Origin of the sequence: Mesorhizobium sp. M1142 (assembly GCF_040318565.1) — a bacterium.
Classification (GTDB): domain Bacteria; phylum Pseudomonadota; class Alphaproteobacteria; order Rhizobiales; family Rhizobiaceae; genus Mesorhizobium.
The window spans coordinates 114,312-170,803 of record NZ_JAMYMK010000006.1; the positions used below are offsets into that span (position 1 = coordinate 114,312).

The window sequence follows — 56,492 nt, forward strand, 5'->3', positions numbered from 1 at the left end:
TCAGGCGAAAGGGAATGCCCTTCACCCAGCAGCATCGAGATGTGAGTGCGTCACTGCAGGAAGCGCTTGAGCGGATCGTGTTCCACATTCTCCGGCATCACCGTGAGGCCACCGGCATGAAGCGGTTGTGCCTGGCGGGGGGGGTGGCCCACAACTGCACGATGAACGGTAAGCTGCTGTATTCAGGGCTTTTCGAAGACATTTTCGTGCAACCCGCGTCTCACGACGCTGGCTGCGCATTGGGAGCTGCGCTGATAGTCTCTAACGAGATGGGCCGCCCCGCGCCGTGTGAGCGACTGCAGGAGGTCTATTGGGGTCCTGATCTCGGGAGCGAGCGCGCCGTGCAACAGGAACTGAATGCATGGGCCGGACATCTCGAGGTTGAACGCTCTGATGACGTGGCAAGCAGTGCAGCCGACTGGATCGCCAACGGCGCCGTGATCGGCTGGGTGCAGGGTCGTTCGGAGTTTGGGCCACGTGCGCTGGGCAACCGCAGCATTCTTGCCGACCCTCGGCCCGCCGCAAACAAGGACCGGATCAATGCGATGGTCAAGAAGCGCGAAGGCTATCGGCCCTTCGCGCCATCTGTGCTGGAGGAGGATGCGAGCGAATTTTTCGACCTCCCGGACGGTAGGCACGAATTTCCATTCATGAATTTCGTCGTTCGCGTGCGTGACTCAAAGCGCGCCTTGCTCGGTGCCATCACGCACGTCGACGGTACCGCTCGCCTGCAAACAGTATCGCGCAACGCCAATCCCGCGTACTGGGAGGTCATCAATGCGTTCAAGAAGCGCACAGGCACTCCAATTCTGCTCAATACGTCCTTTAACAACAATGCCGAACCGATCGTGGATTCGGTTGCAGACGCGATTGCCACCTTTCTGACGACAGAGCTGGATGGACTTGTGGTCGGGCCCTTCCTGGTAAAAAAGCGGGCTGCAACGCTGCAGGATTGGACTGCGCTTGCGGTTTCGTTGCCGCCCTATGTGTCCCTCCATCAAACCCGCGCTTACAAAGCGCCAGATCGTCGGGAGACTCACTGCGAGATCAGCACGACCCACTTCAGCAGTGACAGTGTACGAATTTCACACGACTTGTTTAATCTGCTGATGCGGATTGAGGGCGAAGCCATGTTGGGAGATCTCCTCAATACAATTGCGCCGGATCAGGCTAAGCGTGACGCTGTGATGGAGGGCCTGCGACGACTGTGGGAGCAGCGCCTCGTTCGGTTGCATCCCTCACAAGCTGCTCGCATGGATCAAGACTGCGATCAAACGCTGGACCAGCATAACAGGCTCTCAGCGTGATAGGGATGCCGCTATCCAAGCTCGGCGAATAAAGGTGTTCATCGACGCCGCCTGCCCGCCCACCGGTGGCTGGCGGTCGACTTCATCACAGGGTTGATTCGTCCACTTCATGTTGGACGACGCGGACGCGCAGAAAAAAGCGCCTGCGGCGGGTCCTTTGTAACCACCATGATGCGGGACCACAGCGACAGGGCGTGCCGGAGACGGTCAATCCGGCCGGCGATGTCGTCGCCGGCGGCGACGGTCTCATTCAGGATCAGCATCGACCAAAGAGCGAGGCCACAGCCGTTATGCTCGAGATCTGGGGACGGCGGCTTGGCGAACGCCGTCTACTCGGCGTTTCTCGAACTCACTGCATGCAAGACCGTGACGAAGCCCTTCACATTGCGGGTCGGGACATAGCTGGCTTCTTGGCGCGCTACCACCGCTAGAGATGCAGACTTCGCCCGACAGCTCCTGCTGGAGCGCGGCTTGGATCTGATGGCAGAATTCTTGCGGAGACGCGGACAAGTGGGGAGCACTCCAACCCTACACACGCGTCACTGGGCTATCAGTGTTGACCGTATAATCTTCGGAATGGCAATGGCATATTTTACAAAGCACGACGGCAATCAAATTATATACCGCAGCTGGGAAGAGCCGGAACAGTCAAGCGCAAGGATGAGAATTTTGGTCCTCAAGCTTGATCATGTCGGCGACTTTTGGATGTCTCTAGGGCCCCTAAAGGACCTTCGTCAGCGTTTTGCGCATGCCCACATTACGCTGGTGGTGGGAAGCTGGAACATCGCTACTGCAAAACAGTTCGACCTCGCCGACGATCACATTGCTTTTGACTTTTTTCCTCGCAACCCAAAAGTCAAAACGCGCAAAGAAGCCGCCGACATAAGGCCGCTGCTGACCGGCGAGTTTGATCTTGCCATTGATATGCGTGTTCCGGAAGAAACAAGGCCCATCTTGCTTGAAGTCCCCGCCAGGCACCGTGCGGCGATAGTTGATCCGTACAGCATGCATCAGATCGATATTGCGATACCGCCATTCAATCTGAAACTGCGCAGAACCATTTTCTACAAGCTGGTCCAAAAAATAGGGCTTGCTAACAAAATCCCCCGTAGATGGCTTGATTGGTTCATTGAACGTAAGCAGGTGCGTCTCCAGCATGTGTCAGAAATCCTCCTCTTTCTGGTCGCAAAGGCAGCTGCCTATTTCGAAAGCGGAGCGGGTCACCCACAGAATTCGACTACAGGCAATGCCCCGATTGTCGTGGCTCCGTTCTCCAATTCCAGCCTGCGAGATTGGCCGATTGAAAGTTTTGGCAAAGTTGTCGCTGCTCTTTCGACCCGTGGTGAGGTGGTCCTCGTTGGCCGTGGCGAATGCCTGGAAGCGCTTGAGGAGGTTGCGAAGATAGCTAGGGAACGTGGAGCCGCGAACATTCGGACGGCTGTCGACTTGTCAGAATTGGAATTCAATTGTCTCGTGAATTCGGCCGCGCTCGTCGTTTCGAACAATTCAGGCACCGGCCATGTCGCTGCCCAGCTTGGCCGCCCTACTATCGGCATTTTCACGGCGTCACATCTACCGGAGATTTGGGGGTTTCGAGGTCCCTTGGTCAGCATGCTTATGAGTGTTATTGAATGTCGCGGATGTGGTCTGGACCAAGTGCGGCATTGTCCGGTCAAAGTCCGATGCAAGTTCGACATCACGCCGGATCTCGTGATTGCCGAGGTAAACGCCTTGATGAATCATTGTAAGGGTACGGCACAAGCTTAGTGGCTCGCGGTCACCACAACCGCGATTGCCCGGACCGCAGTGGCGATGTCACATTGGCCGACAGGTGGCATAGAGCGGCGCCTGAGAATGAAAGTGCCGCCGCCCAGCCTTCATAGCCGTTCCTCCTTTGTGGCGTGACGGCCCGAAAGTCGCCATCGCGTCAGATGTTTATCAGGTTCGGGATAGCCGGGGCTGGTCCGGCGACAGTCATGGCAGCGACTTCGCTTCTGGACCCGCTCATCCGGCCGCCAAAAACAAATGCGCTTCCTAAGCGGTAATTGATCCGCCGGAGCTGACCAAAGCCACCTTGCTCTGGGTTGCGGCAATGGCGACTGGGGCGAGAAGCCGAGAAGAACCGATGCGGCGAGAAATCCTGAGACCATCCGCCACGAGACGTCGCCAGGGAACGTAGTATTGCGTTCCGCGTTACACTAACGTATATACGTCCGCAGCACAGGAGCGCGCCATGGCCACCACACCCACCAGGAAGGAAGCACCCGTCTCGATGCGGTTTCGCGACGATGATCTCACCATCATCGACCGCGGCGCGGAGCTGCTCGGCCTGTCGCGCACGGAGTTCATGCGGCGCGCCGCGCTGCACGAGGCGCAGGCGGCCATCCTCAACGAAACCGTCATCCGCGTGTCCCCGGAAGCCTATGACGCCTTCATGCAGGCGATCTCAGCCCCGGCCGCTGCGCCCCCGGCGAAGGCGGCCGAACGGCTGCGTCGGTCCTCGCCCTGGGACCGCTAGGTGGCGCTTTCAGGCATCGAACTCCTCGACCACGCACACCGCCTCGACAGCTTCGATTGCGGCAAGCCGGCGCTCAATGCTTGGCTGGCCGGCTTCGCGCGAACGAACCAGGCCCGCGGGTTTACCCGCGTCCTGGTCGTTCACGACGAGGGAACAGTCGTCGGGTATTACGGCCTCGCGCCGGGCGTGATCCAGCCAAATAGCGCACCGCGCGCCATCCGCACCGGACGCCCGCCCGATCCGATCCCCTGCCTGCTGATCGGACAACTCGCCGTCGACCACCGCTATGCCGGACAAGGCGTCGGTAGCGGCTTGGTCAAGGACGCGCTGTATCGCTGCGTCGCTGGCGCCGACATCGTCGGCGGCCGCGCGGTGGTGGTGCGGGCGATCGACGCCGAGGCAGAGCGCTACTGGCAGAGCTGGGGCTTCATTCCCGCGCGGGACAATCCGTCGGTGCTCATGCGCTCGATCCAGGACGTGAGCCTCTGGCTGGCCGACAAAGGCCACTAGCTCCGCGCGCGTAGCGCCTCCGGAGCGGCAGGTCTGCGCGCCGGCCTGCCGCCGACCGGGCTCTAGTTGCGGCGTCCCGCCGCTCCCCGAGCCGGCTTCGCCGTCTCGGCGTTCGGGTGACCCCTCACGCAGGGCCAGAGGGAGACGGCGGTCAGAGCGAGGGAGCCCTGGAGAGAAGGGAAAGTCATGATGTCGATGATATTCATAGGGGGTTCACGCGAGATATTTGAGCTGCCGGAACCTGCCATCGCTCGGATCCGCCCAATCGTTGTTGCCGTGCACGGCGTGCTGATTGGCGACGCCTCTGGAGCCGATGCCGAGGCGCAGGGCCTGCTCGCGGGCTACGGCTACAAACATGTCGGGGTCTTCCATGCGGCCAAGGAACCCCGCAATGATCTGGGCGACTGGGCTGTACGCCGCCAAAGACCGGGAGATGGCGCGCGCCGATTTTGGGATGATAGTCTGGGACGGCGCATCACCCGGCACGGCCGTCAACGTGCTTCGGCTCGCCATGGCGAACAAGCCGAGGTCATCTACGATCTGGCCAGGGGCAGCATGGCGACTACGCACCATGTCGTCCCGGCGAGAAAGTCGTCATTGTCCGTGAGGGTGACCGCCGCCTCTACGGTGAGAATATTGATCGCCGGCAACTTATGGCGCCTGCCGACCTCAAATTCGTTGAAGTCGTGCGCCGGCGTGATCTTGACCGCGCCGCTGCCTTTCTCCGGATCAGAATACTCGTCCGCCACCACCGCGATCCTGCGGCCGACGATCGGCAGAGGATGAGGTTCTTGCCGACAAGATGCCGGAAACGCTCGTCGTCGGGATGCACCGCCGACCGCCATATCGCCCAGCATCGTCTCCGGGCGGGTCGTCGCCACGGTGATGAAGGTTTTAGGATTTTCCGGATCCAAAACCTCGCCCTCGACGGGGTAGCGGAAATGCCAGAGGTTGCCGTTGACCTCCTGCTGTTCGACCTCAAGGTCGGACTCGCGATCAAGAGCTTCGGGTCCCAGTTGACAAGCGCTTGTCCTTGTAGATCAGGCCTTTCCTTGTAGAGCGTGACGAACACTTCGAGCACCGCCTTGGATAGGCCCTCGTCCATGGTGAAACGTTCTCGGCTCCAGTCGGCCGAGGCCCCCAGCCGCTTCAACTGGTTGAAGATCGCGCCGCCGGATTCGGCTTTCCACTCCCAGACTTTCTCAATGAACTCGTCGCGCGTCAGGTCACGGCGGTGGATCTGCTTCTCCATAAGCTGGCGCTCGACCACCATCTGCGTGGCGATGCCGGCGTGATCCATGCCGGGCTGCCACAGCACGTTCTTGCCGCGCATGCGCTCGAAGCGCACCAGAATGTCCTGCAGCGTGTTGTTGAGCGCATGGCCATGTGCAGCGAGCCGGTGACGTTCGGTGGCGGGATGACGATGCTCAAGGCTTCCGCGCCCTCCTCGGCGCCTGCGCCGACACGAAACGTCTTTTACAAGCGTATTATGTTTTTTTGCGCATAGACCAACGAGTTGAACGGCGGCCCCATGAATCGCCGATGTGTAGGTCGGGCAAAGGCGCCCACCAGCTCGTACTTGTCAAGACGATGCCACCCTTGATCTTGCACCCGCCTCCGATACCAGCGATGCACTGCGTCGTATGCTCATGCCTGTCAGGATGGGATGGGCGCTGCTAGCACCGTGGCAGTTTGACAACCCGGCCATCGGGGCGGTAGCACCGTCCAAGGCCAAGAGTCGCAGGGCAGACCGCACCCCATCGGGCTGCGCGACCCAGACCAGCTGACGCCCAACTGGCACACTCATCGCGCATCGGCACCGTGGATGCGACATCTACTTTGTTGCGAGCGCGATATCGGAACTTGGTTGTGACGCAGCTGTGCGTAAGCGCACCGCTGTCAGCGAGTGAGTGAGTGAAAGAACTACGTGGTGGAGGTGAGAAGTCATGCGGCGTCAAGATTCCCCGCCCTTTGCGGCAAACACACTGATCCCTCTTCAGAATCCGGTCTTTCGTTCGATCTGGACAGCCACGCAGATATCCAGCCTTGGCTGGCTGGTGCAGAGCGTGGCTATAAGCTGGCTTATGGCAACGATTTCAGCCTCCGATCTGATGGTTGCGCTCGTGCAGGCTGCATCGACACTGCCCGCCTTCTTCTTGTCGATCCTTGCTGGAGCGATTGCAGACAGCTTCAGCCGCCGCGGCGTGATGCTTGCCGGACATTGCCTGATCGCACTGGCATCCACGGCGCTGGCTCTCTCTGTTGGACTCGGCTTTGTCAGTCCATGGCTGATCTTGGGACTGAGTTTCTTGGCGGGATGCGGCTTTGCCTTGAATGATCCAGCCTGGCACGCCTCGGTCGGCGACATCCTGGAAAAGCGCGACATACCCGCTGCAGTGACGCTGATGTCGGTGGGGTACAACGTGGTTCGGAGCATAGGACCGGCGCTGGGCGGTGTAATTTTGGCTTTGCTGGGCCCCCTTACGGCTTTCGCCTTCGCTGCGCTGACCGACCTGGTCCCGTTGAGCGCTGTGCTGCGCTCCAAGTGGCAAGTTCGCTCTTCGCCTCTTCCGCGCGAGCGGATGACGACGGCCATTCATGATGGCATGCGCTTCACGGCAATCTCCTCGGAGATCAGAGTGGCGATCGTGCGCGCAACCCTGTTCGGGCTGTCAAGCATCTCGATCCTTGCTCTGCTCCCCCTCGTGGTTCGCGACCAACTGGCGGGGGGGCCAATTGTTTACGGCGTCCTGTTAGCCGGCTTCGGCACAGGCGCCTTCATCGCGGGCATTGGCAATAGCTACTTGCGACGCATCACGTCCCAAAATCGATTGATCACGCTCGCATCCGTTGCTTGCGCAACGTGTTGCCTTTTACTGGCTCTCACATCATCGGTGGCTGTAGCAGCGATCGCGCTTGCAATCGCTGGCGCAGGCTGGGTTGTCACCTGGACCGGAACCGACGTGTGTGTGCAGTTGGCAAGCCCAAGGTGGGTCGTTGGTCGCACCCTGTCGATCTATTACGCCCTGACCTACGGCGGCATGGCAGCGGGCAGCTGGATCTGGGGTGCTGTCGCGCAGTACTATTCCCTGACGTGGGCTTTGGAAGGTGCTGCAGCGGCGCTGTTGCTGGTTGCAGCCGTGGGAAAGCTATTGCCGGTACGGCTATGGGAGGAATCGGATCAAGGGGCCTTCGACTTCAGGCCACCAGAACTGGCCCTCGATTTGAAGCCCAGGAGCGGCCCGATCGTGATCAAGGTGGAGTACTCGATACCCGAGGAGAATATCGAGGAATTTCTGAGCTGCATGCGCGAAAGGCGGCGCGTTCAGAGCCGTGCCGGTGCGCGGGACTGGACCCTCCAGCGCGATCTTCAGAACTCGACTCTTTGGACCGAGACATTCCGCACGCCGACATGGACGGACTATCTTCGTCTAAACCATCGGCTAACGGTGACTGACAGGGAGGTAGGCGAGCGCCTTGCCGCTCTGCAGGTCGGTGATTCTCCTCCTCGTCTCTCACTTTCGATCGAGCGGTCGACAAGCCCCGCCCCCGGCAGCCAAGTCCAGCCCGTGCCCTTTGTATCGCGCCCGTAAGGAAACCAGTAACTTTTCTGGGTTCGGACACGGGAATGGCCGAGACCTACTCCATCTTTAGTCGGGACTGCCCGGATTGCCATACGTTGCGGTCGGTTAGGCGAGCATGAGGATTTGTGTGGCACGTACGTCCACCACGGGCCCATGTCCAGCCCCACCGCCTCTGCCATCAGATCGGCTTGGGCACGGGTTCAGGTCGCCTGTCCCCCTGCATCGTGGCGAGCAGCGCGAGCAAGGGGGCGGAGGGGTCTCCCCGGTCTGCACGGAGCGAAGCGGGCAGACGGAGGAATCCGCCAGCGGCGACTTGCAGGGAGAGGGCCGCGCGCCTCTTTCCCTCCCTCACAAAACGTGCCGCCAAGCACGTTCACGTCGGCGCAGCCGTGCCGCAGAGCCGGCCGCAACAAAGAAGGCCCGCAAGGCGGAAGCATCGAAATGTCCGCCAGCGGGACCAATTCAGTTCGGTGCTGGAGAAAGCGGTTCAACAGGGCGGCCGTAGGAGCACCAGCATAGCGCCGTCGCCAGGCGCGATGCGGACCGACAGCCCCGACGAAGGGCGCTGATTGATCGACTGAAATTGGATCGGGTCATTTTATCAGCTGACATAATCCATGAATTTTTTACGATGCTTCAGCGCGCGCCTGGATTTTCTTCATTTAGCTGCAGCGAAGGTCCCGGTGATGCGGTGGAAGCGCACCCGGGGCATCTTGGACCTATTTGATGCAGCCATCCAGGACTGCTGCATTGCCACAGCAGTGGTCACAACATACTAGGCGGGCTTCTGGAGATGAACGCGACGATCGGTCAGACGCTCTTTCATTGGCTGCGGTCGGCGCCAGACGGTCGCGGAGCTTCAAATCTGATCGGGCTCCCGAGCGAATTGCCGTCCTACGAGCATTCGGGACCGATCCCGGCCTACAGGCACGCCTTACTTCGGGCGGCGGATCAAGTGATCCGTGAGGGGAATGCCACGCCGGCATGGCTCGCCAATGACTTCAATGCCAACTGTCGGCAGTCACATCATAAATTAAGCATAGCTCCGCGACACATATCCAAGGTGGCGCACAATCCTGCGAACTGTCATCGCTGTGACAACAATCGCCAAACCAAGCAAAGTGGCGAACTCTCGATTCTGCTCGCGAGATCCCAAAGCTCTCCGAACGGTATTAGATCCATGAAGCGAAACACGGCACCCTGAAGCAGGTAAAGCAGCAGTGTGCTCTGACCAAGCTCCAGCGCGACAAAGCGAGCTACGCGAGTTGAATAGCCAACTCTCCAGCATAGGAATATAAGCTGCATCGCCACTGCAGAAGTTGCTACCGAGCCAGCGAACATCAGCAACACTTGTTTGGCCGACTGTGCATCGTAGATCAAAACAAGATTGTTGTAGACGTACGTTTCCTTTCCCCAAACAAGAAAGCACGTGAAACGCAGCCATCGAAAGTAACACCACAAAAATAGCCTTGTGGCGCCTGATGCTAGCTGCCTGCCATCCGATCGGCTGCGCAAACAAGAACCCCAAACAAAAGAATGGGTATGTGTATCGTACCAACGGGGTTATTGACCACGGGACGGGCGCGAATGCGATCGCAATTGCAGATGCGCCTATGATCCACACCGACGAGCCATTGAAAGTCGTGAGCAACTTTATCAGGACGAAGGACGCGAAAGCTGCCCAGATGAACCAGTATGTGCCAATGAACTCCCTAAGAAAATCCAACATTCCACTGGTTAAACTGTTCGCCGAAGACATTACGGCGGCCTTCGATATCCAAATCAACGCACACCAAAAAAGCATTGGCAATGCTAGTTGCATTGCTCGATCACTGACGCCTTGAGGGAACGATTTGCGCAGAATCGCTCCCGAAGAAAGATATCCACTTATCGCCATAAACAGAGGCATGTGAAACATGTAGATCGACTTAAAATATGGCGACAGCCAAAAGTCGTCAGTGCCTCGATAGATAACATATTGTCCCAATTATCACCAATATAATGAGGACGCCTTTGGCGAAATCGAAGCTTAGGTCTCTGGCCTTTGTCCCTTCTGGGCACGGGTCGCGCCCCTTCGAACCGACTGTTTTGTGATTAAGCATCAGACCTCCAGCCGATATCCTGCCGTTACTGCTTCCACTTTGGTTCTAGAGTGGTTCACGCACGGCATCTTCGGATCCCATTCTGGATTGTCGCATCCCAATCCAGCCGGTAATGGAGAGGATGAGGGCCGCAGCACGACACAAGCGGAACAGGCCTGTTCTGGGTTAGAAGGCCCCAATATTTCCATTGAACTTCGTCCTCATCGCCTCAATAGCGGCAGTGCCGCCGCCTGGAATGTAGATCAACCGGAACTCAGGGCTCGCGCCGGCCAACTTCGATTGGTTTCGAATGGTCAAGCGGCGCCGGTCGTTCCATAAGCCTTCCTCAAGAAACGGGCGGTATCCGCTATTCTCTTTGGTCGGTAAAATCGATTGTGTTTATGGAACGCATGCGCACGATGGATACGTGCGCATCAGGCGCACGTGAGTGCCCACGGATAGGATTTTGCTTCGGGGGTCACCGTCCTTTCGTGACTCTTGCAGTGCATGGATGAGGCGGCAATTCCCGCGGTGCAGCACCTTTCGAGCGCGTGCCACAAAATCGCTGGGTTCGACCTGCGCGGCGCTGGGTGGAGATCCGCCTGATCTAAAGCGTCACCATCCGACGGGCAACATCTCACGACGCGCCGGGCAGCTTGGCCAGCATCCGCACTGGCCGATCTTGCGCTGCGTGCGATCGCCTCCTGATAGCATAGAGCAAGACCTTCTTGAAATCGGCCTGTGCCGGCAATTTTGTCGTAAAGCTCATGGTGGCGAGTGCCGCATGCGCGCAGGACAGCCGGCAGATCGCGCATCTTGGCGATCCACCCTGCCATTCGGCCCGTCGTTCTTCTTTATTCCAATGGAGATCGTAATCAGGTCCGGACGGTCACGCAGTGAAGTGTTCTCCCGTCGAGCAGCCACGTCGGCGCCGCTCAGAATCTTCGACGAGCGCGCCAGGACAGCATCGATCTGCGCAAATTCTTGCCAGCAGATCGTCCTCACATCATCATGCCCTTGGCTTCAACCGGGCTGGTGCCCTCCCCTTCCCGGCTTTTTGTCCCGACGCTCGGGTCGCGCCGCCCGGCCCGGTCAAGGCCAAAAAAATCGTCGCGGGTGAGCGCCCACTCCGGCTTCTGCCAAATATTCGTCGGCGGGTTCGCAGCACCGCGGGCGCACGGGTGAGCTCGTGGGTAGGAGTGCGGATGGAAGTAGGCGATGCACATCGTCATCAGCACCTCAGATTGTGTGAGGTCCACGGCCCGCTCGTTTCCGCCGACGGCGGCGCGGCGGGCGTCGGTATACGCAGGGCGGGTCCGTCGCCTTGGCCTCAGTTTCGGGGCAATGGCAGGCCCCGGTCAGCGCGGCGCCGAGTTGGGCGGAAAGATCGACGGCGCGCAACGCGGGGCTCCTACGCGACGAGCAGTTTTTCCCCCGGTCTGACCCGGCCTCGACTCCAGATGCCGCAATGACCGTCGCGGCCCGGCGCGGTTGATCGGGTCTCATGCCCAAAGCTGCCTCGGTGCCCAGTAGCGGCACCGCATTGCCCCTCCCAGGCGCTGCGCCAGTAAAGCGTCGGCGAGCCAGCATCCGACGGTGCGTTCGAAGCGATCTCATTCGGCGGCCATGATCGCGCCGGTCACCATGCCGCAGCGGAAAGCTGCCGAGCTCGTCTGGCCAGGTCGCTGACCGCCTCGTCGTCGCGGGCGACGACCGAAATCTTCCCCACCGCAGCGAGGTTTCTCCCGTTAGAAGATCCTCAGCGGGATGGGCTGCCAGTTCACGCCCGGTCAACAGCATCCGGCCCCGCGGGGTCGACCTTGTCTCCCGGTCGTGTGAGCAGAAGAACATCGCGAAGTGCGGCTTCATCCTCGACGCCGCGAGCCTGCTTCGCCGTACCACGGCCGCCGAAAGCCCTAGGCGCTGTCACCAGGCGCCAGCCCACCTCTCTAGCTGGCGGACCATCTCATCGAGCGCGCCGATGGCCGGACCGTCAGTGATTGCAATGTCCTCAATGCGCCGCAACTGTTTGGGTCGGGGGCAGCCCTGCGCAACCAGGCCGGCACCGCCGCGTCGGCGCGGCTTCCGTGGCACCGGGAAGAGTGCCGTGGTGGCGCAGGAGGGTTTTGGCTCAGAATCATGGAACACGATGAATCATCGCGGCGCTTTTTGTAGAGCGAACGATAAGTCTTGCACGACCAGCCATTTATCCCTCGCGAGATCAATGCCGCGGGCAATTAGCAGGCGAACTCCGTCCGGACTGAGTACCTGTTTCAACGCGGGCAAAAGAAGTTGTGTAGCCATGTCACGAAATGCTTGGTCCGCTTCTCTGCCGGCCGATGGTCCATGAAATCCCCTCTGCACGCACGACGCCGGAAACCTCCTTGCCGATATGATGCTCAAGCACCGGCCGCCATGGCACCAGCGTGAACTCGCGCGATTTCTCGATGACAGCGTATTTTCCGCCGGCGAGCTCGACGGAGCGGCGGAGCGTGCCTTCTATTCGATCTCCACTCTGGGCTTCAGAATAGGGCAGACCGAGTTCGTTCGACAACTGGCCGGCCACGCGGTTCAACTCGCGTTGGCGCAGCATCGAAAGCATGTTCGCGCGATAGATGACCCGATCCTGGGCTTCATGCGCGAGACCTTGCGCGATCAGCCACTGCTGTCGACGGGCCTGGACCTGACGTACTTCGCGACCGAAGCCAGAGTCGCGCAAGGGCTCAGGATGAGCTGATACGAGCTCCTGGTCGATCCAGGTGGCGCCGTCGAAGCTGACTTGGCTCTCCAGCAGCATTGATGAGAGCTTGTCGACGACAACAGGCTCGGCCCTCGCTCGCTGACGCTCGTAGCCCGCGACGCGGTCGAGATGGTCCGGCGCGATAGTCCATGTGCCGTCCGGCTCGCGCTCGACACCACCGGTCGCCCGGCGGATCGCCTCCAGTCGCCGCACGTGCGTTTCGGCAAAGCGTTCGGTGGCCGACGGGTCATGCTTGAGATGGATATCGATGCTGTAGCGCCCGTCATGGGCCGTGGCGATCTCGGCAATTGTGCGGTCGACTTGCCTTGGCCCGGTGTCCCTCGGCGTGACCCGCACTATGCAGCCCTCTGGCGTCGGTTGGGTGGCCTCGCCTTTGCCGATATCAACATAGTGGCTTTTGCCGTCCACGCCGTCGACGACGAGGTAATGGCGGTCAGTGATTTCGTCGGCCAGGCCGCGCGCAACGATGCGGCCGACGACAGGCTGCATCTGCTCTGCAGATCGATCATGGATAACATAGTCGGCGGCACTGCGGGCGAGCCCCTTGCCGGTCAGTTCGCGGTGCATGGTCTTGATGATGTCGCCCCGCTCGCCGATGCGGCGCAGCGTCGCTTCAAGCTCGCCATCAAGGCGCCAGCGGCCCGAGCCGACTTCCTCAGCCAGACCCATCCGCTCGAGCTTGCGCAGGCGGCCCTGGTGCAGCGTCTGGCGAAACGTGTCTCGGCTGGCCGGTGAGACATGCCCCTCATGGTCGCGCATGCGGAGCAGCTGCCGATCGATGCTGGTGAAGCGTTCCCGCTCCATTTCCTGGCGCAGGCGTTGCTCGATCTCGCGGTCCGTTCTCGGGCCAAGGTCGAGGCTGACCAGCTCGGCCGCCCGTTCACGGATTCCAGACGAGATGTAGTCCCGCGCGATGACGAGGTTTTCGTCGCGGTCGTCCTTGCCGCGGACGATAATATGGGTATGCGGATGACCAGTGTTGAAATGATCGACGGCCACCCAGTCGAGCCTGGTGCCGAGGTCTTCTTCCATCTGCGCCATGAGGCGCCGCGTGAGCGGCTTCAGGTCATCATACTCGATGCCGTCTTCAGGGGCGACGATGAAGCGGAAGTGATGCCGGTCGCCATCGGCACGATCGATGAAGGCCTTGCCATCGACGCGGTCGCTGTCGGCGCTATAGAGCTCGCCAGGCTCGCCTTCGCGGGTGACGCCGTCGCGCTGGAGGTAGCGAAGGTGTGCACGTGCCCCGTCAACACCCTTGCCGGCCAGCTTGACGATACAGGCCTTGACGACGGCGCGCCGCTGCCGAAACGCCGCGTGGGGGTCGCGCGCTCTGAGAACGGCGGCAGCAGCCCCGCCGCGCCCCGCCCGGCTTCCGATGAAGCGGCCACGGCGACCGCTGCCGCCGCCGGCTCGGTTGATCGCGGCGCGGATCTGGCCGACGAAACGCTTGCCTGCCTTCGAGCCGCGCGATCCGATTTTGCCCAGGCTCGGCTTGAACTCTTCATCCTGCATTGAGCCTCCTAGTAATCTTGAGAAAAATCAAAGCTTTGTCGGCAGAAGCTCTCCTGACGCTGAAGGCAGCCTCCATGAAAAACGATGTGCAGACAAAGACTTCGCCGCCTCCAGGAGGCGATGCCTTTATCTTGCCTTCCGCGGACCTGCCTCCCTGCCCCGCCCGACCCACGGTACCCCTGCCCTCACCTGCGATCCGGCCGGCCTGACCTTGCTCGCTCCGATCCGAGCGGCACCACAATTTGGCCATTCGGATCGGTCGCGGAAACACCGTTTCGCAGGAAAAACAGCGACTGCCCGGACGGGATTTCCGGCGCTTTTCCGGAACGGGATTTGCCGGTGAACGCGTCCATGTCGGCGGCCGAGATCCCCGCAGCCTTGACCTCTTCCAGATACGAAACCGTCTCGCTGGGCAGCGGTCGCCCACGCTGCAAATGCTGTTCGTAGCGGTCCGGCCCAGCGTTATAGGCGGCAAACAGGCCGGGAAAGCCGAAGCGGTCATACATGGCGCGCAGATAGGCAGTGCCTGCCAGAATGTTGTCGCGAGGGTCGTGCGGATCGGCCCCCAGGCCAAGCTCTGCGCGCATCTGCTCATAGGTGCCGGGCATCACCTGCATGAGGCCAATGGCGCCGGCGTGTGACTCGATCGGCCGTCCGTCCACCATTGTCTGCCCCCGGCTTTCGGCATCCATGACGGCATAAATCCAGGGCTGTGGAATGGTGAAACGCCGGCTTGCCTCAGCTACGTAGTGCTGCCATCTTGCCAGCTGCGGACCACGGGAGATGGCGGCCGGCTGAGCGTCGGTCGCGGCGGAACAGGCGCATGGCGCTATCGCGACCATGCCCAGCATCAGGAGGGTTACTCGGTCCATAGCGGCACGAGCCTCCCGGCAATATTTTCGGCCGGCACCGGCCCGAAATAGCGGCTGTCGAAGGAGTGATTTCTATCGTTGCCGAGCAGGAAAAACTCGTCGGCGGCGAGCTTGCGGCAGGCATTCCACCAAGGCAGCGGACGGTGCTGCGTGTCGGTTGCCAGCCGGCGCGCGACAATCTTGCCGCCGATGATGATGGCGTCGCCGAAGGCGCAGACATGCTCGCCAGGCAGCGCGGCAAGGCGCTTGACCAGCGGCACATTGCTGGGCAGATAGAAGCGTTCGGCGGCGAGATCGGCGACCGGTTTTGCCGGGCGGACGAGCACCAGATCGCCACGAGCCGGTGATCCGGACGCGACGCGATAGAGGCCGACCGGCGCACTCTCCGAGGCGTTCCACACCAGCCAGGGCGATGGGTTGTCGAAAGCGGAGAAGCCGATCAGGCCGAGGCCTATTGTGGCCACGGCGATCGTCTTGCGCGCCCGAATGCGCCGCACATGGCTGCCGATCAGACGGATAGTGGGACGCCGGCTCATGAGCGGCCTCCCTCACCGGCCGAGCCGGAATTGTGCCCGCCATCCTCGGGCCTGGTCTCCTGCGCGCGTCCCTTCGACCAGTCGTCGAGCTCGTCGATGTGATAGCGGACATAGCGGCCGTGCTTGCGAAATTGCGGGCCACCGCCCTTGAGCCGCATCTTCTCCAGCGTGCGCTGGGATAGCCCGATATAGAAGGCGGCCTGCGCGGTGTTGAGAAACGGACTGCCCTTCTTGGCGCGGGCCGCGCGTTCGTTGTCGTCGTCCATGATGGTCCTCGTTTCGTTACGGACAAGCGAAGGCGAGGATCGGCGAGCGAGATCGTTTCGGGGACGGGCGAAGAGTGGGGGGCGAGTTTTCGCCGCCCCTTCTTGAGAAGAGCCCCGCGCCGGTTGCGGCGCGGGGCTCGAGGCAGGCGGTTCAGTCGACCGGGTTCCAGATGATGGCGTATGTGTCGTCATCGTCCTGGCCGGCGGCGCGGCCGAGATTGGCGTAGAGCTTGCGCGGACCGAACTCCGGGGCGGCAATCGACAGGCTCACATAGTCCTTGCCGGAGGTCTCGCCGGTGCGGATCCAGCCGGCCCCTACTTCGACCCCTTGCGTCAGCACCCGGAAGTCGGGATGGGTGTCGGCGCTCTTTGCCTGATTGGGCACGATGTCGATGTCGGCGCGGACGCTAAGCGTCTTGAGCTGGCCCTTGTAGCCGCCGTTTTCCTGTTTGGTAACGTATCCGATCGCGGTCATTTTCAGTCTCCTTTGGTGCTCGCAGGGGACCATTCCCCTGCGATGGCGGACCGTGATGGGCGCGTCCGGACCGCCGGAACCGGGACGGCCGCAGCGATAGCGAAGGACCCGAGCGGGCAGCTTTTTTGAAGCGAAGCGGCGCGAGGAAGCCGCCGCAGGCGGCGGGGAAAAAAGCTGCTGGCGAGGGTTTCGGGCGGGCCGGATCCGCCCATAGGTCGTCAAGCCAGCCGCAGGGGAATGGTCCCTGAGACACCATGGAGACAGGTGGCGCGATCGGTGACACAAGGAGCCGGCGGCAATGCAGGGCGCCGGCTGCGCGGGCTCTGTCGGCAACCGGATCGGACAATTGGCCCCATGCGCCTGGCGCCTCAGCAAGCAACCCGGCGCGGTGCAGGGCTGCCGAAACGGGCGCGAATTGGCGTCGGGATTTCTCGCGCGCGGCACTGGCTCGACAAGACGACCAATCGCCAGCCGGCGCGACCCGGAGCGGCGCGCGCGACCTGAGCGGCGGTAATCGAGAGAACCGCCGCTCGGGCCCTGATCGACTATTTGCGGACGAACAGCGGCTGCACTTGTGCCTACTGATCGGCGGTGCGGAAGCCGCCGCGGCTGGTGTAGCTTTCGGCCGGGAATTTCATCCAGCGCGGCAGCCAGGTCTCGATCTTCTGGCGGCCATTCTCGCCCGCCAGGAAGTCGCGGATGATCTTCTTTTGCGTCTTGACCTTCTCGGCGACATTGCCATCCGCGACCAGCTTGCCGCCGACCTCGGCGAGCATCGAATTGGCGATTTCCTTGTCGCGCAAGAGGTCGAAGAACGCATCGTCCGCTTCCCACCATGCGCCCATATCGACGTTCAGATGGTTGCCGAGCGCCTCGATGACGGCGCTGCCGGCTGCAAGCGTCTCGGCCATGACAAGGGTGAGAACGCGCATGACATCGTCGTCGCACAGCGCCAAGAGGCGGGCGAAGACGCCGGCGATAGCAAAGGCGTCGCCATTGCTGCCGGCCACCACTCCATCCTCATCCGGTGATCCGACCAGGGCCAACACCTCGCGCCGCTTTTTGCCGAATGCAGCTTCGGCCTTGCAGCCGGCAAGGCTGGCAGTCACCGTTTCATTGACTGCGCGCTGTGGCTCACGGCGCACCTGCCACAGGCTGGAACCGGTGATGGCGTGCGCCACGACGAGGCGCAGCGCCACGGCGGGATGGTCGAGCATGGCGGCGCGCACGGCGGCATGGCGATGCAGATCGACATAGTTCTGCATCGGGCCGGTGAGTTCGGGGCGCGGCGGCTTGGCGGCTGTTTCTTCTTGCTCACCGCCCTCGCGGGCGCGGCGGGCTTCCTTGTGTGACAGCCAGCCTCGTGACACCCGACCTCGCCGCGATGCGAGACAGTGATGACGACCTTGCCGCCCTTCTTCTTCGGGGTCTTCTCATGGTCCCATGGGTGGAAATACTGGCCCGGCTCCAGCAGCACCACCTCGCTCCAGCCGTCGTTGAGATAGGTGTCGCGTCTGGCGGCAATCGCTTCGTTCTGCTTTTGCCAGAACAGGTCGGCATCGGCGAAATAGCTGTCCTCGCCGAACAGGTCCGAGGTGATCAGGCCGGTATATTCGTCGATGGCAAACATCGCCACCTTGGTGGAAATCGACTGGCCGCCGAACAGCCATTGCTTCAATTGATAGCCACGCGGCGCGTATTGATCGGGATCGGCACAGAGTGCCAGCCAGTCCTTCTGCTGCGCCTTGGACGCCATGGTGAGATGGCGCACCGTCTCGGTATCGATCTCCTCGCGCCGGTAGGCTTCGCGGATTTTGGGCAAGAGGTCGCCAAGCGCCAGAATGCGTTTGACCTTCAGGTCAGTGATGCCGAAGGTCGCAGCGATATCGGGAACGGTGCGGCCTTGCCTGACGAGCCGCGAAAACGTCTCCCATTGCGATACTTCGTCAGGATCGAGACGGGCGAGGTTTTCGATCAGCGAGGCTTCCAGCGCATCGGCGTCGTCGCCATCCTCCATGATGGCGCAGGGCAAGGGATCGCCTTCGCCGCGCTCGTCGGCAAGCGATTTCGCGGCGAAATAGCGCCGCCTGCCGGCGACGATCTCGAAGGTTTCCGGCTGGCCGTTGGGCCGCACAAGGAGAGGCACCAGCACGCCGCGCGCACGCACGGAGGGCAGGATGTCGGATATGTCGGGCGCGCGTTTTCCATGGCGCATGTTGAGCGCGGAAAAGTTGAGCCGATCCAAGGGGATGTGGGCAAGCTGCACGGTTACTCTCCTTCGCTTTGGTTAAGGTTGTCCCCGCCGCAGAGGCCGAAGGCCGGCGCGGCGGGACGGTTTTTGCGCCTATCGGCGCTGCTATTCCGCCGTGTCGGGCGGAAGCTCGGAATGGGGCTTTGAAAGGGCGTCTGCTGCCTGCCGCAGAGGTCGCTCGGCCTCGGTGATGTGGCCGCAAATGCGAGCGGCTTCGGCATAGACCGAGAGCGGAAAGCGCGCCTGGAAATGCAGGTCGCGCTCGATGCCGAGGCCAAGCGGACCTTTTACGGATGCAAGCTCGGCCAGGCTGACGCTGCCGAGTTCGGGGAAGCCGAAGCCGAGATCGCAAAGACCGAACAGCGTGTCGCCATCGGCGTCGAGTTCGCTCAGAAGCCACGTCGCGGCACCTGTGGGATTAAACAGTTTCACAACGGGAAAATGGTCAATGTCGGCGTCGGCGGCGCCATTGGCGAGCAGTCGTGCGCGCAGTCGATCAGTGATCAGGATCATGGAAAGACTCCTTGTCAGAACAGGTCGAGTTGATTTCTGCTGGCTTCATCGAAGAGGCCGATATCGAGCGGCTTTTGCGCCGCGCGCGGACGCATCGGCGCGTCCATCAGGAGGGTGAGCCGATCGCGCGTGGTGATCGGCCGGACACCGGGAATGAGCATCTGCTCGCCTTGCGGCGTCGGCTCGGTCGCGGTCAGTTGAGGGTCGCGCATCGTCATGCCGCAATCCCTTCCTGCGCCTCGCCTTCGGCATCGGCCTGAAGGCCAAACAGGAAATCGGCGGCCTTGGAGGCAAGACTGGCGGCACGGAAGATGGCGCGGTTGTCCTCGCGCAGCACCTTCAGCCATGAGCCGATGTAATCGGCATGACGCACGGTCGGCTCGATACCGAGATTGCTGCAGACGAAGGCGGCAGTGATTTCGGCGACCAATTCTTCACGCGCGTAAGCCTTGGAGCCGAACGAGCCGGAGAGGTCGCGAGCAAGCCGCGTCCGGTGGCCGGTCCAGTGGCCAAGCTCGTGAAAGCAGGTCCGGTAATAGTCGATCTGGTGATGGAACGCCGGCTGCGGCGGCACCTGAATGTGGTCGCTGCCCGGCATGTAGAAAGCGCGATCGCCGCCGACCCTGAAATCCGCACCGCTGGCGCGAATGAGCGTCTCGGCCTGCGGCACGATCTCGCACTGAGGCAGCGGCTCGGCGGCGGCGTGGAGGTGTTCCGGAAGATTATCGCACTGCGCGACATTGAAGACGGTGAAGCGCTTCAGAAAAGGCACGGCCTGTGGTTCATCGCCCTCGTGGCGTGCGCGCTCCTTCTCGTCCTTGGGGACAAAGCGGTCGGCATGCACGATGGTCGTGCCGCGCTCGCCCTTCCTGACATTGCCGCCAAGGACAAGCGCCTGCCGGAAGGTGAGCCAGTTCTGGCTGGGATAGCTGCGCTCGATGACCGCGCCCCACAGGATGAGGATATTGATGCCGGAATAGGTGCGCCCAGAGGATGCATTCCTCGGCAGGCCAAGGCCTGCCTTTGCCCTGCCCCATGGCTTGACCCATGGCACGGTGCCGCGCTCCAGCTCGGCAATGATGCGGTCGGTGATCTCCTGATAAAGGCTGGCGCCGGGGCGCCCGCCCTTGCCTGCGCCAGCCTCTGTGCTGGCGGAACGCTTGCTGTTTGCATGCATCGTCTCATCCTCCGCTCGCCAATCGCCGCGCCTTTCCCCGGAAGCGGGGTGGGCGGCGAGTCGCGACCGGAAAGGCCCGCCGTGGGAGGCGGACCGCATCCGAAGGACCGGAACGAAGAGGAGGACCCTGAGCGGCACGCGAAGGGTTGCGGGCTGCCGCGGCGGGCCTAGAAGGGAGTGCCGCCCACCCCGCGCCACCGGGAAAGGCCAACAGACAAACCCCGCCGCCCGCAAGGGCGGCGGCCGTCTCAGCCCGAAGGGCTGCCCACGCCAAGGGGCGAAGCCGAATGGCCGAGACCGCCTGAGCTTGCCGAAGAAAAGCGGGCTCGGTTCACGAGCACCTGGTGCGCGTAGTCAGGCGCGCGGGCGCCCGCCAGGACGGCAGGCTGGACAGATTTTTCGAACGGATCGCGATAAATACTTCAAATGAATGCTGCACCGAAAACATGTGCGATGCAGCATTTTCGCAAGCATTTACCACGGACGCTCAGACCCGAGACTTCCGCCACCCAGCCTTGCGCGCGGCTTCCTCCGAACAAAACCAGCGCTCGCCTTTCAACAGGTTGATGCGCGTCTCCCAGTAATATTCCTGTCCGGGAACATGATAGATGCGCTCGCCCGTGTTGTAGCTGATATTGGCTTTGATGTTGCAGCCGAGAGCGGCAGGGCCGATTTCGAAGGCAAGAAAGCCAGCCAGGATTGTTCCACCAGCAACGATCTTTGCCCACAATGGAGCGTCCTTCGAACGATGGCGCTCGCCATACCTGCGACGGTTGTACCGATTGTCTTGATAGCGATGGTTGCCCACGCCCCTTCTCCCCGAAGAGAGAATGCGACGTTTGCAGCCTGGAGTCTACAAGTCTGGTCTAATTCACCGGTCCTGTTCCGAACCATTGAATGAACGGCGCATCCTTACCGGTGATATCCTTCACCGTCTTCAACAGCGCTTCATGGGTGCGTTGGAGAGCCCGGTAATGGTTGCTGGTAGGTGATAGAAGCGGCTGGACGATGCTCTGGTGCAGCCGTTCCGCCTCCGCGAGAAAGCGCTCGATTTCAGCCTGTGAAAGCTGCTTGGAAAGTTTGGTCCTAGCCATTGCGATCTCCGTTGAGGAATCGCCCCACCTAGGATTATCATCCTATATCGGCATGGCTTGGTAAAGACCCACCCGCAGCGGAATGGCAGCTTGCCGAAGAAAAGCACGCTCGGTTCACGGCACCGGCGCGAGCCGTTAGACGCGCAGGCGCCCGTTAGCCCGCAGGCTGGACAGAATCTCGCACGGATCAGCGTCAAGCGCCGCAGTTAAGTCGAGAAACTCGATGACATCGAGACGCCGCTCTCCACCCTCGTACTTGGCCACGAAGGATTGGGGACGATCAAGCTTCTCGGCCACCTGCGCCTGAGTCAGGCCTTTGGCCTTGCGCAGGGAAACCAGCTGGGCCAGAAACCGCTGGTGGCGGGGCGAGCGAAGAGATTTGGGCATGTAGGCGAACCGGTCGGGTAAAGACCGGATCAGCGACTAATCCCGGTTTCGGATTATCCCATTTTGGGATATGCTGCGTTGCATCCAGCGCTCAACAGCCGAGGCTCGCAACAGGCATGAATCGATCAATGGGAACAGATGAGACTCGAAACTCAACTCTGTGCGACGAAGTCCCCTGGTCGGAGAACCTGACGGCCTACGATAGGCAGCATTTCACGATCTACCTGCGGATCCTGGATGCCTGCGCCGACAATGCCAGCGAAGAGGAGATGGCCGATCTCATTCTAGGCATCGACCCGGCCCTTGAACCGGTCCGCGCCCGCAAGGCTCTTCGCAGCCATATCGACCGGGCGAACTGGATGGTGACGACCGGCTACAAGGAACTGTTCGCCGGCTGACGCACAGCACGGATTGTCATGCTCTTCAAACAAGGAAGTTCAGATACCCGTCACTCATGAGCGCACGGCCGCGAGAGACGGCGCGGCGGGAGCGGTCACAACTGGTTCGCGTGCTGTTTGACTGCCATTTCCAGTGCTTGGCTCAGAGGCACAGCCTTGGAGAACAGGAAGCCTTGAGCGGTTCGGCAGCCAAGCTTGTGCAGGGTTTGCCGATCCGCCTCTGTTTCGACGCCCTCGGCCATGACCTCGATCCCGAGCATGTTACCGAGATCGATGACCGATTTGACAAGCAGTCGGTCCTCTCGGGACTTGGCCAAGCCGCGAATGAAGCCCTGGTCTATTTTGACCTTGCGTATCCGACTGTCCTTGAGCGATGCCAACGTAGAAAAGCCGGTGCCGAAGTCATCGAGCGCGATGGAAATGCCGGCATGTGAAAGCCGTCCGAGCTTTTCATCCACTCTGTCCGGGTCCACCGGGGATTCTTCGGTAATCTCGATTTCGAACATCGTTGCAGGGAGGCCTTTTGCCGCCAGACCATCCAAAACCATGTCGTCGATATCGCCGGCTTCCAGTTCGCGCGGCGAAACATTCATCGCCACACGGAAATCACGACAGTCAGCTTTCACCAAGCCGTCGATAAAAGCACAACAGTCGGCGAATACGGTTTGCGTCAGCAGCTGAAGCATTCCGGTTTCGCGTGCAGCTGTGATGATTTCGGGTGGAGAGATGGCACCATGAATCGGATGGGACCACCTCAGCAAGGCTTCAAAACCGACCACGGCCTCGGTGTCGAGTTTCACGATCGGCTGGAACCAAGGTTGCAAGCTTCTCGTCTTTATCGCCGAATGAAGGTCCCGTTCGACGGACTGGCGGCGTTGCAGTTCCCTGTCGAGTTCGGCATCGAACAGGCAAAATTCGTTCCTGCCACGACGCTTGGCCGTATAAAGGGCGATGTCCGCCCGCAACAACATTTCGGTCAGGCCCGGGCTTTCCGCCAGGTATATTCCTATCGATGCCCCGACACGGACGGACGCGACCTCGATATAGGGTCGGGCAACTTTGGCTATGATATTGGAGGCGAGATCACTGGCAGAAAGCGAAACCCTCGTTGAGGGAAAAAACAGCACGAATTCGTCGCCGCCGATACGAGCGAGCGTTGAGCCTTCCGGTGCTTCCTCCTCTATGCGGCGGGCGATCCTGACAAGCAGTTCATCACCGGTCCTGTGACCGTAGGTATCGTTGACGGATTTGAACCCGTCCAGATCAACCAGCATTGCCACGAAGGGGCCATCCGCGGTCTCGAACCGTCCGATTGCGTCTTCGAGGCCACGCCTGTTGAGAAGGGCCGTGAGGTGGTCCTGCCTGGAACTGGCCTTCATCTCCGCCGCAAGCCGCTCGGCCTCATGCCTCAGGCGGCTCGCTTCGCGGAACCGTGCTTGCCCAACAAATGAAGCTCGAACCAAGCCGCCCATGAAGAGCAGAACGGTAAAAGCCAGAATGTAGTCTTCAAAATTGCCTTTCGCCAAAAGGCAACCCACCGTGATGAGGAGCGGAGGTGTGATGAAGTTGGTCGCCGCCGCGGCATACGAACTGCCGTATGTAACCGCACCAGCGGAAATGCCCGCCAGAATGACCAGATGCAGCGGTGCTTGAGGTGTCGTGTATCCAACAGTCAGGACGGCCAGGAAGGACCAGGCAAACCCTGCCAGAAGAGCAAGGATTCCAAACCAGCGAAGCCGCGGCAAAACCCCCACTAAACCGTCATGGCGCCCCGTTTCCTTTAGCTGATAACGCGCGAGTGCAAGGCGGGCGGCATTTATCGCATTGACGACCAGGAACCAGATTGCAGCGGCAAAGCCGCTGCCAGAAAGGGCGTGCACCGCCCAAATCAGGCCTGACAGGATACCGCTTATCGGCATCGACACGAAGAGGCCGGTCCTCAGGTCAGCAAGCTGATCCTGACGGATTTTGGCCTCCAGCGTGTCTACTTTCTTCGGGGCCATGGACGGACCAGCTAGCTCCCATCGTTGTTCGCGAGGACAAGCTTACGCAGGCCCACTGAAGGACGGGTTAACTATCCAGCGGGGGTAACCAGTGCGCTCACCATGTCTTCGGGGCGCACGTCTGCTCTTGGCCTTGCCGTCTGACCATCGAGCTCTTGCCCGCACGCGTGCCTTGATCCGAATCATCCCAGGATCGGCAACGTCACCATGGAAGCAGCCCTACCAACGGCATCAACGCGCCCGGCGAGACAAAAGGAAGCCGGGCCGAGATAGCGTTCCAGAGCGGCAGCGCTATCTGCCGATTCACCGCCTGAGCATGGCCGAAATGCCATGGCGGACAAAGGGGAGATATTGGGCAAAGCGGAGCCCCGCATGTCTTGCAAGCCGTGCCGCCGGGTGCTCGCCTGAGTAGAGACCGACAAGCATGTTGGTGGCATGATAGAGCGGTGCCGCCGACAGACGCAGCCGGCTTTCGTATCTGCCGAGCATGTCGGGATCAGCAATGTCGCGGCGCTCGCGACATGCCGCCAGGATTCTATCGGCGAGTTGCTTCTGGCCGCTGAGGCCGATGTTGAAGCCATGCGCGGTCACCGGGTGCATGCCGAGGGCAGCATCGCCGATCAGTGCCGCACTCGGAGCCCAGAACTTGTGCGCCCAGGTCGTGACCAGCGGATAGGCATGGCGGGTGCTTGCCAAGGTCATCTCTCCGAGGCGTCCTCGACACCGGCTCGTCAATTCCATGAGGAACAAATCGTCGTCGAGAGCAAGCAGTCTGTCGGCCTCGCTTGAGCGCAAAGTGAGAAGCAGCGACGATACGCCTTCCATGAGCGGCAACATCGCTATCGTCTGATGGTGATCGAACCATTCGACCGCGATCTGGTGATGGGCGCGCTCGTGCCTCACCCGGCAAATCAGCATGGAGTTGCCAAGCCGATTGATGTCGGCGCCAATGCCGAGCAGGTCGCGCGTCGCGGAGAACCGCGAATCCGCTGCAACGAGCAGCCGAGCGGCCAATTGCCTGCCATCAGAGAGCGTTATGACTGCTTCTTTGTGGCTGGTTGTTGCATTGAGGACCGAGTGGCCGCACAGCAGCCGGGCATGATCCTGGAAGCGGACAATCTTGAACAGGGCGTCGCGGATCCGACAATTTGGGACCAGAATTCCGAGTGGTTCCCCAGATCCGCTGGGAGAATCGAAGCTCAGGGCGAAAGGGCTCGATCCGTTGAGCACGCGCGCGCCTTGTAGCGGTGATTTGTCCGAAGCCGGGATGGCATCCCAGGCGCCGAGCTCGCGAAGGATTCCAACCGATGCGTGGGTCAGCGCGATCTCGCGACCGTCGAAAGCCGGATTCGTCAGGCTTTCGAGCGACTGCCGTTCAACCACTGCCACCTTGAGTCGGCTCTGGGCAAGCGACGCGGCGAAGGAAAGTCCGACCGGCCCGGCTCCGACGACAATAACGTCGAATTTATCGACAGAGCCGGCCATCAGCGTGCCGCCATAGCGTCGGCTATCTGCGACGAAGAGCACTGGAGCGCATCGCAATCGATCCACGGTTTGCGGCTCATCTCCCCAAGCGTCTCCACGCGACCTAACCGTCCGTTAGACATCCGTTCTCCGTTGAAATGGTCAATGAAACCATGCCGACGAAGAGATAACCTTGATCTGGATCAACCAGGCTCGATAAACGCGGCAACCGCGGGTTCACGGTCGACTGGTCGATCGCCACGCCATGGTCTGGTCAGGTCATCATGGAATGGCGGGCTTCCCGTTCGGTGCGGCCCTTTCCTGGCCGAAAGTTCGGCAACGTATTCTGGCTGATCCGTTCGCACCCGTCGCGCGCCGAAATCGGCATGACGCGAAGCAACCGCGGAAAATATTCGAGCGAGTCCTCGCAGGGCAGGCTGGGTCAACTGCGTGGCTCGTCGCGGTCGATCAGGATCCGCTCGGCGGCGCCATCGAGATCTTCATATTGGCCGCTCCTCAAGGCCCACAGGAACCCCGCCAGCCCAAGCGCTCCGAGGAACAGGGCCACAGGTATGAGGTAGGCGAGCGTCGTCATGAGGATTGTGCCAGTGCGCCAATGTCCGAGCGCCTGTCATGTCGGGCATCTTGCACCGATGCATTTGACACGAAACCTTGCAGACGTAGCGCATTGCCGATGACCAGGAGGGACGAGGCGGACATCGCGACCGCCGCGATCAGTGGCGTAACGTGCCCCAGAATGGCGACCGGCACGGCGATGCCATTGTAAACGATCGCGATGGCGATGTTCTGCCGGATCAGCCGTCCGGCCTTCCGCGAAATGTCTAAAGCAAGTGGGACAGCCAGAAGACTTTTACGCAGGAACACGAAATCCGCGGCGTTGCGACCGATATCCGCCGCCGTGGCCGGAGCGATCGAAACGTGTGCGGCGCCCAATGCAGGCGTGTCGTTGAGTCCATCGCCGACCATCAGCACCTTGTGGCCAGTTCGCGTCAATGCTTCGATGTGTTCGACCTTCCCGGAGGGAAGCAACGCGGGAACGAAGCGCTCGACGCCCAGTGCTTCCGCGACTTCGCCGCAGGCAGCTTCTGTGTCGCCCGACAGCATCTCCACCGACACGCCGGCGCCGTTCAGTTGCTCGATGGCCGCCTTGGCATCGGCACGCAGCTCATCCTCGAAATCGAAAGTCGCGACAATGACCCCGTCCTTCGTCAGAACGGTTCCGCCATAGCCTTGTTTGCCTTCGCCGCCGATCCGAGCTTTCCACTCACGCCATCCGCGGCGACCCAGCCGCCAGGTACTGCCCTCGGCGATGGCTTCGATGCCGAAGCCCGGATGCTCGCTGACGGACGCGAGTTTCGGCTGGCCGGCAAAGGCTGCATTGCCAGCGATTGCCTTCGAAAAGGGATGGCGGGAATGCGCTGCCATCTCGGCCGCCATGGCGAGCATCGTCGGATCGATGGACGGCGCATTGATCAGCCTGGGCAGTCCGAGCGTAAGCGTGCCGGTTTTGTCGAACAATGCCGTGTCGATCCCCGCCAGGCGCTCAATGGCGGAGCCGTCCCTGACCATGACGCCGCTTTCAAACAGCCGCCGCGCAGCGACCACCTGCACGATCGGCACGGCGAGACCGAGCGCACACGGGCATGTAATGATCAAAACGGCGATTGCGATTGTTATTGCCCGGTGCCAGTCGCCGGTCGCCGCCATCCAGCCGAGGAACGTCACAAAGGCGGTGAGGTGGACCACGGGGGCATAGAGCGCGGAGACGCGATCGGCGATCCTGCGATGGCGGGCGCGGCCGCCCTCTGCCGCTTCCATCAGCCGAACGATTTCGGCCAGGAATGAATCCTTCGCGGCGGCCGTCGCCTCGATGGTCAGCGGACCGGTGAGATTGAGTGTACCGGCCTGGACCTGCGCCCCCGGGCCCACCGTTCTGGGCGTGCTTTCCCCGGAAACCAGGGAACAGTCGAGATCCGATGCCCCGCCAATGATCCTGCCGTCGATGGGCACCCTCTCGCCAGCCGCAATCAAGAGCTCCATTCCTGGTTCGATCTCGCCAACCGGCAAGTAGTCGCGCGAACCATCCTCGCGCAGCACCATGGCGCCGCGCGCCGCCAGCCGAGCCAGTCCGTTTACGGCCGTCCGTGCCCGTTCCCGCATCACGTGATCCAGCGTGCGGCCGATCAGCAGAAAGAACAGCAGCGACACCGACGCGTCGAAATAAGCATGGTCGCCATGGTTGATCGTCTCGTAGAGGCTCATGGCGTAAGCGAGCGATACCCCGACCGCGATCGGCACGTCCATGTTCATGCGGCTGTGGCGCAGCGCATTCCAGGCCGAGCGAAAATAGATGCCGCCGGCGAAAGCGAGCGTAGGAATGGCAATCAAGGCCGAGACCCAATGGAACAGGTCGCGGGTCGCGCCTTGCGCGCCGGACCAGACGGAGACTGATAGCAGCATGATGTTGCCCGCCGCAAAGCCGGCGACCGCGACGGCGCGGATCAGTTCCGAGAGCGTCCTGTCCTTCCCGTCAGCCTCGGGATCGAACAGGTGCGCGCCATAGCCCAGCCGTCCAAGTGTGGCGACGAATGGCGGAACCTCGTCGCCGCGCCACCGGACCGAAACACGTTTCGTTGAAAGATTGACACGAGCGCCTTCGACGCGATCCAGCTTGCCGATCGCCGTCTCGATCGTCTGGATGCAGGCGGCACAATGCACAGCCGGCACCGAGAGGTCGGTCTGGCGAAGATTTTCGCCGATCGAGCGGCTCGCCAGTCTGATTTCCTGGCCAGAAGGCAGGACCAATGTGACCTTTTCCAGGTCCAATGCCATTTCGGCGCCTGGCGCGCAGCAGCTCATTGCAGCGCCCCGTGGGAAATCACGATCCGGCGAACGTCGCGATAGGGTTCCGCAAGGCTCGCATCGGCGTCGATTTCGACGATCCAGACGCCATCCTTGGGGATGTGGTGCGCGGCGAATATCTGACCGGAGGCAGCGGCAAGAGTGACGGATTTGTCCTCGGCCTCGTAGGCGGGATGACGAAACAGCACCTTGACGCCATGCAAGGCAACCGGCTTGCCGACAGCCTCGGTGAGGCTGTAGCGGACCTCACCGCCTGCGATGGTCAGTTTGCCAGTCCAGCCGAGGGCTGCCTGAGCTCGCCCCTCCTCGGCCTTCTTGTTGAACTGCTGGCTCGCCACATAGGTGTTTTCGACGACAAGGCCGGTCCAGCTCGTGTTGGCGAGCGTCGCCATCGTCAGATTGACCGCTATGACCACGCCGAAGAAGCCAAGGATGGTGAACAGCATATGCCTGCCGGTGAATTCGCGGGATTGTCGCGAGGTGTCGCTCATCTGGCGCTCTCCGGTGCGTTGAAAGTGGCCGTATATTCGTCCGACTCGAACGTTGCCTTGTTTTCGACCCGGAACTTGAAGCTTTGCGCTGTACCCCGAACCTGATCTGCCGGCTGACGCACGAAAACCTTGAGCATCTTCAGCCGGTCGGGTTCGACCGGGATGGCGAAGGAGCGATCCGCCGGCAGGTCGATGCCGACAACGCTCATTTCGGCTCCATGCAGGCCCTGCATCGTGACAATGATCGTTCTTGGTTCGGGGATCATGTTAAGCAGCTTGACGGTGTAGCCGTTGCGGATCGAACCGTCGGACAGCGTCACGAACTGCGGGTTGCGATCGTGCAGGACATTCAATTCGAGCCGTTCGCGGGTCAGCAGGGAATAGAGCAGCGCGAGACCGACCGCCGACCAGGCGCCCATGTAGATGAAGGTGCGCGGGCGAAAGATCTTGCGGATATGGAAACGGGCCACCTTGTCGGAGAACAGGCCGTCAGCGCTCCTGACCAGTGACGGGTTGACTGAACCGGAGCCGCCCGGGGTCGCCAGCCTCATATTGGCGTTGTAGTCGGCCAGCGTCGCATAGGAAATCAGTCCGCGCTCCCTGCCGAGCTTGTCCATGATACCGTCACAGGTATCGATGCAGAGCGCGCAGGTGATGCATTCAAGCTGCTGGCCATCACGAATGTCGATCCCCATCGGGCACACCGCGACACAGGCATTGCAGTCGACGCAGTCGCCGACGGGCTGCCCGGCGGCAAGGACCCTCTTGGCGTGACGCGAGCGCGGTTCGCCGCGCCAGTCATTATAGGTGACGGTGAGGGAATTCTCGTCGAGCATGGCCGCCTGGATGCGCGGCCATGGGCACATGTAGGTGCAGACCTGCTCGCGCATCAGCCCGCCGAACGTATAGGTCGTCGCCGTCAGCACGGCGACGGTGATGTAGGCGACGGGGGCGGCGGTGCCGGTGAAGAGTTCCCCAAGCAGCATCGGCGCATCGGCGAAATAGAAAATCCAGGCGCCGCCGGTCAGCACCCCTATGACCAGCCAAATGGCGTGTTTCGATGTTCGCAGCACGAGTTTGCGCGCAGTCCAGGGACCGGCATCGAGCTTGATGCGCGCGTTGCGGTCGCCCTCGATGGCTCGCTCGACGACCAGAAACAGATCGACCCACACGGTCTGCGGGCACGTATAGCCGCACCAGGCCCGGCCGACGGTGGATGTGATCAGGAAAAGGCCGACACCGGCCATGACCAGCAGGCCGGCGACGTAGTAGAATTCCTGCGGCCATATCTCGATGAAGAAGAAGTAGAAGCGGCGGTTGGCAAGATGGACCAGCACGGCCTGGTCAGGGGCAAATGGCCCGCGATCCCACCGCAGCCAGGGGGTCAGGTAGTAGATCCCCAGCGTGATTGCCATCACCGACCACTTGAAGCGGCGGAAACTGCCAGAAGCCCGGTTCGGGAAGATCTTCTTGCGTCCGGCATAGAGCGGCTGACGGGTCTTGGCGGAGTTGACCGCATCGGCTTCGAGCCGTTCTATTTGCGTGTTATCGAGCACGAGAAGCTCCAGTCACCAGCGACGATTTCGCCGGAAGCCCGACCCATCGGTTTCTGGATGATGCCGAGGCCCGGCTCGCGCCGGGCCTCGTCGCTTGGCGGTTGGGGGGAGGACGAGAATAGGCTTGCGTTCCTATTCTCCGCCGCCAAGCGAATGGACATAGACCGCGAGTTCCTTGACCTTGATCTCGCCGAGACGCCCGATCCAGGCCGGCATGACGCCATGCCTCGGGGCGCGGACCTGCGCGGCGATGGCTGTTTCGCCAGACCCGTAAAGCCAGATCGCGTCGGTCAGGTCGGGTGCGCCGAGCTCCCTGTTGCCCTTTGCATTCTCACCATGACAGGCCGCACAATTCTCGGCGAAAACATTGGCGCCGAGTTCGATCAGGCTTGTGTCCTGAACAGGATCGGAGAGGCTTGCGACATAGGCGCCGACCTGCTTGATCTGATCCGTCGTGATGACGTCGCCAAAAGCAGGCATTTCCGACAGGCGCGTATCCGGGTCCGATGCGAAGCGGATGCCGTGCGCAATCGTCTGCTGGATCTGTTCGGCGTTGCCACCCCACAGCCAATCGTCGTCGTTTAGGTTGGGAAAACCCTTGGACCCTTGAGCGCCCGAGCCATGGCACTGCACGCAATTGACCTTGAACGCGGCGCCACCTGCGGCGATGGCGAATTCGCGTAGCGTATTGTCGGCTGTAATCTCGGAGACGGTCTTCGCCTGAATGGCAGCGACAAATTTACCCTTGGCCACTTCGGCCGCCGCCAGTTCATTCTTGACGTCTCTGCGGCTCGAATACCCCAGCACACCCCTGGTCGCGGAAGTCAGCATCGGCCATGCCGGATAGACGACGGTGTAGCCGATCGCCCAGGCAATGGTGATGTAGAAGGTTATGACCCACCAGCGCGGAAGCGGGTTGTTGAGTTCCTTGATGCCGTCCCACTCATGGCCGGTCGTCGAGATGCCCGAAACCTCGTCGATATGCTCGCTGCCCATGATCAGTCGTCCTTGAGAGGAATGTGAGCGGCTCTCTCGGCTTGCCTGCGGCTGCCGGGACGAAATGCAAAGGCAACGCATCCGAGGAAGAAAAGTGCCATGGCAAGCAGGCCCCAGCTGTCGGCAAACTCCCGCATGAAATTGTAGGTCATCGCCATTCTCCTCAGCGGTAACCGGCGGCTTCGTCATAGGTCCTGAAATCGACCAGCGTGCCGAGCATCTGCAAATAGGCGACCAGCGCATCCATTTCGGTGACCTGCTGCGGATCGCCGTCGAAGTCCCCAACCTTGGCTTTCGGATAGCGTCTCTCCAGGCCCGATGTGTCGGCATTCGCATCGGCCTGCGCCATGAGATCGGCATTGGCATGAGCGATCATGTCGTCTGAATAGGGCACACCGACACGGCTGTTGGCGATCAGATGCGTCGAGAAATCCTTCACCTCGATGGGCATGTCCTTCAGGAACGCGTAGCTCGGCATGATCGATTCCGGCACCGCCGAACGCGGCTCGGTGAGATGCTGGACGTGCCATCCGTTCGAGTAGCGGTCGCCGACCCGGGCGAGATCCGGCCCGGTGCGCTTCGAGCCCCACTGGAACGGGTGGTCGTACATCGACTCGGCCGCCAGGCTATAGTGGCCGTAGCGCTCGACCTCGTCGCGGAACGGCCTTATCATCTGGCTGTGGCAGAGGTAACAGCCCTCACGCACATAGATGTTGCGCCCGGCGAGCTCGAGCGGCGAATAGGGCCGCATGCCTTCCACCTTCTCGATGGTGTTGTCGAGATAGAAGAGCGGCGCGATCTCGACGATACCGCCGATTGTTACGACCAGCAGGGACCCGAGGAGAAGAAGTGTGGCGTTCTTCTCGATGACCGCGTGTCTGTCCATCAGGCCCATTTTCTGGCTCCTGATCGCACAGGCTGGAGGGCGGGGATGGAGCGCGGCATCGGATCCTCCTCGCGCTGGTAGCCGAGGATGGTCATGGCGATGTTCCAGGCCATGATGAGGGCGCCCGACAGATACATCGCGCCGCCGATGGCACGCATGATGTAGTAGGGATGCATGGCGGCGACGGTTTCGGCGAAGGAGTAGACCAGGAAGCCCTGCTCGTTGTATTCGCGCCACATCAGGCCCTGCATGACGCCGGAGACCCACATCACCGCGGCGTAAACGACGATCCCAAGCGTCGCCAGCCAGAAGTGCCAGTTGACGAGCCGCAGCGAATAGAGCCGTTCACGTCTCCAAAGCTTCGGCACCATGTAGTAGATCGCGCCGAACGAGATCATCCCAACCCAGCCGAGCGCACCGGAGTGCACGTGACCTATGGTCCAGTCGGTATAGTGCGACAGCGAATTGACCGTCTTGATCGACATCATGGGACCTTCAAAGGTCGACATGCCGTAGAAGGCGATGGCCATCACCATCATGCGGATGATCGGGTCGGTCCGGATCTTGTCCCAGGCGCCGGATAGCGTCATCAGGCCGTTGATCATGCCGCCCCATGACGGCATCCAGAGCATGATCGAGAACACCATTCCGAGCGTCTGCGCCCAGTCAGGGAGTGCGGTGTAGTGGAGGTGGTGCGGACCGGCCCAGATGTAGAGAAAGATCAAAGCCCAGAAGTGGATGATCGACAGCCGGTAGGAATAGACCGGTCGGTTGGCCTGCTTGGGCACGAAGTAATACATCATGCCGAGGAAGCCGGCGGTGAGGAAGAAGCCGACGGCATTGTGGCCGTACCACCATTGCGTCAGGGCGTCCTGTACGCCGGAGAAGGCTGAATAGCTCTTGGAGCCCAGGAAGGAGACCGGCATCGACAGGTTGTTGATCACATGCAGCATTGCGATGGTCACGATGAAGGCAAGGTAGAACCAGTTGGCGACATAGATGTGCGGTTCCTTGCGCTTTAGGATCGTGCCGAGGAACAGGATGAGATAGGCGACCCAGACAATGGTCAGCCACAGGTCCACATACCATTCGGGCTCGGCGTATTCGCGGCTCTCGGTAATGCCGAGCAGGTAGCCGGTTGCCGCCATGACGATGAACAGCTGATAGCCCCAGAACACGAACCAGCCGAGATCGCCGCCGAACAGACGCGCGCGGCAGGTGCGCTGCACCACATAGAGAGACGTGCAAATCAGCGCGTTGCCGCCGAAAGCGAACACAACACCGGATGTGTGCAGCGGCCGCAGTCGGCCGAAATTGAACCAGGGCTGGATGTTGAGATCCGGGTAGGCGAGCTGCAGGGCGATGACGACGCCGACCAGCATACCGACGACACCCCAGAACATGGTGGCGATGGCACCGTAGCGGATCGGCCCATCCATGTAAGCGGCGGGGTCGATCGGAACTGTCGGCTTGAACTCCGTGTTGCGCAACAGAATCGCAGTGAAGCCAGCCACGGTGAAGAACAAAACCCACATATGCTGGCGAAAAGGTTCATCTACGCCGAAGCCGGCAGCCACCAGGGCCGCAAACGCAAACAGGCTTAGAAGGACGATCTCTGTGCCGAATTTCATCGCAAGCCCCGATTTCCGATTCCGGCGGGCGCCAAACCGCAGTGCCTTATTGCGCAGCCGTGGCCTGCTCGCCCTGATCCATGTCAGAGCCGCACGATTTTGCTTCGAGCAGCATCGAGTTCGGTGCGATCAGACTGTGGCGATCGAATGTGGAAGCGCAGCACCGGCCGCCACGCTTATGGACAGGCCCGGCGTCCCCGGTCTGGCCGGGTATGGAGGCGATCGCGGGCGTGTGGGAAGCGCGCCTTCTGTGACGCTGGAAAGTAGGCCGATGCCTTGCCGAACGTCGATCGTTTCAATGCCTTGGGACAGCCAGCGCCAGCGTTGCGCTGCCTTCGTGACATTCATGATTCGGGGGAACGGCGATTTTCCCCTGCGTATGAGGCGTATTGACTTCGGCCGAGTGCGATCCTGCCTGGAACAGCCGGTTACACGTCGAGCACCTCGAGATGGATGCTTCGCCGACGAGTTGGCCGAAACGCACCATCGGATGGAGAGCGGGCTGTCGCTATGCGATTTCTTCTAAGCCCAACGCGAGCATGCCCTGCCCCGAACGAAGTAGGTGACGGAGGCCATGCAGCTTCGGTGTCATTCAAACGGCGGTTGCGCCTCGGCCGCCGCAGCGCCGTTCCAGCCGGCTCATGCTGTCCACGGTGACACGGCGGTTGTTCTCGATCCGAATCACGCCGTCCATTCTCAGGCTGGTCAGCTGACGGCTCACGGTCTCGTTTGTAATTCCAAGGAAATCAGAGATGTCGGCACGCGTCATCGGCAGCTCGAAGCACGCCGACCTGGCCGCCGGGTTAACACTGGAATCGATGTTCCGGGCGATCATGAGGAGAAAGCTCGCCACCTTCTCCGGTGCGGTCTTGCGCCCCAGAGTAACCATCCATTCGCGTGCTTCGTCGAGTTCGTTCAGCGTCTGCTTGAGCAGGCGATGCACAAATTCCGGTGATTCCTTCATCATCCGTTCGATGGCCGCTCTCGGAAACGAGCATAGCGAGACAACTGTTGCCGCTTGCGCATTGATCGCGCTTTTCACCTTGAAGGGCCGTCCCAGAAAATCCGGCGCGAACTGGAGGCCGACGATCTGCTGGCGGCCGTCCGAAAGGCTCTTCGTCAGCTTCACCACGCCTGAAAGCACGTTTGAATAGCTGTCGACCGCCTCGGCGTCGCCGATCAGTTCGACCCCCGGCTCGATTTTGTGCCGCGATGAAGTCTTGGCTAGCCGAGCCAAATGGTCTGGTTCGAGCGCACCACAGACACCGCGGTGCCGTGCCTCGCAAGACAGGCAAAGAACGGGAATGCCGGAACTGTGAATATCCTGCCGTAATGTCATTCGATCGGTCTACCGGTCCAGTGCAGGCAGGATAGCAATCGACGGTAGAAAAATCCTTGCGGCAGTTTGTCCGTGCTGAAGGTTGATCGAAATCAGGGCTTAGGCTCATCCAAGCATCCACAGTTCCGGCGACGCAAACACGGTGGACCACGACATGCGACCGGAGCTAGCTGCCAGACTTGGCGAGAATGTCCCGCGCTATACCAGTTATCCGACCGCGCCGCATTTCCATGCGGGGGTCGATGCCGTCGTTTACCGAGGCTGGTTGGAGGCGCTCGAAGGTGGTGACGAGATCTCGCTCTATCTGCACATCCCGTACTGCGACAAGCTTTGCTGGTTCTGTGCCTGCCATACCAAGCAGACACGCCACTACGAACCGGTGACCACATATCTTCGCTCACTGCATGCCGAGATCGCCACCGTCGCCGGTCTTGTCGCAGGCAAGGGCCGCGTGCGTGCCGTCCATTTCGGCGGCGGTTCGCCAACGATGCTCAAACCGGAGGATCTGGTGGCGCTGGGAACCGCCCTGCGCAACAGCTTCACGTTTCTTCCCGGCGCCAAGATCGGCGTCGAAATCGAACCCAATGATATGGACGATGCCCGCCTCGACGCACTCGCCGAAATCGGCATGACCCGTGCGAGCCTCGGCGTCCAGGATTTTGACCCGAAGGTGCAAAAGGCAATTAACCGCGAGCAGGGCTTTTTGCAGACCAAAGCGGTAGTCGACGGCGTTCGTTCGCGCGGCGTCGAATCGGTCAATCTGGACCTGCTCTACGGCTTGCCACACCAGACCAGGGAGAGTGTCGCCTCCACCGTCGCGCAGGCACTGACCCTGGAACCGGATCGGATAGCGCTTTTTGGCTACGCCCATGTGCCGTGGTTCAAGAAACATCAGACGATGATCGACGAGGCATGGCTGCCGGGTCCGGCAGAGCGGTTTGCTCAATCGCAACTTGCGGCGCGGGCGATCGTGGACCAGGGATACGAAGCAATCGGGCTCGACCATTTCGCCAAACCGGGCGATGCCCTCGCGCTTGCCGCCCGCGCCGGAACACTGCGCCGGAACTTCCAGGGCTATACGGAGGATCGCTGCGAGACCTTGATCGGCCTTGGCCCGTCATCCATCAGCCAGTTTCGGCAAGGCTATGCACAGAATATGCCTTCGACCGCCGAGTATGGACGCATGGTTGCACAAGGAGGGCTGGCCGCTGTTCGGGGTATCGCGCTTTCCGACGACGACCGTGTTCGCGGCTGGATCATCGAGCGATTGATGTGTGACTTCGCCTTCTCGGCGATTGAGCTGGTGGAGCGCTTTGGCAAAGCCGGCCAAAGACTTCTCCTCAAGGCGAGTTCCACGGCCCTCCAAGATCCTGCGCGGTTGCTTGAACTTGATGGTGACCGCTTCGTCGTGCCGGCGGAAAGCCGGCCGTTTGTCAGGAGCATCGCGGCAAAGTTCGACAAATATTGTGGAAAGGCCAGGCATTCGGTAGCGGTCTGAGCACCGCTCAGGAACGGTGCGGTTTCAGTCAATCTTGAACCGATTGCGCTACATTTTTTGGCTCTTCATAGGCGAACGTCGCGTCAAGATAGGATTCAGAACGGACCAGTGCGAACGTCTTTGGCATAGCGACGATGTCGTCCAGTCGTGCCTTCCGGCGCCGTAGTTGTTGCGACCCGAGGGCTTGCTACCTTCTATGGCATGCCTAAGTGGTGTTTGTTTTTGTCGTCTGTTCGCGACAGTCTCACTCTGCCGCGGCCAGTCTCGGCAGGTGCCTGTTCGCGCTTCGCGACGACGACAGGACCATTGATGAGATCGGTCCTGCGCCCCCGGCTTGCGGCCTGGTTGGCTTCGATCATTCCTTCGGTAGCGCATAACGGACAACGCGCAACGTTTCCTCGTCTTCGAGGGTCACTTCAAGAACCTGGTTCACAAGATCATCGTCGTCGAGCTCGATCAGAGCCATTTCGAAAAGTTCGACCTGCATGTCGAGATCCATGCCTGGCGGGCCGTTTAGGCAAACAAGCCCTGCGTGGATGGCAACATCTGCATACTGTCCCTTGGTGCCCGGATTATCCTTTGGCCCCCTAAAATCCACCGAGTTCTTGGTGACGAAGGTCCAGTCGCCTTCAAGAATGATCGGCTTGAGCTCCCAGTCCTTGAGCCCGGCGAGCCCCAGCCAGACAACGTGGCTGGTCTCGCCATGACCCTTCCCATGCGCAATTTTTGCAAGCTCGGGGGTGAGACATTCATCGATCAGGAACTTCATCCGCCTTCCTAAGTCGCGGAACACGGCGATCGGAAGTGATGACGGAGCCTTTTGGAAGGTCTCCAGTACGAGGACGCCCTCGCAGGGGGTTCGCCTCTGCATAAATCGCCGCGAGCCGTACCTTCTCCGCGTCAAGGCTCGGGTAGGCCCCAAGAATGCGCTCAACCGAATGACCGACAGTGACGGATGCCGCGACATCATACACTGGGACGCGAGTGTTACGGATAACGGGCGTGCCGCTGAGCACGTCATCCGACGACGTGACCATCTCGCGAGCCGCCTCGAGATCGGACAGACGTTCACTCGTGCTCTTCAGGAACGGCGTCAGATCGATCGTCAGAAAGTCGTCACGCACGGTCCAGTCCTCGCGCAGCAGTGCCGCCCAAGCGAGCGAGCGCGAGAGTGTTAGCTTGGGCTCAACCATCCTGATCGCAAACAATCGTTCTTCCGAGGTTAGACGTTTTGCGGTCTCGAAGTAGAAGCTGATGAAGGAGCAGGCTCCGGCCAGGACGTGCCGGCCGTTGTCAACCGATACGAAGGCATCGGGCAGGATGCGTTCATCGATTGCGCGATTGACATCTCGCAGGCTTACACGCGAGACCACGGCGGCCTCGCTTGCCTTCAGCATTTCGGCTACGGCTGCCATGGTCGCTCCTAAGTAAATCTTCCGACGCATCGGAAATATAGAATGAGAGAGTGCCTTTTTCAATGCCTAATGGCGCGGCTGGACGGCGAAACAAGAAAGCCGAACTCAGAGGCTCGGCCACTTGTGAAGGTAAAAATCGGAGCGCCGAGATGCATCCGCGGGCATGAACAAGATCGCGAAGCACCAAGGCGACGCCGCCCATAGAAACTCCAGACGGCGCCAGAACCCCAGGCCAAACTGGAATGAGTCAGGGGCCGTCCGGCATACAGGTCTTCCTAGTGAGCAATCGCCCAGTTCGACAGCGGAACGGTCGCTATGAAGTTGGCCCGCGCCAAGCACGCCGGTCAAACCTACTCGACGGCGTGACTCAAAGCCGCTCATCCTGAAATTCGCCGGTCTCTGTCAGATCGGCTTGAACATGCTTTCCGCTGAGTCGGATTTCAAACGCGCCCAGAACTCAATGGCATACCGATCAGTCATCCCCGCCACGAAATCGCACACTTCGCGGGCCCGTCCAGTGATGTTGTCTGCCTTGTTGAAACGCTCTCTGACGTCCTCTGGCATCAGAATATCGCCCTTGTCAGCCATCAGCGCTTCGAAAAGATCGGTCACAACATCGTAGCCTCGATATTCGCCCAGCTTCACGCGCGGGGCATAGATAGCGGCCTCATAGGTGTACTGTTTCAGGACTTCCTTTCGGCGCAATCGCCCTTTGGACAGCTTCACCTGGCTCTGAGGTGGACATTGCTCGTTGTAATCCAGCTCCACTGACGAGATGAATTCATGCACCAACTGCGAAGACAACTCTGTGCGGTTGTATGCGTCATCACTGATCAGCCTGGACGTCTTATAAACAGCGGTAAATCGCCTGAACCCTTCCCGCTCGGCCTCCAGCTTCTGTCTTCTGGCCACTTCGGCTGGCTGCAGACTGTCGCCATCCTCTTGGTTGCTCATTTCAGCGCCATCCGGACTCCCAGTCGCATCCACCCCCACGCTACTTCCATCGTTATCGGGCTCGCCCTGGAACAGTCCGGCAAAAATATCGAAGAATACGTCGAGCACATCTTCCTTGCTGACGTCCTCCTTGATCTGCTTCGATACGCTCGCTGCCACCTTTTCCAACAGCGCATCCTTGGTCGCCAGGATCTTCGCAGGGCTTAGGAACCCGACCTTCAGGCAGTCTTCAAGATCGTAGACGGAATATGCAATGTCGTCTGCCAGATCCATTATCGAGCATTCGAGCGACTTGAACTCTTTTCCGCGCTTTAGTTTGAAGTCGCCTATTACTGAGCTTTTGATGTTCTCGACGATCCTTTTTTCCGTAGCGTAGTAGCCCTTCTCAACCTTTGAGCCTTCAGGGCGCACGGCTTTGATCATGTTGTCGTACTTCAGGACAGAGGCCAGCGTCCGATGGCAAAGGTTTAGACCGGCCCTTATATCGCCATCGCCATCGAGAGCTTTGGCGTATTTGACCTTCTTCTCTAGCCTGGTCAGGATTCGCAAGGTTTGGGCATTGCCCTCAAACCCGCCATATTCGAGCATCGCATTGTCGAGCGCCCGTTCACCGTTGTGACCGAATGGCGGATGGCCAATGTCGTGAACCAGACCAGCGGCGAAACACAACCTGACGTCAATAAGTTCAGGCAAAGTAGTCTTGTATGTGTGGTTGATGAACTCGGGTATTCCCTGGGCGATCTGGGCCACTTCAAGCGAATGGGTCAGCCGGCTCCTGAAAAAGTCGGACTCGCGGCTGGGGAATACCTGTGTCTTTCCCTGCTGACGGCGGAAGCTAGCGCTGTGAATGATCCGACCGTGATCTCGGGAGTAATTGTGCCGGTAGTCCTTTTCTTGGGGGTCCGCGCCTCCGCGGACCACCTCCCTGGTTTCATCGTTGCTCGTGTAGAGCTTAATCTTGCTTTTCGGCGCTGTTTTTGACGGGCTCTTTGGCGGTGTTGCCATCGTTCTCTGTCTCTTCTCTCATGCGGCGTTCGAAGCGCATGCGAAGAGCCCTATCCAAGGTTCCGAGCTGCGACTCAGCATCTTTACGAGCGTTTGCGACAGCGGTCAAAAGCATCTTCGTTTCCCTTCGTTTAGCATTGTGGATACTTAATATTTTTATCGTGTTCTTATTATGTTCCGTTTTCCCACGAGCGTCAATTAGAGGCTTGGTCAGCAACCAGACGCATTCGCGTCGGCACACTGGCCTGTCGGACGACATCCGCGATGTGACTTGTCAGGCCGACCTCCCCCTCCAGTATCAGGCCATGGCCGAACGGAATCATTGTGAGAGCTACTCGTAGCGCTTCCAAGCCATCTCGAACATCGAAACTTTTCCATTCCGTAGCCTCTCCTGGGACAATTGTTGCACCAGATGAAACGCTGCGCCCCTTGTGTAGTTGCAGCAGCCACGCAGCGCGGCCGTCATATGCCCATTCGAATCTCACCGCACCAAGTTGAGCGGAAGTTCGTTGATAGAGAGTTTCAACTGCACTCAAAACTTCAGGTGGAAGTTCTTGAGGCGCCTTCTTCCCGAGCATGAAAGCGTCGCCGGCGCCAAGAACTCCCTCGACGTGGAGTTGCCCATCAGCGTCACAAATCGCAGCACCCGACCAGGTCGCGGGGACGCCTTCCTGCGCGATGACTGACGCAATTGCACGATGATCAGGGTCCTCCGCATTCAGGAGCTTGAACGGGTCAGTCCAACCTCGAACAGTCGTGAAATGGCCCGGCACCTGTTCGGTCGGACATGTCCGTGTCCAAATTTCGCGGGTGCCTGTACTCTCGCCGAACGAGAATGGAGCGACCCGGCGAGAAATAACTGTCGTTCGCGGCACGGGCACGCCGGCAAGATGACCGATCAGCAACCCGTATGCCTTGTCTCCAAGCATGCGCGAGAAGCCATTTGGCCACCTCGGCTCCACGTCAGCGGCATGCATAGCTTCATTCTCACCGAATTCCCAATATATGACGTGGGATTGACGATAGCCGCGCGGCTTGGGGTGAAGGCTGAACTCAAGGCGCGCGGATTTTGCTGACGCAAAATCGGGACCGAATCCGTAGACTATGTCGAACAGCCGGCGCGCCCAGTCAGAGCGTAGTGTCGCGAAACCCGCTTTCTCGACCCCGCGTGGCGTAACATCGGGACCAAATTCAACGATGTCATCAAGGATCACCCCCGAAACTCCGCCATCGCTGACATCGATAGTCTCGTTGACAATCGTGAACCAGCCTGCGGCAGAGAGACGCTCAACCGCAGCTACGACATCAAGGGGCGAGGAAAGTCCGTAGAGAAACTCGGCACTCTGAGGCTGGTGTTCATTGAAGCTCCGGACGTTGAGCGTGCCTTCGACGCTCCTCAAAAAGAGAGCCCCTATCGCCTCCGCCGGCGTATCGAAGTGCTGATCGGCCGGCAGCCCAGCGAGCCGGGCAAACTGCTGTATCGGAGCCCCGGCTTTCGGTGCGAAGCTAACGAATTGCGCGACATTGAATTGTTCGGCCAGTCGCGCCAGAACAGCATCCTTGCGGAAGGCAGAGGGGCGGTCGCTCATGTGGCTCGATCGATCAGGCATGGCAGTCGGTTCATTGTGCTGGCCCGGAAATGGACACGACGAGAAGGTGTAAGCCCGCCACCTTAGCGCCTTTTGTACGAACTGGACCACCAGCGACGGCTCTATCGTGTGGAAAGAGTGCTTCTTGACGTCGCAGGACGCCAAGTTGCCACCATGCGACGGCGGCCATTATAGACTCGGCGCGCCTCACGACATACCGGCCAGACCGCGAAGAATATTCATTATATGCATTCTTCTTTCCGGTTTTGCTCTAGCAAGGCGCTGAACGATTGCCTCGATCTCCGCACTGGAAACCGCTTCCTTCATAGAATGGGATGAAAGCCAAAATGTCAGCTTCCGCTCCAGCTTGTCGGTCATTTTAGCACGAAGATTCAGGACTTTACTGATGTATGATTGCGTGTAACCACAAGACAATGCCAGCTGGACCTGGCCTACCCCTAACCGGTCCATCGCCTCTCGTATCTCGTTCAGCAGAGCGGTGTTTTCCGTTGTCATTTTGATCAAAATTGGCTATGATTTTTATGAATAATGATTGGGACTGAGAGATGCAACAGGTTATTTCGCTGAAGGATGGGCAGCCGATCTTCCTGCATCTGCCGGATGCCGATGCCGAGGTTATGCCGTCGGTCCCTTGGGGGGATTTCGCGGCAGTGTTCACGCCGGCTTTCTGGGCAACGCAAGTTTGGATGGACGCGCTTGACACGCCTGACGAGAGCGGACTTGGCGAAACGCTTGCAGAGGAAGTGGTCGCGTGCCTTCTAGGCGGGCACGGCGCACCTGCTGAGGTTGGCCTTGCCGCATACGATCGCGTCCGCTCCTATATGCGCGTGAACGGTCCCCGCCTGACTCTAGCGCAGGCGGAATCACTGCTATCAGAACCGCTATCAGTCCTCGGACGATCCGTGAGATACCGGTTCGCAAAGCAACGTGCAGGCTACTTGCACAGATGCCTGGAAGGCGTTGCTATGATTGACGAGGCCCAGTTGAACGACAGAGAGTTGCGCGATAGCCTTTGTACCTTGCCCGGGATCGGTCCGAAGACCGCATCGTGGGTAGTTCGCAATCGTCGACGCAGCGATGATGTCGCTATACTCGACGTTCATATCATCCGCGCCTGCTGCCAAATAGGCGTTTTTCCTGCAAAGGCGAATCCAGCTACCGATTATTTCAGACTGGAGGAGAAATATTTGGATTTCAGCTCTGCGATTGGAGTCCGGGCATCAATGCTGGACGCCGTAATGTGGAAAGTCATGCGAAGCGTACATCCGCGCCTCTTACAAACGTTGATGAATGTTTCGAATCAGGCTCTAGTCCCGAACTAGGCGAGGAGGACCTGACATGAGCGGTGGCGGCGGAGGCAGTGGACGGAGTGATCTCGGTCCCGCTGTCGGAGGGGGATTCGATCAATGCAGCCGCGAGTACCAGGCTCCCGTTAACAGTCCGAAGCCTTCGGTCCTTGGACCGCTTAACGTGGGCAACGTTCTGGATGTCGACGTTGTGGCCATCGGTAGTTCTTCAACGCTTGTCGTACGGGATGCTGGCGGAAACCTCGGCGGGTCGCTCACGTTCGTTGGCTATCTGCAGGTGATCAACTGCATTGTTCAGCAGGCGGTGCTATACAAAGCTGAGATTCTGTCGATCTCCGGCGGCGTCTACACGGTCAGGGTCTACCCGGTGTGAGCCGCGACGTAACCGTTGCGGGCGGCGTCTACCATGAGCGCTGCCTGCAACCCGAATGGGATCGTGTCTTAGGGTCGGCAGGACGCGGCGCGTTTGCGATCGCGCAGCTTGCAGGTGGCCGCGTGCAACTACGAGGTTACGCCAACAGCCGGCTCAGCGATCGGATCGCTGTTGAGGCAGAACTTGCTGACGTCCAACTGAATCTCCTGGGTACCGAGCAGGCAGTCACTTTCGATTATGTCCATACGCTCTCGGTGCCACATATCTCGCCGCCACCGGCATTGCTGAAGAGACTTCCAGATATCAAGGTCGAGAACAACATCGTCATCCGCTATGGGATGATCGAATCAGACGTCATCGTGTCCGCGAACATAGCAGTGTATGACCCTCAATCTGCGTTCGACGCCCAACCGTTCAGGAGAAACGGTTCGTCGGCAGCTAGGCTCGGTGTGGTTCTCAACCGGTTGGAGATGCGGTCCATCACTGGGACCGACAATCCGCGCGAAGGCGCCAATTGGCTGTTTCATAATGACGGCGCCGAAGTCGTCGTCTTGAAGATGGGCGCGCTGGGGGCATTGGTCCTCACGCCCGAGCACCAACAACAGGTTCCACTCTACGAATCGGATTCAGTCTGGAAGCTCGGGTCAGGGGACGTGTTTTCCTCAACGTTTGCCGGTTTCTGGGCGATACATGGGAAGGAACCGGTCGAAGCCGCGGATTTGGCGTCGCGCGCAACCGCTTGGTATTGCAACTCGCGAACCCTTCCACCTCCCACTCCAGATATTTTGATGTCCGCCAGGGCAAAACCGATCAAGCCTGGCTCTGGACGCATTTACCTTGCCGCACCTTTCTTTGACCTTGGACAGCGCTGGCTGGTCGAAGAGGCGCGGCTCGCACTCATTGATGCGGGAGCAGACGTCTTCTCGCCCGTACATGAAATCGGACCCGGCAAGGCCGACGTCGTCGCTCCGGCGGATTTGATCGGTTTGGACGGTTGCGACGTCATCTTTGCGATACTGAACGGCATGGACCCCGGAACTGTCTTCGAAGTCGGGTATGCGAGAAAAAAGGGCATCCCGATCGTTGCACTGGCGGAGAACGAGAAGGAGGAAGACTTAAAGATGTTCGTGGGCTCGGGCACGATGGTCGCGCAGGACTTCGTGACCGCGATCTACAAGGCGATATGGAGCCTGCCTAAATGAAGACGGCATTGCTACTCTCTGGAGGCATGGACTCGGTCAGCATCGCTTGGTGGAAGCGTCCGAACGTTTGCATCACCATCGACTATGGGCAGAAGCCGGCTGAGGCTGAAATCGTCGCCGCTGGCCAGGTCGCGCGCCTCCTCAATATCCCTCACGAAGTCATTTGCGTCGATTGCTCGGCTCTAGGATCTGGGGACTTGGCGGGCAGTGCGCCGTCTGAGGTCGCGCCAGTGTCGGAGTGGTGGCCATTCCGCAATCAGCTCCTGATCACGCTCGCTGGCATGGCTGCGGTGAAGAGCGGCGTAAAACACCTCCTTATCGGCGCCCTCGCCACCGACGGCGTCCACGCCGACGGGCGTCCCGACTTTGTCGAGCATATCTCGAAGCTGCTGGCGCTTCAGGAGGGCGGCATCACTGTAGAAGCTCCGGCTATCGAGCTGGATGCGGTCGAACTGGTGCGAACCTCCGAGATCGACCAAGCGACCCTCGCCTGGGCGCACTCGTGCCACGTTGGGAATTACGCCTGCGGCAGATGCAGGGGCTGCGTGAAGCATTACAATACCTGGTCGGCTCTTGGCTGGACGCCTCACTGAAGAACCTGCTCCCAGGGAGCAGCCTGGTGACTGGTCTGCCTGGTTGCCGGCAGGCGCGGTAATACGTGAGCTTCCAAAGCCGGAAGAGCAGCGCGATCGATCATTTCTAGACGTAATGGAGTCGCGGCGATCTGCCATTGGGGCGCCTGTAAGCTGGCACGAGATTGAAGCATTGCTTTGGTACGCGTGCGGGACTCGCGAATTTCGTGGCATCGGACGTGCCGGCGTGCCTTTGGAACACCGGATTTCACCCTCCGCAGGTGGATTGCACCCCGTCCAGATCATTTATCAAATGTCGAACAGCGATCATGCGGCACGCGCCTATCTGCCCACGAGACACGCTGCAGCTTTCCTCGGCGCCTCATCCCAGGCAGCCGAACTCAACAGAGAGCAGGTGAAAGGGGTATTGGGAACCGCCCCAGGCTGCACCCTTCGGTTGGTGGCAGACCTGTCCAAAATCGATGCAGCCTATGTGAATGGAGAAAGCTTGGCCTGGCGCGATGCCGGTGTTGTTTGCGCGACCCTAAGTTTCGTAGCGGAGTGGCTTGGCCTGCGCTCCAACGTGCTGGGCTTTTCAGGCAACGCCTATCTACCCTTGATCGGGTTTCCAACAAACCGCTTCATGGCAGTCGGGGCTGTGCAAATCTCCAGTTTCGCTTAGCGGGTGCACCAAACGACAACCTGGAGATAGATGCATCGTCTGTGTGGACGCGGTTTTGGCAGTTGTGGCCCGTCGTTGATCCTAAGTGGCCAGTCCGATCCACACTCCCAATTCAACAATCAATCAACGTCTGTTCCGACGGGAACGTCTGAAAGTGAGTGACCGCTTCCCAGCCCATCGCGAACAAGTCTCACGCGCCTCCCTCGCTAAAAGATATCGACCTTGGCCAGACGATCCCTTCCCTAACCGAATATTTCGCAGCTGGTGAGCAGCACCTCTCCTCCTCCGGGCTGGCTCTGTCGGCGCCGCCGCTGCTACAGGCTATTTCGTATATGGTGAAGGCGATCCATTTCGCCGTTTGGTTGGGCATCGTCATTGGTCTGGCTATCGTTGGCCAGGTTTCGCGCCATCAGTCGCGTGATTAAAAAACGGTCGTAGTCGAAAGCACACAGCGTTCAGTTGCCTTTTCCGGCAGATACCTGACGCATTCTAGCAGAACGTGGGCACTGACACGGCTCAGCGCATGGCCCCCGCCTAGACGCCTCTCTTGTTACCCCAGAGCATAACGTGCAACTGCGGCAGCACGCGGGTTTCGAACCACCTGTCGCGGGTCACCTTTTCAATCAGCCACTCCATGCGTTTTATTATTCCGTCAAGATCGACAGGCGCGTCTTCATTTGCGAGGCGTGGCGGCGTGTGATTGCCGGGTTGCAGATAGATCGGAAGTCGCGGAAATCTCGCAGCGGCGTCTTTCGCGTAGGCGTAGTCCCTTTCGTCGAAAACAATGAGCTTGAGCACGACTTGCGGCCTGCCTTGTGCCGCCTGGAGGCAGGCCTCGAAAGCGGCCCAATCGGTCGTCATTTGGCTTGACGGCGGCTTTGGGCTGAGGACTAGCACGTCAAGGTCGGCAAACCAGTCTCTGGCCACCGAACCTTGGGTTTCCAGCGCAAAACGGTAACCTTCACCATGGCCTCGCTCGATGAGCGCGCCGAGCGGCTGGATGGCCGGATTGCCGCCTGACAGCGATACCATCAGCGGGCGGCCACCGGAAAGCGCAAGCACGTTTTGCCACACCGCGGCAATGGACATCATCTCCCATTCATGGCGGAATTGATTGTCCACCGCATGCAGGCTGTCGCACCAGGAACAGCGATAGTCACACCCGCCGGTTCTGACGAAGACCGTCGGCAAACCGATGAGCACGCCCTCGCCCTGGATCGTCGGCCCGAAAATCTCACTCACGCGGATTGCGGGATGCGTATCGGTCATGGCCGGTATTCCGCCCAGGTTTTCGGCGTTTCGCTCACCCGCACGGCCGAGGTTTCGCGCAGGCGTGCCTTGCACCATTCATAAAAATGTCTGGCCAGATATTCCGCCGTGACTTGCTCATGTCCCAGCACGTCGTTGAGATGTCGGTGGTCGAAGCTCTCGTCGATGTAGCGTTTGAATGGCGCCAAATCGTGATAGTCGCGCACGAAGCCGTTGTCGTTCAGTCCATTCGCTGAAAGCTCCACTTCAACGATGTAGTTATGCCCGTGCAGGCGCGCGCATTGGTGATCGGGTGGCAACGAGGTGAGCTGATGCGAGGCTGAGAAGTGGAATTCCTTGGTGATGCGGAACATTACGCGGTCCTCCTTCGCAGCGCATCGAGCCAGAAGTCGGAGTCCTCGTAGTCGGTGGGGTCCGGCTGCCCAGAGAGATGAAACGCCTCGCGCCGCTCGACGCAGGTCCCGCACCTCCCGCAGTGACGCTCGGCGCCCTTGTAGCAGGACCAGGTCTGCGCAAACGGCGTGCCGTATGCTGCTCCATTCCTAACAATGTCCGCCTTCGTGAGATTCACATAGGGTGCATAAATGCGAATCTCCGCGTAGCCGTCGAGCGCGTGGTCCTGCATCATCTGGAAAGCGTCGATGAAGGCCGGACGGCAGTCGGGATAAATGAAATGATCCCCACCATGCACGGCCGTCGCCACCGCCTCAGCGCCGTGCGCTGCGGCGAAGCCGAAGGCAATGGCTAACATGATGGCGTTCCGGTTCGGCACCACCGTGACCTTCATCGTGTCTTCGGCGTAGTGCCCGTCGGGCACCTCCACATTATCGGTCAGCGCGGAGCCGGAAAGGCCGCCGCCGATCTCGTGGATGTCGATGATGCGGTGCGGGACGCTCAGTCGCTCCGCGCAAAGGGCGGCGAAGCCCAATTCCTTTCTATGCCGTTGGCCGTAATCGAAAGATAGGAGGCCGGCGAGTTCGTGCTCCGCTGCCACCTTGTGAGCAAGGGTAACGGAGTCCAATCCGCCGGAGCAGACGACGAGAGTCTTCATTTTTGGGTCCTTGTTTTAACCGGGTAGGCTGCGACCGGAGATTTCTCTGCGCTCCCAGTACTTCAGGAAATCCATTTTGTGAAGTGAACGGGGGACGAGTTTCATGCGCTGACGTGCCGCTGTGTGCAAGGCGCCCTCGCGGTGAGCCTGCAAGGAACACTGACTAGCGAAACGTCACGCTTCAGCGGAATGCTCAAAGGCGAGCGCACCAGAATAAGCTCTGCAGGAGGTCCGGACCTTCGTAAACAAAGTTCTCGACGATCAAGCGCCCGGCGGTCCCGAGCTTCGAGGGACGCCACCGCGAGGGCTTCAGGTACAAGACGGCCCGAGGATGGGCTTGCCGCAAGAGAACGGACTTACCAGTGGATGTTCAGCGACGCCGATGCAGATGTCTGGAATGATCACGACATCAATTGTCGCGGCAACTTTGGCTGGCCTGCTCCTCGGGTTCCGTAGATCCAGCGCATTCCGCTTCAGGATCGGTTCGAACCGGAGCACGCCCTCGGTCAATGGACGACCAAACCCTGAATGATCGGTCGTGAGCCGACATCTGTGAACAAGCGGTGTGGTCGATTGCTATCACCCATGTGTTGCGCGCAGGTATCTTATGGCAGTGGATGAACTGGATTTGATGATTTTACAGCTGGCGGTCGAAAGCGTTCGCTCGCTCTCCTTAAGCTTCGCAGAAAAGGCCGCCGAGGTAGCAACCAGGAGCCGCGGCATCCTGCTTTTCGACGTGCGGGTCGACGGTGACGCGGAGGTCCAGCGGGTCGCAGCCATCCGATATCAGGGCGACCAGATCGGCGTGCTGGCGTTGGACAGACAGGGCCTTGTTAGCCACCATTGCATCGTCAACGGTACGTTCTCACATTTCACTGCGCCCTTGGAGAACTGGCACAGCATGCCCCTGTCGATGCAGGCCAAGATCAATGCCAACGGCCATGCCAGCCTCTTCCTAGGTGCCTTGCGAAATGCCGGACATTTGCTGGGCAGCTAGCATTTGGCGAGAATGCATCTGTGAATTTTTGCATGCGCATCGCTGCCGACCGCCGGCATGATTGTCGTGCTCGAAAAGGCTGCGGCGATCGCGGCAAAGCGATCGCCGCGATGATGGCGATCAACGCGTGGGCGTTGCATCGTGCGCGATCGTTTAGACGGAGGTCTCCGCCTGGCATCGAGCAACATGCACGGAGGTACGCAAAGCGCAAACGCATCAAGTAGTTGAAGGGACGAGCCCCTCGCGCAAATGAAGCTTGCGCTGCCGCTGTCGTCCCATCGTGCCGCCGAACTCGGGGGCGTGACGATCGACCACGATGGCCTATTTTTTGCAAAGCCGAATGTCCCGATTCCGAAGCCAAGGAAAAAACTCCGACCACAGCGAAGAATAGTAACAACACGGGCGACGCAAGCCGCCTTGCCCTCTAGCAGGGGAGGTGCTTGCGGTGCTCTCACCGACACAAGATCGCAAATGGCACGTGGGTGAGCACCAGAACTGGCGACACGCATGGTGATCGGCTTGACTCGCTGGAGGAAGCACAAGGCCTCAGTGGGCGGAGGCGCCAGCGACGGTCGAATACTGGCTGGCTGCTCGGGATCTGATCGTTGAAATGACGTAGGATTTGGTTGCTTAAGCCGATCCGAACCATTTCCCGGAGACCACACCCACCATGAACGATCTTGCGCTGCCGCTGAGCGGTTTGTCATCAGTCGGCGGCAAGTCCGTCGTCGCCCGTTTCGACGGCGGCATGCTGTCGTCCAACAGCGGCGTTCTGGCCTTGGCCGATGTGGAAAAGCGGTTGCGGGTGGCCGAGCGTCTGGCGCGTTGCATCGACGATCCGCGCTGCCCGGACCAGGTCGTCCACAGCCTGGCGGACATGATCGGCTTTCGCATGAAGATGATCGCCGCCGGCTACGAGGACGGCAACGACGCCAACCGGCTGCGCCGCGATCCGGTCTTCAAGATGGCCCAGGATGCGCTGCCGTCGGGTCGGGATCTGGCGTCGCAATCGACGCTGTGCCGGCTGGAGAACCTGCCCGGTGTGCGGGAGCTGGTCGCGATGGGGCGGGCGATGGTCGACCTCTACTGCGCCTCGTTCCGGCAGGTGCCGAAGCGGATCGTGCTCGACATTGACGACACCTTCGACGCTGTGCACGGAGGCCAACAGCTTCGCCTGTTCAATGCCCACCATGACGAGTACGGCTTCCAGCCGATCGTCGTGTTCGATGGTGCGGGACGGTTCGTCAGCGCGATCCTGCGACCGGCCAAGCGGCCGAGTGGGGCTGAGATCCGCCCCCACCTGCGCCGTCTGGTGCGGGCGATCCGGATCAACTGGCCGAACATTCGAATCCTGCTCCGCGGCGATAGCCATTATTGCAACCCGCAGGTCATCGACTGGTGCCGCGCCAACGACGTCGACTTCATCTTTGGCCTCGCGCCCACCACGACCCTGCGCAAGCATGTCGCGGATCTGGAGGCCAGCACGACGGCGCGCTTCGAAGCGTCGGCCAAGACAGGCAAGGTCCGCAGGTTCAAGGAGTTCGTGAGGGCGCCCGCGGCGCGGCCGGGCCGGCAGCACTCAGGCGACTATAACGGGCGCAGAGCCGACCCTGCGGCTTCCAGACATTGTCGTGTACAGCTTCAGACCCTCAAGCCGAGCCCGCAGGGCCTCGATTACCTTTTACGGGGCGGCGGTACGTCCAAGCCGCTTCAACAGTTAAGAATTTCGCAAAGACGATACCCCCGGATCGTCGAGCTTCCGCTGCCACTTCCCGCATTCGCCGAGGCGGTCAATGACCCGCCCTTCACAATAGTTATCCGACAAGCATCTGGATGCGAGAGATAATGTTGCCGGAGGCATCTCTCATGGCTTCTACACCTGCCTGAACGCCAGAACCGCGTTCGTGCCGCCAAAGGCGAAGGAGTTGCTCAGTGCCACGCGCACCTTGCGCTCGCGTGCCACATTGGGCGTGACGTCGAGATCGCAATCGGGGTCCAGCTCACGATAATTGGCAGTCGGCGGCACGACGCTCTCGCGGATAGCCATCACGCAGGCGATCAACTCGAGCGCGCCGGACGCGCCGAGGCAATGCGCGTGCATGGACTTGGTAGAAGAAATGGACATTGAGAAGGCGTGCTGACCGAAGACGCGCTTGATCGCCGCCGTCTCGATCTGGTCGTTGGCCTTGGTGCCGGTGCCGTGCGCGTTGAGATAGTCGACATCCTCGGCGTCCAGCCTGGCATCGGCAAGGCAGGCCCGCATTGCTGCCTCCGGCCCCTCGACAGTCGGCGCGACGATGTCGGACGCATCGGCGGAAAGGCCGGCACCGGCAATTTCGGCAAGGATGGTGGCGCCCCGAGCCAGGGCATGCTCGTAGCTTTCCAGCACCGCCATGCCGGCGCCTTCACCAAGCGACAGGCCCTGGCGATCGGCCGAGAATGGCCGGCAAGTATCGGGCGAAAGCACGCGGATCGCTTCCCATGCCTTCAGCACACCCCATATGAGCGGCGCTTCGCTGCCGCCGGCAAGCATCACGTCGGCCCGGCCGAGCCTGATCTGGTCCACCGCGCAGGCAATCGCATGGTTTGCCGAGGAACAGGCGGACGTGACGCCGAAGACCGGCCCGCGCAGGCCGAGACTCATGCTGACCTGGCCGGCAGCGGCACCCGGCATCGCCTTGGGTACAGTCAAGAGAGCGGCACGCTTACCGCCCAGAAGGATGGCGCGGTAGGTTTGCTCGATCGCATCCCACCCGCAGCCGCCAACGCCCACCGTCGCACCGAAGCGATACCTATTTCCCTCTTTGGAGGAAAGTCCGGCCTGACGCATGGCTTCGCGCGCCGCAAGCACAGCGAGCAGGCTGAAGCGGTCCATGGAGATGAGTTGCTTGCCGTCGATGTCATGCTCCGGCAGCGCCTTGATCTCGGCACCGATCCTGACCCTCAATTCATGGAGCTCGGAGTTGACGATTGGGCCGATGGCGGAGCGGCCTTCTCGCATCTCTGTCCAAATGGCGGCGGCGTTGGTCCCAAGCCCGCAAATACCGCCAATCCCAGTAATCACGACGCGCCTGTCCATTCACACCCCCTTAGCGAGCAAGCTGCGCACGGCTTCCACCATGTCCCCAACATTCTGGAGATCCGACCATGCCTCGGCCGTATTCATCTCGATCTGGATGCCGTAGGCCTGCTCCAGGTCCCAGAGAACGTCCGCCAATCCCAGTGAATCGATACCGAGCGAAGTCAGTCCCGTGGCAGCCGTTATCTCGCCGCCTGTGGCAGGCGCTATGCCGCCCTCCGACGCGGCGCGCTTCTTGATAATGGCGATTATTTCGTTGGCGAGTTGATCTGCCATCTTGTTCCTTTCCAGCTTGCGTTTTCGGCGTCGTTCAAAACCCGAGTCGCGTCGCGTTGCCAAAATTGCCCCTCATAGAGCCTGTGCGACCGACCAAGCCCAATGCCCATAGGAACCGGACGAGTTCCGGCTTCTGCGGCGTCAGCCCGATGATGAAGAAAAGTCGCCGGCCTCCCGCTTTTGCGCCAGCACATCAAGAATCTGCGTGTAAATGGATAGGAACCGTCGTCAAACGTCAGCTAAACGCTGCGACGGTGGGTGCTGTCAGCGTATTCACTCGGCACCTCATATGTAATCGAGATGTTTCATAGCTCCGGACCAGTTGCGATCAACTATTGTACCGGTCCGCCATTCGTCGGAGAGTTCGACATGATCGGAGCGCTGCTTCTCATTCCCAGTACAATCTCCACCGCACGCGACAGATTTCCTCTTTCGGGCTCTTCTCAAGGGACTCGCCACGCGATAGAGGCAGTGATCGGCGCACGTGAGGTCCTGCCAAGTCCATGCGACATTCCGGAAAATTGGTAAAATCGTTTGTTTCAATCAAATGCATCCACGCTATGGATAGCTAAGACATGCGTTTCAAAGGGCTCGATCTGAATCTTCTCGTCGTTCTCGACGCGCTGCTGAGCGAGCGCGGCCTCACGGCGGCGGCACGCCGCATCAACCTAACCAAATTCATGGGGGTTGGTGGATGTGGCGCAAGCCGTTGAAATGACGTAGGATTTGGTTGCCTAAGCCGATCCGAACCATTTCCCGGAGACCACACCCACCATGAACGATCTTGCGCTGCCGCTGAGCGGTTTGTCATCAGTCGGCGGCAAGTCCGTCGTCGCCCGTTTCGACGGCGGCATGCTGTCGTCCAACAGCGGCGTTCTGGCCTTGGCCGATGTGGAAAAGCGGTTGCGGGTGGCCGAGCGTCTGGCGCGTTGCATCGACGATCCGCGCTGCCCGGACCAGGTCGTCCACAGCCTGGCGGACATGATCGGCTTTCGCATGAAGATGATCGCCGCCGGCTACGAGGACGGCAACGACGCCAACCGGCTGCGCCGCGATCCGGTCTTCAAGATGGCCCAGGATGCGCTGCCGTCGGGTCGGGATCTGGCGTCGCAATCGACGCTGTGCCGGCTGGAGAACCTGCCCGGTGTGCGGGAGCTGGTCGCGATGGGGCGGGCGATGGTCGACCTCTACTGCGCCTCGTTCCGGCAGGTGCCGAAGCGGATCGTGCTCGACATTGACGACACCTTCGACGCTGTGCACGGAGGCCAACAGCTTCGCCTGTTCAATGCCCACCATGACGAGTACGGCTTCCAGCCGATCGTCGTGTTCGATGGTGCGGGACGGTTCGTCAGCGCGATCCTGCGACCGGCCAAGCGGCCGAGTGGGGCTGAGATCCGCCCCCACCTGCGCCGTCTGGTGCGGGCGATCCGGATCAACTGGCCGAACATTCGAATCCTGCTCCGCGGCGATAGCCATTATTGCAACCCGCAGGTCATCGACTGGTGCCGCGCCAACGACGTCGACTTCATCTTTGGCCTCGCGCCCACCACGACCCTGCGCAAGCATGTCGCGGATCTGGAGGCCAGCACGACGGCGCGCTTCGAAGCGTCGGCCAAGACAGGCAAGGTCCGCAGGTTCAAGGAGTTCGTTGACGGCGCCGCTAGTTGGAGCCGGGTCGAGCGCATCATCGCGCGGGTCGAGGTCGGCGCCCAAGGTGGCGATATCCGCTTCGTCGTCACCAACCTTGCCGGTGGGAAGGCCAAGGCGCTCTACGAGGATGTCTACTGCCGGCGCGGCGCGGCCGAGAACCACATCAAGTCGTGGAAGACGCATCTTGCCGCCGACCGCACATCCTGCACCAGAGCGACGGCCAACCAGTTCCGGCTATTCCTGCATGCCGGTGCTTACTGGTTGATGTGGGGCTTGCGGGCCGCGATGCCGAGGCGCTCGAGCTTTGCCGTCGCCCAATTCGACACGCTGCGATTGCGCCTCATCAAAATCGCTGCGCGGGTGGTCGAGATGAAATCGCAAATCCGCCTGCACCTGCCGACATCGTGCCCCGACCAGCGCATCCTGCGCATCGTCCTCGATCGCATCCCCCAACTCGCGACATAACGATGGGGGCAGACGCCCCGAAACGAACCCGTCGACCGCAACCTGCAAACCCCCGCCTGCCATCACGACGGAGCAATCCCGGCGCCTGACGAGGCGCGTGGAAAAGCACCGCAACGGCGACCACAACGTCGCTTCAGGCCGTCAAAAGCTTATCGCCGTGCATCAAGGCGGCTAGAAGCGCGCCGGCAGCCTGGCGGGGGGCTTGGGGTTAGACTGCCGGCGCACGCCACTCATGAAGAGCGGCCCCTTTTTGCGGTTCCGACACCCATAGTCAACCCGGCAGCGTCTGGATGCCCGCTGTGCTCTTTTCAGAGCGGCTCGCGATGCCGGCCATGTCGGCCGATCCTGCCTAGGATGGGGGGCCACTCTCGTCGGCCGAGTTGATGCTCCAGCCAGTATCGCCTTGCCGACCAGCATGGGTTCGCCGTTAGCAATCCATCCTCGCGGGCCAATGCTATCGTGCACGTGTCGCAGCACTCCGGGCGGCTATATCGCCTAAGACAGCATGACGAAGCGTTCCAACTTCCTGTTCGGCGAGCCCGTGTGCAGTTCCTGACTCGGACAGTGGACGAGAATTCTCTTGGCGGTACTGCGCCAGAAGGCATTCCCGTCCAACGGAATCAAGCGACGACTATCAGCCGCAAACGTCACATCACAAGAGCGGTCTTCCACCCATTGCAGATTATCCGACTGATCAGGCGGCGTCCGATATGTCCGACTCTGCCTCAAGAATTCCCACAGGTATGGACAGCGATCTCGCTATCCGATTCCGATAGCCCTTATTGTACTTTAGACCCCGCTCGATGTTTTGGATTTCCTGAGCGGCAAGCCCGCACGCGACCGCGAGGTCCTCGATTGAATACCCAAGGTGCTCACGATAAGCGCGGATGATGTGGGTCCCCTGCGACATAGCCGTCAAGACTGGCTCGGGAATGCGCGAATCCTTCATAAACATCTCCAAGAAGATGGGAGCGCCTGACAAATCGGGAGATTTCCTCCCCGACCCTTGGCGCACACCCAGCAAATCAAAAAAATGGACGTCCATTCGGCCGGACCGGCCTCATCCATGGAATGGGCCACTTGAAATTGGCAGCCGGGTCGGAATATGGCGGCTCACCTGCTTCTGATCAAGTTCTAAGAACCTGCCCGCCATGAGATGGCCTGATCGGCTGTAGCGCATTCGACCTGCGATCCTACACGACTCATTCTCCCCGATCGCTTTCTTGAACAGCAACTCGAACTCTCACTGACGCCTCCAGTGGCTATTCGCGGCACCGTCCACCCAGCCTCGCGGACGCTGATACCTTCGACCAATTTCCACCGCCGATGCAGCGAAGATGGACAAGCATCGCCAGCTGTAAAGGTTCACAATCATTCGACCGTGACCGATTTTGCGAGATTGCGCGGCTGGTCTACGTCTGTGCCCATGAAGAGCGCCGTGTGGTAGGCAAGAAGCTGTATCGGCAGCGAGAAGATCATCGGCGCGATAATCTCGTCGACAGCCGGCAACACGAGCGTGTGCATGGTGTTGAGTTTCGATGCGGCTGCCCCTTTTTCATCGGTGATGAGGATAATCCGCCCTCCACGGGCAGC

At 60.5% G+C, this 56,492-nt stretch carries 53 protein-coding genes and 7 pseudogenes (2 of these 60 cut by a window edge); 19 read left to right on the forward strand and 41 right to left on the reverse strand.

Features of this window, described 5'->3' with window-relative positions; translation table 11 throughout:
* On the forward strand, positions 1 to 1,307 hold the 3' portion of the coding sequence (locus NKH42_RS12390; RefSeq protein WP_352493622.1) for a carbamoyltransferase family protein. It extends 760 nt beyond the left edge of the window; the window shows 1,307 of its 2,067 coding nt (coding positions 761–2,067); its start codon lies beyond the left edge, outside the window; the stop codon is at positions 1,305 to 1,307.
* 107 nt (positions 1,308 to 1,414) lie between these two features.
* Here the strand turns inward: NKH42_RS12390 and NKH42_RS12395 are convergent, their stop codons facing one another.
* Positions 1,415 to 1,570 carry a hypothetical protein gene (locus NKH42_RS12395; protein WP_352942701.1) on the reverse strand — a complete coding sequence of 52 codons (156 nt, stop codon included), beginning with the start codon at positions 1,568 to 1,570 and terminating at the stop codon, positions 1,415 to 1,417.
* Positions 1,571 to 1,889: 319 nt separating this feature from the next.
* On the opposite strand from NKH42_RS12395, the gene NKH42_RS12400 reads away from it, so the two are divergent.
* The 3 genes from NKH42_RS12400 (at position 1,890) to NKH42_RS12410 (ending at position 4,335) form a co-directional block, all read left to right on the forward strand.
* Complete coding sequence (locus NKH42_RS12400) at positions 1,890 to 3,074, forward strand: glycosyltransferase family 9 protein (protein ID WP_352974132.1); 1,185 nt, start codon at positions 1,890 to 1,892, stop codon at positions 3,072 to 3,074.
* A 466-nt stretch (positions 3,075 to 3,540) separates the two neighbouring features.
* Positions 3,541 to 3,825, forward strand: coding sequence for a type II toxin-antitoxin system TacA family antitoxin (locus tag NKH42_RS12405; RefSeq protein ID WP_352493107.1), 285 nt, complete (start codon positions 3,541 to 3,543; stop codon positions 3,823 to 3,825).
* Positions 3,826 to 4,335 carry a GNAT family N-acetyltransferase gene (locus NKH42_RS12410; RefSeq protein ID WP_352453588.1) on the forward strand — a complete coding sequence of 170 codons (510 nt, stop codon included), beginning with the start codon at positions 3,826 to 3,828 and terminating at the stop codon, positions 4,333 to 4,335.
* A 213-nt stretch (positions 4,336 to 4,548) separates the two neighbouring features.
* Here NKH42_RS12410 and NKH42_RS12415 read toward each other — a convergent pair whose 3' ends face one another.
* Positions 4,549 to 4,857 (reverse strand): hypothetical protein, encoded by a 309-nt coding sequence (locus tag NKH42_RS12415; RefSeq protein ID WP_352690169.1) that lies wholly within the window; start codon positions 4,855 to 4,857, stop codon positions 4,549 to 4,551.
* Between the two features lie 56 nt (positions 4,858 to 4,913).
* Positions 4,914 to 5,769 (reverse strand): annotated as a pseudogene (locus NKH42_RS12420) (class I tRNA ligase family protein); the annotation flags it as partial.
* A 512-nt stretch (positions 5,770 to 6,281) separates the two neighbouring features.
* On the opposite strand from NKH42_RS12420, the gene NKH42_RS12425 reads away from it, so the two are divergent.
* On the forward strand, positions 6,282 to 7,928 hold the full coding sequence (locus NKH42_RS12425) for an MFS transporter (protein ID WP_352508099.1): 1,647 nt from the start codon (positions 6,282 to 6,284) through the stop codon (positions 7,926 to 7,928).
* A 766-nt stretch (positions 7,929 to 8,694) separates the two neighbouring features.
* Positions 8,695 to 8,943 (forward strand): annotated as a pseudogene (locus NKH42_RS12430) (hypothetical protein); the annotation flags it as partial.
* A 9-nt stretch (positions 8,944 to 8,952) separates the two neighbouring features.
* Here NKH42_RS12430 and nolL read toward each other — a convergent pair.
* The 15 genes and pseudogenes from nolL to NKH42_RS12505 all read right to left on the reverse strand — a co-directional run bounded on the left by nolL (position 8,953) and on the right by NKH42_RS12505 (position 21,847).
* Positions 8,953 to 10,021, reverse strand: a pseudogene (gene nolL / locus NKH42_RS12435) (nodulation factor fucose acetyltransferase NolL).
* Positions 10,022 to 11,202: 1,181 nt separating this feature from the next.
* A pseudogene (locus NKH42_RS12440) lies at positions 11,203 to 11,316 on the reverse strand (SMC-Scp complex subunit ScpB); the annotation flags it as partial.
* A 989-nt stretch (positions 11,317 to 12,305) separates the two neighbouring features.
* Complete coding sequence (rlxS, locus tag NKH42_RS12445; protein ID WP_352974134.1) at positions 12,306 to 14,276, reverse strand: relaxase/mobilization nuclease RlxS; 1,971 nt, start codon at positions 14,274 to 14,276, stop codon at positions 12,306 to 12,308.
* A gap of 185 nt (positions 14,277 to 14,461) precedes the next feature.
* A complete protein-coding gene (locus tag NKH42_RS12450; protein WP_352974135.1) occupies positions 14,462 to 15,148 on the reverse strand; it encodes a lytic transglycosylase domain-containing protein in 687 nt (228 codons plus the stop codon).
* Entirely contained in the window at positions 15,136 to 15,684 is a 549-nt protein-coding gene (gene lepB / locus NKH42_RS12455; RefSeq protein ID WP_352706965.1) for a signal peptidase I, read from the reverse strand. Before lepB ends, NKH42_RS12450 begins: the two co-directional genes overlap by 13 nt.
* A complete protein-coding gene (locus NKH42_RS12460) occupies positions 15,681 to 15,950 on the reverse strand; it encodes a helix-turn-helix transcriptional regulator (protein WP_352706962.1) in 270 nt (89 codons plus the stop codon). The genes lepB and NKH42_RS12460 overlap by 4 nt, the downstream gene beginning before the upstream one ends.
* 151 nt (positions 15,951 to 16,101) lie before the next feature.
* Positions 16,102 to 16,425 (reverse strand): DUF736 domain-containing protein, encoded by a 324-nt coding sequence (locus NKH42_RS12465; RefSeq protein ID WP_023672372.1) that lies wholly within the window; start codon positions 16,423 to 16,425, stop codon positions 16,102 to 16,104.
* A gap of 578 nt (positions 16,426 to 17,003) precedes the next feature.
* Positions 17,004 to 17,642, reverse strand: a complete 639-nt coding sequence (locus NKH42_RS12470; protein ID WP_352974137.1) for a hypothetical protein — start codon at positions 17,640 to 17,642, stop codon at positions 17,004 to 17,006.
* Positions 17,531 to 18,691 (reverse strand): ParB/RepB/Spo0J family partition protein, encoded by a 1,161-nt coding sequence (locus NKH42_RS12475; RefSeq protein WP_352974139.1) that lies wholly within the window; start codon positions 18,689 to 18,691, stop codon positions 17,531 to 17,533. The genes NKH42_RS12470 and NKH42_RS12475 overlap by 112 nt, the downstream gene beginning before the upstream one ends.
* Positions 18,692 to 18,781: 90 nt before the next feature.
* Entirely contained in the window at positions 18,782 to 19,189 is a 408-nt protein-coding gene (locus NKH42_RS12480; RefSeq protein WP_352706957.1) for a DUF2958 domain-containing protein, read from the reverse strand.
* Between the two features lie 14 nt (positions 19,190 to 19,203).
* Positions 19,204 to 19,407: a hypothetical protein gene (locus tag NKH42_RS12485; RefSeq protein ID WP_023679651.1), complete on the reverse strand. Its 204-nt coding sequence runs from the start codon at positions 19,405 to 19,407 to the stop codon at positions 19,204 to 19,206.
* Positions 19,404 to 20,366: an ArdC family protein gene (locus NKH42_RS12490; protein ID WP_352706956.1), complete on the reverse strand. Its 963-nt coding sequence runs from the start codon at positions 20,364 to 20,366 to the stop codon at positions 19,404 to 19,406. The genes NKH42_RS12485 and NKH42_RS12490 overlap by 4 nt, the downstream gene beginning before the upstream one ends.
* 487 nt (positions 20,367 to 20,853) lie before the next feature.
* A complete protein-coding gene (locus NKH42_RS12495) occupies positions 20,854 to 21,174 on the reverse strand; it encodes a sunset domain-containing protein (RefSeq protein WP_352707152.1) in 321 nt (106 codons plus the stop codon).
* 58 nt (positions 21,175 to 21,232) lie between these two features.
* Positions 21,233 to 21,460, reverse strand: coding sequence for a hypothetical protein (locus tag NKH42_RS12500; RefSeq protein WP_352453620.1), 228 nt, complete (start codon positions 21,458 to 21,460; stop codon positions 21,233 to 21,235).
* A gap of 135 nt (positions 21,461 to 21,595) precedes the next feature.
* Positions 21,596 to 21,847, reverse strand: coding sequence for a helix-turn-helix domain-containing protein (locus NKH42_RS12505; RefSeq protein WP_023722035.1), 252 nt, complete (start codon positions 21,845 to 21,847; stop codon positions 21,596 to 21,598).
* Between the two features lie 128 nt (positions 21,848 to 21,975).
* Between NKH42_RS12505 and NKH42_RS12510 the strand changes: the two genes are divergently transcribed.
* A complete protein-coding gene (locus NKH42_RS12510; RefSeq protein ID WP_352453619.1) occupies positions 21,976 to 22,245 on the forward strand; it encodes a DNA -binding domain-containing protein in 270 nt (89 codons plus the stop codon).
* 95 nt (positions 22,246 to 22,340) lie between these two features.
* Here NKH42_RS12510 and NKH42_RS12515 read toward each other — a convergent pair whose 3' ends face one another.
* The 11 genes from NKH42_RS12515 to NKH42_RS12565 form a co-directional block, all read right to left on the reverse strand.
* On the reverse strand, positions 22,341 to 24,248 hold the full coding sequence (locus NKH42_RS12515; protein WP_352707153.1) for a putative bifunctional diguanylate cyclase/phosphodiesterase: 1,908 nt from the start codon (positions 24,246 to 24,248) through the stop codon (positions 22,341 to 22,343).
* Positions 24,249 to 24,551: 303 nt separating this feature from the next.
* The gene (gene ubiM, locus NKH42_RS12520) at positions 24,552 to 25,733 is read right to left on the reverse strand and encodes a 5-demethoxyubiquinol-8 5-hydroxylase UbiM (protein WP_352707171.1); all 1,182 of its coding nucleotides are present in this window, start codon (positions 25,731 to 25,733) and stop codon (positions 24,552 to 24,554) included.
* A gap of 421 nt (positions 25,734 to 26,154) precedes the next feature.
* Entirely contained in the window at positions 26,155 to 26,307 is a 153-nt protein-coding gene (gene ccoS, locus NKH42_RS12525) for a cbb3-type cytochrome oxidase assembly protein CcoS (protein WP_023679633.1), read from the reverse strand.
* On the reverse strand, positions 26,304 to 28,592 hold the full coding sequence (locus NKH42_RS12530) for a cation-translocating P-type ATPase (RefSeq protein ID WP_352707156.1): 2,289 nt from the start codon (positions 28,590 to 28,592) through the stop codon (positions 26,304 to 26,306). Before NKH42_RS12530 ends, ccoS begins: the two co-directional genes overlap by 4 nt.
* Entirely contained in the window at positions 28,589 to 29,086 is a 498-nt protein-coding gene (locus NKH42_RS12535; protein ID WP_352707158.1) for a FixH family protein, read from the reverse strand. The genes NKH42_RS12530 and NKH42_RS12535 overlap by 4 nt, the downstream gene beginning before the upstream one ends.
* Positions 29,083 to 30,642 carry a cytochrome c oxidase accessory protein CcoG gene (gene ccoG / locus NKH42_RS12540; RefSeq protein WP_352567096.1) on the reverse strand — a complete coding sequence of 520 codons (1,560 nt, stop codon included), beginning with the start codon at positions 30,640 to 30,642 and terminating at the stop codon, positions 29,083 to 29,085. The genes NKH42_RS12535 and ccoG overlap by 4 nt, the downstream gene beginning before the upstream one ends.
* 132 nt (positions 30,643 to 30,774) lie before the next feature.
* Positions 30,775 to 31,638 (reverse strand): cytochrome-c oxidase, cbb3-type subunit III, encoded by an 864-nt coding sequence (gene ccoP, locus NKH42_RS12545; protein ID WP_352567098.1) that lies wholly within the window; start codon positions 31,636 to 31,638, stop codon positions 30,775 to 30,777.
* 2 nt (positions 31,639 to 31,640) lie between these two features.
* Positions 31,641 to 31,790, reverse strand: a complete 150-nt coding sequence (locus NKH42_RS12550) for a cbb3-type cytochrome c oxidase subunit 3 (protein WP_352457387.1) — start codon at positions 31,788 to 31,790, stop codon at positions 31,641 to 31,643.
* A gap of 11 nt (positions 31,791 to 31,801) precedes the next feature.
* Entirely contained in the window at positions 31,802 to 32,533 is a 732-nt protein-coding gene (gene ccoO / locus NKH42_RS12555) for a cytochrome-c oxidase, cbb3-type subunit II (RefSeq protein ID WP_352707162.1), read from the reverse strand.
* Entirely contained in the window at positions 32,524 to 34,155 is a 1,632-nt protein-coding gene (gene ccoN, locus NKH42_RS12560) for a cytochrome-c oxidase, cbb3-type subunit I (RefSeq protein ID WP_352707164.1), read from the reverse strand. Before ccoN ends, ccoO begins: the two co-directional genes overlap by 10 nt.
* 592 nt (positions 34,156 to 34,747) lie before the next feature.
* A complete protein-coding gene (locus tag NKH42_RS12565; protein WP_352567104.1) occupies positions 34,748 to 35,494 on the reverse strand; it encodes a Crp/Fnr family transcriptional regulator in 747 nt (248 codons plus the stop codon).
* A gap of 154 nt (positions 35,495 to 35,648) precedes the next feature.
* Between NKH42_RS12565 and hemN the strand changes: the two genes are divergently transcribed.
* Positions 35,649 to 36,992, forward strand: a complete 1,344-nt coding sequence (gene hemN / locus NKH42_RS12570) for an oxygen-independent coproporphyrinogen III oxidase (RefSeq protein ID WP_352567106.1) — start codon at positions 35,649 to 35,651, stop codon at positions 36,990 to 36,992.
* Between the two features lie 355 nt (positions 36,993 to 37,347).
* Here the strand turns inward: hemN and NKH42_RS12575 are convergent, their stop codons facing one another.
* From NKH42_RS12575 to NKH42_RS12595, 5 genes are all read right to left on the reverse strand, one after another.
* Entirely contained in the window at positions 37,348 to 37,761 is a 414-nt protein-coding gene (locus NKH42_RS12575) for a DUF5615 family PIN-like protein (protein ID WP_352707166.1), read from the reverse strand.
* A complete protein-coding gene (locus NKH42_RS12580) occupies positions 37,742 to 38,407 on the reverse strand; it encodes a DUF433 domain-containing protein (RefSeq protein ID WP_352508080.1) in 666 nt (221 codons plus the stop codon). Before NKH42_RS12580 ends, NKH42_RS12575 begins: the two co-directional genes overlap by 20 nt.
* A gap of 402 nt (positions 38,408 to 38,809) precedes the next feature.
* A complete protein-coding gene (gene dgt, locus NKH42_RS12585; protein ID WP_352974143.1) occupies positions 38,810 to 40,366 on the reverse strand; it encodes a dGTP triphosphohydrolase in 1,557 nt (518 codons plus the stop codon).
* Between the two features lie 194 nt (positions 40,367 to 40,560).
* On the reverse strand, positions 40,561 to 41,955 hold the full coding sequence (locus NKH42_RS12590) for a hypothetical protein (RefSeq protein ID WP_352567112.1): 1,395 nt from the start codon (positions 41,953 to 41,955) through the stop codon (positions 40,561 to 40,563).
* Between the two features lie 207 nt (positions 41,956 to 42,162).
* Positions 42,163 to 42,471 (reverse strand): hypothetical protein, encoded by a 309-nt coding sequence (locus tag NKH42_RS12595; RefSeq protein WP_352508077.1) that lies wholly within the window; start codon positions 42,469 to 42,471, stop codon positions 42,163 to 42,165.
* A 50-nt stretch (positions 42,472 to 42,521) separates the two neighbouring features.
* On the opposite strand from NKH42_RS12595, the gene NKH42_RS12600 reads away from it, so the two are divergent.
* The 6 genes from NKH42_RS12600 to NKH42_RS12625 all read left to right on the forward strand — a co-directional run bounded on the left by NKH42_RS12600 (position 42,522) and on the right by NKH42_RS12625 (position 46,537).
* Positions 42,522 to 43,298: an endonuclease III domain-containing protein gene (locus NKH42_RS12600; RefSeq protein ID WP_352508076.1), complete on the forward strand. Its 777-nt coding sequence runs from the start codon at positions 42,522 to 42,524 to the stop codon at positions 43,296 to 43,298.
* A gap of 148 nt (positions 43,299 to 43,446) precedes the next feature.
* Positions 43,447 to 43,656, forward strand: a complete 210-nt coding sequence (locus NKH42_RS12605; protein WP_352508075.1) for a hypothetical protein — start codon at positions 43,447 to 43,449, stop codon at positions 43,654 to 43,656.
* Positions 43,653 to 44,858 carry a PfkB family carbohydrate kinase gene (locus NKH42_RS12610; RefSeq protein WP_352508074.1) on the forward strand — a complete coding sequence of 402 codons (1,206 nt, stop codon included), beginning with the start codon at positions 43,653 to 43,655 and terminating at the stop codon, positions 44,856 to 44,858. The genes NKH42_RS12605 and NKH42_RS12610 overlap by 4 nt, the downstream gene beginning before the upstream one ends.
* Entirely contained in the window at positions 44,855 to 45,451 is a 597-nt protein-coding gene (locus NKH42_RS12615; RefSeq protein ID WP_352508073.1) for a 7-cyano-7-deazaguanine synthase, read from the forward strand. Before NKH42_RS12610 ends, NKH42_RS12615 begins: the two co-directional genes overlap by 4 nt.
* A 226-nt stretch (positions 45,452 to 45,677) precedes the next feature.
* Complete coding sequence (locus NKH42_RS12620; protein ID WP_352508072.1) at positions 45,678 to 46,112, forward strand: nitroreductase family protein; 435 nt, start codon at positions 45,678 to 45,680, stop codon at positions 46,110 to 46,112.
* 158 nt (positions 46,113 to 46,270) lie between these two features.
* A complete protein-coding gene (locus NKH42_RS12625; protein WP_352567116.1) occupies positions 46,271 to 46,537 on the forward strand; it encodes a hypothetical protein in 267 nt (88 codons plus the stop codon).
* Between the two features lie 109 nt (positions 46,538 to 46,646).
* Here NKH42_RS12625 and queE read toward each other — a convergent pair whose 3' ends face one another.
* From queE to queC, 3 genes are read right to left on the reverse strand one after another with little or no spacing between them, the layout of a single operon-like run.
* The gene (queE, locus tag NKH42_RS12630; RefSeq protein ID WP_352508070.1) at positions 46,647 to 47,381 is read right to left on the reverse strand and encodes a 7-carboxy-7-deazaguanine synthase QueE; all 735 of its coding nucleotides are present in this window, start codon (positions 47,379 to 47,381) and stop codon (positions 46,647 to 46,649) included.
* Positions 47,378 to 47,734: a 6-carboxytetrahydropterin synthase QueD gene (queD, locus tag NKH42_RS12635; RefSeq protein ID WP_023722053.1), complete on the reverse strand. Its 357-nt coding sequence runs from the start codon at positions 47,732 to 47,734 to the stop codon at positions 47,378 to 47,380. Before queD ends, queE begins: the two co-directional genes overlap by 4 nt.
* A complete protein-coding gene (gene queC / locus NKH42_RS12640) occupies positions 47,734 to 48,432 on the reverse strand; it encodes a 7-cyano-7-deazaguanine synthase QueC (RefSeq protein WP_352508068.1) in 699 nt (232 codons plus the stop codon). The genes queD and queC overlap by 1 nt, the downstream gene beginning before the upstream one ends.
* Positions 48,433 to 49,039: 607 nt before the next feature.
* Between queC and NKH42_RS12645 the strand changes: the two genes are divergently transcribed.
* The 3 genes and pseudogenes from NKH42_RS12645 to NKH42_RS12655 all read left to right on the forward strand — a co-directional run.
* Positions 49,040 to 49,429 carry a hypothetical protein gene (locus tag NKH42_RS12645; RefSeq protein ID WP_352508067.1) on the forward strand — a complete coding sequence of 130 codons (390 nt, stop codon included), beginning with the start codon at positions 49,040 to 49,042 and terminating at the stop codon, positions 49,427 to 49,429.
* A gap of 670 nt (positions 49,430 to 50,099) precedes the next feature.
* Positions 50,100 to 50,972: pseudogene (locus tag NKH42_RS12650) on the forward strand (IS1380 family transposase); the annotation flags it as partial.
* A gap of 179 nt (positions 50,973 to 51,151) precedes the next feature.
* Positions 51,152 to 51,316, forward strand: a pseudogene (locus NKH42_RS12655) (LysR family transcriptional regulator); the annotation flags it as partial.
* On the opposite strand, the gene NKH42_RS12660 reads toward NKH42_RS12655, so the two are convergent.
* Positions 51,303 to 52,508, reverse strand: a complete 1,206-nt coding sequence (locus tag NKH42_RS12660) for a beta-ketoacyl-[acyl-carrier-protein] synthase family protein (protein WP_352508066.1) — start codon at positions 52,506 to 52,508, stop codon at positions 51,303 to 51,305. The pseudogene NKH42_RS12655 and the gene NKH42_RS12660 sit on opposite strands and share 14 nt — an antisense overlap.
* Complete coding sequence (locus NKH42_RS12665; RefSeq protein WP_352458906.1) at positions 52,509 to 52,784, reverse strand: acyl carrier protein; 276 nt, start codon at positions 52,782 to 52,784, stop codon at positions 52,509 to 52,511.
* A gap of 575 nt (positions 52,785 to 53,359) precedes the next feature.
* Here NKH42_RS12665 and NKH42_RS12670 point away from each other — a divergent pair.
* Positions 53,360 to 53,461 (forward strand): annotated as a pseudogene (locus tag NKH42_RS12670) (LysR family transcriptional regulator); the annotation flags it as partial.
* A 97-nt stretch (positions 53,462 to 53,558) separates the two neighbouring features.
* Positions 53,559 to 54,899 (forward strand): IS1380 family transposase, encoded by a 1,341-nt coding sequence (locus NKH42_RS12675; RefSeq protein ID WP_352508064.1) that lies wholly within the window; start codon positions 53,559 to 53,561, stop codon positions 54,897 to 54,899.
* A 694-nt stretch (positions 54,900 to 55,593) separates the two neighbouring features.
* Here the strand turns inward: NKH42_RS12675 and NKH42_RS12680 are convergent.
* On the reverse strand, positions 55,594 to 55,944 hold the full coding sequence (locus NKH42_RS12680) for a helix-turn-helix domain-containing protein (RefSeq protein ID WP_352566708.1): 351 nt from the start codon (positions 55,942 to 55,944) through the stop codon (positions 55,594 to 55,596).
* A gap of 326 nt (positions 55,945 to 56,270) precedes the next feature.
* Positions 56,271 to 56,492 carry the 3' portion of a glutamine--fructose-6-phosphate transaminase (isomerizing) gene (glmS, locus tag NKH42_RS12685; RefSeq protein ID WP_352707415.1) on the reverse strand. Its footprint extends 1,602 nt past the window's final position, so only the last 222 of its 1,824 coding nucleotides appear in the window; its start codon lies off the right edge, out of view; it ends in the stop codon at positions 56,271 to 56,273.

Excerpts from the sequence above, each read along its gene's own strand:
- dgt (WP_352974143.1), bottom strand. The coding sequence starts at position 40,366 with ATGGCAACACCGCCAAAGAGCCCGTCAAAAACAGCGCCGAAAAGCAAG.
- NKH42_RS12470 (WP_352974137.1), bottom strand. The coding sequence starts at position 17,642 with ATGCTCGACCATCCCGCCGTGGCGCTGCGCCTCGTCGTGGCGCACGCC.
- NKH42_RS12645 (WP_352508067.1), top strand. The coding sequence starts at position 49,040 with ATGGCAGTGGATGAACTGGATTTGATGATTTTACAGCTGGCGGTCGAA.
- NKH42_RS12480 (WP_352706957.1), bottom strand. The coding sequence starts at position 19,189 with ATGATCCTGATCACTGATCGACTGCGCGCACGACTGCTCGCCAATGGC.
- lepB (WP_352706965.1), bottom strand. The coding sequence starts at position 15,684 with ATGAGCCGGCGTCCCACTATCCGTCTGATCGGCAGCCATGTGCGGCGC.
- NKH42_RS12665 (WP_352458906.1), bottom strand. The coding sequence starts at position 52,784 with ATGGCAGATCAACTCGCCAACGAAATAATCGCCATTATCAAGAAGCGC.
- NKH42_RS12405 (WP_352493107.1), top strand. The coding sequence starts at position 3,541 with ATGGCCACCACACCCACCAGGAAGGAAGCACCCGTCTCGATGCGGTTT.
- ccoO (WP_352707162.1), bottom strand. The coding sequence starts at position 32,533 with ATGGGCCTGATGGACAGACACGCGGTCATCGAGAAGAACGCCACACTT.
- NKH42_RS12615 (WP_352508073.1), top strand. The coding sequence starts at position 44,855 with ATGAAGACGGCATTGCTACTCTCTGGAGGCATGGACTCGGTCAGCATC.
- NKH42_RS12575 (WP_352707166.1), bottom strand. The coding sequence starts at position 37,761 with ATGAAGTTCCTGATCGATGAATGTCTCACCCCCGAGCTTGCAAAAATT.
- NKH42_RS12565 (WP_352567104.1), bottom strand. The coding sequence starts at position 35,494 with ATGACATTACGGCAGGATATTCACAGTTCCGGCATTCCCGTTCTTTGC.
- NKH42_RS12675 (WP_352508064.1), top strand. The coding sequence starts at position 53,559 with ATGAACGATCTTGCGCTGCCGCTGAGCGGTTTGTCATCAGTCGGCGGC.
- NKH42_RS12550 (WP_352457387.1), bottom strand. The coding sequence starts at position 31,790 with ATGACCTACAATTTCATGCGGGAGTTTGCCGACAGCTGGGGCCTGCTT.
- queE (WP_352508070.1), bottom strand. The coding sequence starts at position 47,381 with ATGACCGATACGCATCCCGCAATCCGCGTGAGTGAGATTTTCGGGCCG.
- ubiM (WP_352707171.1), bottom strand. The coding sequence starts at position 25,733 with ATGGCCGGCTCTGTCGATAAATTCGACGTTATTGTCGTCGGAGCCGGG.
- NKH42_RS12595 (WP_352508077.1), bottom strand. The coding sequence starts at position 42,471 with ATGACAACGGAAAACACCGCTCTGCTGAACGAGATACGAGAGGCGATG.
- NKH42_RS12600 (WP_352508076.1), top strand. The coding sequence starts at position 42,522 with ATGCAACAGGTTATTTCGCTGAAGGATGGGCAGCCGATCTTCCTGCAT.
- queC (WP_352508068.1), bottom strand. The coding sequence starts at position 48,432 with ATGAAGACTCTCGTCGTCTGCTCCGGCGGATTGGACTCCGTTACCCTT.
- ccoS (WP_023679633.1), bottom strand. The coding sequence starts at position 26,307 with ATGACGACGCTCGCCTACCTCATACCTGTGGCCCTGTTCCTCGGAGCG.
- NKH42_RS12505 (WP_023722035.1), bottom strand. The coding sequence starts at position 21,847 with ATGCCCAAATCTCTTCGCTCGCCCCGCCACCAGCGGTTTCTGGCCCAG.
- NKH42_RS12680 (WP_352566708.1), bottom strand. The coding sequence starts at position 55,944 with ATGGACGTCCATTTTTTTGATTTGCTGGGTGTGCGCCAAGGGTCGGGG.
- NKH42_RS12460 (WP_352706962.1), bottom strand. The coding sequence starts at position 15,950 with ATGGACGACGACAACGAACGCGCGGCCCGCGCCAAGAAGGGCAGTCCG.
- hemN (WP_352567106.1), top strand. The coding sequence starts at position 35,649 with ATGCGACCGGAGCTAGCTGCCAGACTTGGCGAGAATGTCCCGCGCTAT.
- NKH42_RS12450 (WP_352974135.1), bottom strand. The coding sequence starts at position 15,148 with ATGGACCGAGTAACCCTCCTGATGCTGGGCATGGTCGCGATAGCGCCA.
- NKH42_RS12400 (WP_352974132.1), top strand. The coding sequence starts at position 1,890 with ATGGCATATTTTACAAAGCACGACGGCAATCAAATTATATACCGCAGC.
- NKH42_RS12660 (WP_352508066.1), bottom strand. The coding sequence starts at position 52,508 with ATGGACAGGCGCGTCGTGATTACTGGGATTGGCGGTATTTGCGGGCTT.
- NKH42_RS12465 (WP_023672372.1), bottom strand. The coding sequence starts at position 16,425 with ATGACCGCGATCGGATACGTTACCAAACAGGAAAACGGCGGCTACAAG.
- NKH42_RS12395 (WP_352942701.1), bottom strand. The coding sequence starts at position 1,570 with ATGCTGATCCTGAATGAGACCGTCGCCGCCGGCGACGACATCGCCGGC.
- NKH42_RS12425 (WP_352508099.1), top strand. The coding sequence starts at position 6,282 with ATGCGGCGTCAAGATTCCCCGCCCTTTGCGGCAAACACACTGATCCCT.
- NKH42_RS12515 (WP_352707153.1), bottom strand. The coding sequence starts at position 24,248 with ATGGCCCCGAAGAAAGTAGACACGCTGGAGGCCAAAATCCGTCAGGAT.
- queD (WP_023722053.1), bottom strand. The coding sequence starts at position 47,734 with ATGTTCCGCATCACCAAGGAATTCCACTTCTCAGCCTCGCATCAGCTC.
- NKH42_RS12500 (WP_352453620.1), bottom strand. The coding sequence starts at position 21,460 with ATGGCTAGGACCAAACTTTCCAAGCAGCTTTCACAGGCTGAAATCGAG.
- NKH42_RS12485 (WP_023679651.1), bottom strand. The coding sequence starts at position 19,407 with ATGACGATGCGCGACCCTCAACTGACCGCGACCGAGCCGACGCCGCAA.
- NKH42_RS12530 (WP_352707156.1), bottom strand. The coding sequence starts at position 28,592 with ATGAGCTGCTGCGCGCCAGGCGCCGAAATGGCATTGGACCTGGAAAAG.
- NKH42_RS12590 (WP_352567112.1), bottom strand. The coding sequence starts at position 41,955 with ATGAGCGACCGCCCCTCTGCCTTCCGCAAGGATGCTGTTCTGGCGCGA.
- NKH42_RS12490 (WP_352706956.1), bottom strand. The coding sequence starts at position 20,366 with ATGCATGCAAACAGCAAGCGTTCCGCCAGCACAGAGGCTGGCGCAGGC.
- rlxS (WP_352974134.1), bottom strand. The coding sequence starts at position 14,276 with ATGCAGGATGAAGAGTTCAAGCCGAGCCTGGGCAAAATCGGATCGCGC.
- NKH42_RS12535 (WP_352707158.1), bottom strand. The coding sequence starts at position 29,086 with ATGAGCGACACCTCGCGACAATCCCGCGAATTCACCGGCAGGCATATG.
- ccoN (WP_352707164.1), bottom strand. The coding sequence starts at position 34,155 with ATGAAATTCGGCACAGAGATCGTCCTTCTAAGCCTGTTTGCGTTTGCG.
- ccoP (WP_352567098.1), bottom strand. The coding sequence starts at position 31,638 with ATGGGCAGCGAGCATATCGACGAGGTTTCGGGCATCTCGACGACCGGC.
- NKH42_RS12510 (WP_352453619.1), top strand. The coding sequence starts at position 21,976 with ATGGGAACAGATGAGACTCGAAACTCAACTCTGTGCGACGAAGTCCCC.
- NKH42_RS12580 (WP_352508080.1), bottom strand. The coding sequence starts at position 38,407 with ATGGCAGCCGTAGCCGAAATGCTGAAGGCAAGCGAGGCCGCCGTGGTC.